50 protein-coding genes and 1 riboswitch are annotated in these 49,315 nt (G+C 66.2%); of the genes, 27 read left to right on the top strand and 23 right to left on the bottom strand.

Annotated elements, in window-relative coordinates:
* Positions 1-596 precede the first annotated feature (596 nt).
* Together LH400_RS09740 and LH400_RS09735 are read right to left on the bottom strand one after the other, a co-directional pair.
* Positions 597-1,511, bottom strand: coding sequence for a mechanosensitive ion channel family protein (locus tag LH400_RS09740; protein ID WP_229152486.1), 915 nt, complete (start codon positions 1,509-1,511; stop codon positions 597-599).
* Positions 1,512-1,663: 152 nt separating this feature from the next.
* Positions 1,664-2,299, bottom strand: a complete 636-nt coding sequence (locus tag LH400_RS09735; RefSeq protein ID WP_229152485.1) for an FMN-binding negative transcriptional regulator — start codon at positions 2,297-2,299, stop codon at positions 1,664-1,666.
* A gap of 189 nt (positions 2,300-2,488) precedes the next feature.
* Between LH400_RS09735 and leuB the strand changes: the two genes are divergently transcribed.
* Positions 2,489-3,604 carry a 3-isopropylmalate dehydrogenase gene (gene leuB / locus LH400_RS09730; RefSeq protein WP_229152484.1) on the top strand — a complete coding sequence of 372 codons (1,116 nt, stop codon included), beginning with the start codon at positions 2,489-2,491 and terminating at the stop codon, positions 3,602-3,604.
* A 326-nt stretch (positions 3,605-3,930) separates the two neighbouring features.
* The gene (locus tag LH400_RS09725; protein WP_229152483.1) at positions 3,931-5,337 is read left to right on the top strand and encodes an ArnT family glycosyltransferase; all 1,407 of its coding nucleotides are present in this window, start codon (positions 3,931-3,933) and stop codon (positions 5,335-5,337) included.
* Positions 5,338-5,344: 7 nt separating this feature from the next.
* Here LH400_RS09725 and cobO read toward each other — a convergent pair whose 3' ends face one another.
* From cobO to LH400_RS09665, 12 genes are all read right to left on the bottom strand, one after another.
* Positions 5,345-5,953, bottom strand: coding sequence for a cob(I)yrinic acid a,c-diamide adenosyltransferase (gene cobO, locus LH400_RS09720; protein WP_229152676.1), 609 nt, complete (start codon positions 5,951-5,953; stop codon positions 5,345-5,347).
* Between the two features lie 41 nt (positions 5,954-5,994).
* Positions 5,995-6,450 carry a GNAT family N-acetyltransferase gene (locus LH400_RS09715; RefSeq protein ID WP_229152482.1) on the bottom strand — a complete coding sequence of 152 codons (456 nt, stop codon included), beginning with the start codon at positions 6,448-6,450 and terminating at the stop codon, positions 5,995-5,997.
* 31 nt (positions 6,451-6,481) lie between these two features.
* A complete protein-coding gene (cobN, locus tag LH400_RS09710; RefSeq protein WP_229152481.1) occupies positions 6,482-10,732 on the bottom strand; it encodes a cobaltochelatase subunit CobN in 4,251 nt (1,416 codons plus the stop codon).
* Positions 10,733-10,744: 12 nt separating this feature from the next.
* Positions 10,745-11,848, bottom strand: coding sequence for a cobalamin biosynthesis protein CobW (gene cobW / locus LH400_RS09705; protein ID WP_229152480.1), 1,104 nt, complete (start codon positions 11,846-11,848; stop codon positions 10,745-10,747).
* Positions 11,849-11,900: 52 nt separating this feature from the next.
* On the bottom strand, positions 11,901-12,419 hold the full coding sequence (gene cobU / locus LH400_RS09700) for a bifunctional adenosylcobinamide kinase/adenosylcobinamide-phosphate guanylyltransferase (RefSeq protein ID WP_229152479.1): 519 nt from the start codon (positions 12,417-12,419) through the stop codon (positions 11,901-11,903).
* Positions 12,420-12,621: 202 nt separating this feature from the next.
* A riboswitch (cobalamin riboswitch) is annotated at positions 12,622-12,875 on the bottom strand.
* A gap of 153 nt (positions 12,876-13,028) precedes the next feature.
* Positions 13,029-13,178, bottom strand: coding sequence for a hypothetical protein (locus LH400_RS09695; RefSeq protein WP_229152478.1), 150 nt, complete (start codon positions 13,176-13,178; stop codon positions 13,029-13,031).
* Between the two features lie 67 nt (positions 13,179-13,245).
* A complete protein-coding gene (minE, locus tag LH400_RS09690) occupies positions 13,246-13,509 on the bottom strand; it encodes a cell division topological specificity factor MinE (protein WP_229152477.1) in 264 nt (87 codons plus the stop codon).
* On the bottom strand, positions 13,506-14,321 hold the full coding sequence (minD, locus tag LH400_RS09685; RefSeq protein WP_229152476.1) for a septum site-determining protein MinD: 816 nt from the start codon (positions 14,319-14,321) through the stop codon (positions 13,506-13,508). Before minD ends, minE begins: the two co-directional genes overlap by 4 nt.
* 32 nt (positions 14,322-14,353) lie before the next feature.
* Positions 14,354-15,121, bottom strand: coding sequence for a septum site-determining protein MinC (gene minC / locus LH400_RS09680; protein ID WP_229152475.1), 768 nt, complete (start codon positions 15,119-15,121; stop codon positions 14,354-14,356).
* A 174-nt stretch (positions 15,122-15,295) separates the two neighbouring features.
* Entirely contained in the window at positions 15,296-16,429 is a 1,134-nt protein-coding gene (locus LH400_RS09675) for a CaiB/BaiF CoA transferase family protein (RefSeq protein ID WP_229152474.1), read from the bottom strand.
* A gap of 31 nt (positions 16,430-16,460) precedes the next feature.
* Complete coding sequence (locus LH400_RS09670) at positions 16,461-16,910, bottom strand: hypothetical protein (protein ID WP_229152473.1); 450 nt, start codon at positions 16,908-16,910, stop codon at positions 16,461-16,463.
* A gap of 308 nt (positions 16,911-17,218) precedes the next feature.
* Positions 17,219-18,043 carry a ferredoxin--NADP reductase gene (locus LH400_RS09665; RefSeq protein WP_229152472.1) on the bottom strand — a complete coding sequence of 275 codons (825 nt, stop codon included), beginning with the start codon at positions 18,041-18,043 and terminating at the stop codon, positions 17,219-17,221.
* 794 nt (positions 18,044-18,837) lie between these two features.
* Between LH400_RS09665 and LH400_RS09660 the strand changes: the two genes are divergently transcribed.
* A complete protein-coding gene (locus LH400_RS09660; RefSeq protein WP_370638372.1) occupies positions 18,838-19,428 on the top strand; it encodes a hypothetical protein in 591 nt (196 codons plus the stop codon).
* Positions 19,429-19,453: 25 nt separating this feature from the next.
* On the top strand, positions 19,454-21,340 hold the full coding sequence (locus tag LH400_RS09655) for a methyl-accepting chemotaxis protein (RefSeq protein WP_229152470.1): 1,887 nt from the start codon (positions 19,454-19,456) through the stop codon (positions 21,338-21,340).
* Positions 21,341-21,449: 109 nt separating this feature from the next.
* Here LH400_RS09655 and LH400_RS09650 read toward each other — a convergent pair whose 3' ends face one another.
* Complete coding sequence (locus LH400_RS09650) at positions 21,450-21,728, bottom strand: DUF1289 domain-containing protein (protein WP_229152469.1); 279 nt, start codon at positions 21,726-21,728, stop codon at positions 21,450-21,452.
* Positions 21,729-21,857: 129 nt separating this feature from the next.
* Between LH400_RS09650 and LH400_RS09645 the strand changes: the two genes are divergently transcribed.
* The 10 genes from LH400_RS09645 to LH400_RS09600 all read left to right on the top strand — a co-directional run bounded on the left by LH400_RS09645 (position 21,858) and on the right by LH400_RS09600 (position 32,117).
* The gene (locus LH400_RS09645) at positions 21,858-22,373 is read left to right on the top strand and encodes a hypothetical protein (RefSeq protein WP_229152468.1); all 516 of its coding nucleotides are present in this window, start codon (positions 21,858-21,860) and stop codon (positions 22,371-22,373) included.
* A 44-nt stretch (positions 22,374-22,417) separates the two neighbouring features.
* Positions 22,418-22,900: a Dps family protein gene (locus LH400_RS09640; protein ID WP_229152467.1), complete on the top strand. Its 483-nt coding sequence runs from the start codon at positions 22,418-22,420 to the stop codon at positions 22,898-22,900.
* A gap of 384 nt (positions 22,901-23,284) precedes the next feature.
* Positions 23,285-24,670, top strand: a complete 1,386-nt coding sequence (locus tag LH400_RS09635; RefSeq protein ID WP_229152466.1) for a YARHG domain-containing protein — start codon at positions 23,285-23,287, stop codon at positions 24,668-24,670.
* Between the two features lie 128 nt (positions 24,671-24,798).
* The gene (locus LH400_RS09630; protein ID WP_229152465.1) at positions 24,799-25,614 is read left to right on the top strand and encodes a M15 family metallopeptidase; all 816 of its coding nucleotides are present in this window, start codon (positions 24,799-24,801) and stop codon (positions 25,612-25,614) included.
* Between the two features lie 122 nt (positions 25,615-25,736).
* Entirely contained in the window at positions 25,737-26,522 is a 786-nt protein-coding gene (locus LH400_RS09625; RefSeq protein WP_229152464.1) for a DeoR/GlpR family DNA-binding transcription regulator, read from the top strand.
* A 102-nt stretch (positions 26,523-26,624) separates the two neighbouring features.
* A complete protein-coding gene (gene glpD, locus LH400_RS09620) occupies positions 26,625-28,124 on the top strand; it encodes a glycerol-3-phosphate dehydrogenase (RefSeq protein WP_229152463.1) in 1,500 nt (499 codons plus the stop codon).
* A gap of 18 nt (positions 28,125-28,142) precedes the next feature.
* On the top strand, positions 28,143-29,240 hold the full coding sequence (locus LH400_RS09615) for an ABC transporter ATP-binding protein (RefSeq protein WP_229152462.1): 1,098 nt from the start codon (positions 28,143-28,145) through the stop codon (positions 29,238-29,240).
* A gap of 11 nt (positions 29,241-29,251) precedes the next feature.
* Positions 29,252-30,328: an ABC transporter ATP-binding protein gene (locus LH400_RS09610; RefSeq protein WP_229152461.1), complete on the top strand. Its 1,077-nt coding sequence runs from the start codon at positions 29,252-29,254 to the stop codon at positions 30,326-30,328.
* A gap of 11 nt (positions 30,329-30,339) precedes the next feature.
* A complete protein-coding gene (locus LH400_RS09605; RefSeq protein ID WP_229152460.1) occupies positions 30,340-31,227 on the top strand; it encodes a carbohydrate ABC transporter permease in 888 nt (295 codons plus the stop codon).
* Positions 31,224-32,117, top strand: coding sequence for a carbohydrate ABC transporter permease (locus LH400_RS09600; protein ID WP_229152459.1), 894 nt, complete (start codon positions 31,224-31,226; stop codon positions 32,115-32,117). Before LH400_RS09605 ends, LH400_RS09600 begins: the two co-directional genes overlap by 4 nt.
* Before the next feature lie 293 nt (positions 32,118-32,410).
* Here LH400_RS09600 and LH400_RS09595 read toward each other — a convergent pair whose 3' ends face one another.
* A complete protein-coding gene (locus tag LH400_RS09595) occupies positions 32,411-32,767 on the bottom strand; it encodes a helix-turn-helix transcriptional regulator (protein WP_229152458.1) in 357 nt (118 codons plus the stop codon).
* A gap of 9 nt (positions 32,768-32,776) precedes the next feature.
* Positions 32,777-33,010 carry a type II toxin-antitoxin system RelE family toxin gene (locus LH400_RS09590; protein ID WP_229152457.1) on the bottom strand — a complete coding sequence of 78 codons (234 nt, stop codon included), beginning with the start codon at positions 33,008-33,010 and terminating at the stop codon, positions 32,777-32,779.
* 68 nt (positions 33,011-33,078) lie between these two features.
* Here LH400_RS09590 and LH400_RS09585 point away from each other — a divergent pair, with 68 nt between their 5' ends.
* From LH400_RS09585 to LH400_RS09535, 11 genes are all read left to right on the top strand, one after another.
* Positions 33,079-33,363, top strand: a complete 285-nt coding sequence (locus LH400_RS09585; RefSeq protein WP_229152456.1) for a DUF2160 domain-containing protein — start codon at positions 33,079-33,081, stop codon at positions 33,361-33,363.
* An 87-nt stretch (positions 33,364-33,450) separates the two neighbouring features.
* Positions 33,451-35,223: an ABC transporter substrate-binding protein gene (locus LH400_RS09580; protein WP_229152455.1), complete on the top strand. Its 1,773-nt coding sequence runs from the start codon at positions 33,451-33,453 to the stop codon at positions 35,221-35,223.
* Between the two features lie 82 nt (positions 35,224-35,305).
* Entirely contained in the window at positions 35,306-36,793 is a 1,488-nt protein-coding gene (gene glpK / locus LH400_RS09575) for a glycerol kinase GlpK (protein ID WP_229152454.1), read from the top strand.
* An 83-nt stretch (positions 36,794-36,876) separates the two neighbouring features.
* Positions 36,877-37,188, top strand: coding sequence for a type II toxin-antitoxin system VapB family antitoxin (locus LH400_RS09570; RefSeq protein WP_229152453.1), 312 nt, complete (start codon positions 36,877-36,879; stop codon positions 37,186-37,188).
* Complete coding sequence (locus tag LH400_RS09565; protein WP_229152452.1) at positions 37,188-37,583, top strand: type II toxin-antitoxin system VapC family toxin; 396 nt, start codon at positions 37,188-37,190, stop codon at positions 37,581-37,583. Before LH400_RS09570 ends, LH400_RS09565 begins: the two co-directional genes overlap by 1 nt.
* A gap of 150 nt (positions 37,584-37,733) precedes the next feature.
* The gene (locus LH400_RS09560; RefSeq protein WP_229152451.1) at positions 37,734-38,297 is read left to right on the top strand and encodes a biotin transporter BioY; all 564 of its coding nucleotides are present in this window, start codon (positions 37,734-37,736) and stop codon (positions 38,295-38,297) included.
* A complete protein-coding gene (locus LH400_RS09555; protein ID WP_229152450.1) occupies positions 38,278-38,985 on the top strand; it encodes an energy-coupling factor ABC transporter ATP-binding protein in 708 nt (235 codons plus the stop codon). The genes LH400_RS09560 and LH400_RS09555 overlap by 20 nt, the downstream gene beginning before the upstream one ends.
* Complete coding sequence (locus LH400_RS09550) at positions 38,982-39,572, top strand: energy-coupling factor transporter transmembrane component T family protein (RefSeq protein ID WP_229152449.1); 591 nt, start codon at positions 38,982-38,984, stop codon at positions 39,570-39,572. Before LH400_RS09555 ends, LH400_RS09550 begins: the two co-directional genes overlap by 4 nt.
* Positions 39,573-39,689: 117 nt before the next feature.
* Entirely contained in the window at positions 39,690-40,673 is a 984-nt protein-coding gene (locus LH400_RS09545; RefSeq protein WP_229152448.1) for an ABC transporter substrate-binding protein, read from the top strand.
* 52 nt (positions 40,674-40,725) lie between these two features.
* A complete protein-coding gene (locus LH400_RS09540) occupies positions 40,726-41,463 on the top strand; it encodes an ABC transporter permease (RefSeq protein WP_370638371.1) in 738 nt (245 codons plus the stop codon).
* Positions 41,432-42,172, top strand: a complete 741-nt coding sequence (locus LH400_RS09535) for an ABC transporter ATP-binding protein (RefSeq protein WP_370638370.1) — start codon at positions 41,432-41,434, stop codon at positions 42,170-42,172. The genes LH400_RS09540 and LH400_RS09535 overlap by 32 nt, the downstream gene beginning before the upstream one ends.
* A 10-nt stretch (positions 42,173-42,182) precedes the next feature.
* Here LH400_RS09535 and LH400_RS09530 read toward each other — a convergent pair whose 3' ends face one another.
* Both LH400_RS09530 and LH400_RS09525 read right to left on the bottom strand, forming a co-directional pair.
* Positions 42,183-42,566, bottom strand: coding sequence for a type II toxin-antitoxin system VapC family toxin (locus tag LH400_RS09530; protein ID WP_229152445.1), 384 nt, complete (start codon positions 42,564-42,566; stop codon positions 42,183-42,185).
* Positions 42,563-42,808 (bottom strand): type II toxin-antitoxin system Phd/YefM family antitoxin, encoded by a 246-nt coding sequence (locus LH400_RS09525; protein WP_229152444.1) that lies wholly within the window; start codon positions 42,806-42,808, stop codon positions 42,563-42,565. The genes LH400_RS09530 and LH400_RS09525 overlap by 4 nt, the downstream gene beginning before the upstream one ends.
* Positions 42,809-42,972: 164 nt before the next feature.
* On the opposite strand from LH400_RS09525, the gene LH400_RS09520 reads away from it, so the two are divergent.
* Positions 42,973-43,578 carry an LOG family protein gene (locus LH400_RS09520; RefSeq protein ID WP_229152443.1) on the top strand — a complete coding sequence of 202 codons (606 nt, stop codon included), beginning with the start codon at positions 42,973-42,975 and terminating at the stop codon, positions 43,576-43,578.
* A gap of 139 nt (positions 43,579-43,717) precedes the next feature.
* Positions 43,718-45,268 carry a bifunctional GNAT family N-acetyltransferase/carbon-nitrogen hydrolase family protein gene (locus tag LH400_RS09515; protein WP_229152442.1) on the top strand — a complete coding sequence of 517 codons (1,551 nt, stop codon included), beginning with the start codon at positions 43,718-43,720 and terminating at the stop codon, positions 45,266-45,268.
* Between the two features lie 46 nt (positions 45,269-45,314).
* Here LH400_RS09515 and LH400_RS09510 read toward each other — a convergent pair whose 3' ends face one another.
* The 4 genes from LH400_RS09510 to LH400_RS09495 all read right to left on the bottom strand — a co-directional run bounded on the left by LH400_RS09510 (position 45,315) and on the right by LH400_RS09495 (position 49,091).
* Positions 45,315-46,433, bottom strand: a complete 1,119-nt coding sequence (locus LH400_RS09510; protein WP_229152441.1) for an LLM class flavin-dependent oxidoreductase — start codon at positions 46,431-46,433, stop codon at positions 45,315-45,317.
* Between the two features lie 153 nt (positions 46,434-46,586).
* Positions 46,587-47,540, bottom strand: a complete 954-nt coding sequence (gene rarD / locus LH400_RS09505) for an EamA family transporter RarD (RefSeq protein WP_229152440.1) — start codon at positions 47,538-47,540, stop codon at positions 46,587-46,589.
* Between the two features lie 115 nt (positions 47,541-47,655).
* Positions 47,656-48,612 carry a prolyl aminopeptidase gene (gene pip / locus LH400_RS09500; RefSeq protein WP_229152439.1) on the bottom strand — a complete coding sequence of 319 codons (957 nt, stop codon included), beginning with the start codon at positions 48,610-48,612 and terminating at the stop codon, positions 47,656-47,658.
* On the bottom strand, positions 48,609-49,091 hold the full coding sequence (locus tag LH400_RS09495; protein ID WP_229152438.1) for a GFA family protein: 483 nt from the start codon (positions 49,089-49,091) through the stop codon (positions 48,609-48,611). Before LH400_RS09495 ends, pip begins: the two co-directional genes overlap by 4 nt.
* Positions 49,092-49,315: the final 224 nt, after the last annotated feature.

Here is a 49,315-nt window from a genome sequence, read left to right as displayed (position 1 = left end):
ACGATGCGGGGCGACGCAGAAGGCTGGCGAGCGACGGCATCAGCCCGCCCTCCACCGCCTGCGCCGGCCGCTTGCGACCGCGAACCGCCGCCTGCCGCCGCGCTCTCATCGCGCGGCAGATCCAGACGGCAGGCCGGCTCGCCCTCGATCGCCGCGATCCGCGCGCGCAGATCGGCAAGGTCCCGATTCCTAACGGCGGCGCACTCCGCGCCGTTCGCAACGCTCCGGTCCGAGGTCCATGCCGATGCTTCCAATTGTGGCAAAGAGGATCGTAAAGACATGCCGAACTCCTTCAGCACCTGGATTTCAGGGGCCGTTTCACTCTCTCGATACGATCTTGTTCTCTATTTGTTCCAATAGATTCCAGACCGGATCGGGAGAGTCAATGGCGGATGGCGGCATGTGCCATATGACTCAATTCCTTCGCCTGTGCGAGGACGGGGCCTGGGCCGGCTCCTGTCGTCCGATGGCCCGATGCTCCCGAGGCCCTTCGGCAAAGCGGCGGCAAGGCGGATCCTTCAGACTGCCGGATCCCCGGACGCTCGCTCGCCGCGCGGGCTTTGATGCGGCGCCCGCTCGGTTGGACCGACACCCTGTCACGCCGCCGCCTGTTCCCGGCCCTTTGCCGCGCCCTCGCGCAGCTGGCGGGCGATCTCGGCCCAGGCCTTCGTCTCGCCGAGACGCTCGGCCGCGGCGCCGACGCCGACGCCGAGGCTGCTCAGGGCGTCCAGCGTGATCGCCTGCTCGTGCGCCCGCGCCTCCTTGACGAGGCAGTAGATGACGACCTGGAACTGCAGCTTGCCGATGTCATTTGTGCCGACCATCACCTCGGTCTCCGGTCCGGCGATCTCGACGCCGGACTTGCGGGCGGCGAACTGGTGGAAGCGGGCGGCAAGCTCCCGGTCCGGGGCGAGCGTCGCCGCGGCCGCCGTCCGGATCGCCTCCACCGCCTTGCGCGGCGGCACCGGCGCCTCCAGGGTCAGGGTGAAGCGATGCGGCGCATAATGGCGCGGCTGCGCCTCGACCCGCACCGCGCCGGTCAGGAGGACCGAATTCGGCAGCATGATCGTGCGGCCGGTGCCGGCATGGCCGACATTAAGCGGCGGCAGTTCCATGATCGTGGTCGAGAACAGGCCGTGGTCGATCACCTCGCCGTGGATGCCGCCGAACTCGATCCGGTCGCCGATCTTGAAGAGATGGCCGCTGAGCCGCAGCACCGAGCCCGCCGCGCACATGATCAGCTCCTTGGTCGCAACGACCATGGCGACGAGTACTGCCGTCAGCGACAGGAGCATGTCGTGGATCTCGGCGAGCCAGATGCCGAGCAGCGCCACGGCGAGCGTCATGTTGCACAGGGTGCGCAATATGAAGCGGCGGTGGCGCTGCCGGGCGGGATCACCGAAGCGCGAAAGCAGCGCTTCGCCGACAAAGCGCAGCACGAAGACGGTGCAGAAGAGAACCAGCGTCCAGGTGATGTGATCGGCGATGCGCGAAGAGATGAAGAACGACAAGTCCGCCTCCCAAACGGCCGACGACCCAGCCAGGGATCGGCAGGGACCAAGGCATCGACACGGGTGAAGTGGCCCAGCTATCGGCCAAGACCGTTAATCGAAGCTTTACCGATTGTGACGATTTGGAGGAGTTTTCGGGGACGCGCCGCGGCTCAGGACGGCTCGCGATCACGCATGGCCGCGGCGATCTCGCGATCCGCCTCGCGGGTGGAGGCGGCGAGCCCGTCGATCGTGCCGCGCCGGTCGGCCTCGGGTTTGTGCTGGATCAGCTTCCAGCTGCCCTCCAGCGTCTCCACCGTGAACCTGACGCCGACGATCGCCCGCGACAAATTGCGGATGAAGCCGTCGGGCGCGTCCGAAATCGCCCAGGGTTCCGGCCGTTCGGCTTCGGTGAACTGGGTCAGATCCGCGAGATGGGCGAGCAGCCAGTCCTCGTCGGTGATCGCCTCCAGCGTGCCGCGCGCCTCGACGATGACGTAGTTCCAGGTGGGCACGACCTTTCCGTGCTCGCGCTTGGAGGCGTAGAATGAGGGGGAGACATAGGCATGCGGCCCCTGGAAGGTCGCGAGCGAAGCGCGGGGAGCGTCCAGTACCGTCCAATGCGGGTTCGGCCGGGCCATATGGGCCTCGAGGGTCAGGCTGTCGCCCGCCTCGCGCACCAGAACCGGAACATGCGTCGCGTGGTAGGCCGCACCGTCGAAGGTGACGAGGCCGGCGAGACGGATCGTCCGCATCGCCTCGACGAGCACCGCGCGGCGCGTCTCGCGAAACTGCGTCGGAATGTACATGGCGGCGGGCCCTCCTCGCGGCGACGGCATCCCGTCATAGTCGCCCTCGGGCGCGGCGTCGATCTCGACAACGTCCCGGCCCCGGTCTGGCGATGGTTCGACCGCCCGCAGCGTGTTGCCAAGCCGGCGTCCAGATCCTATTCCACCGAAGCTCGCCCCTTTCCCAACCCATGACGGACAGGCATTTCGATGGCATCGCGCAAGCTCCTCCTTCTTCCCGGCGACGGGATCGGCCCCGAGACCATGGCGGAGGTCGAAAAGCTGATCGCGCTGATGAACGACACGGTCGATGCCGGGTTCGAGACCGAGACCGCGCTGGTCGGCGGCGCCGCCTACGATGCGGAGGGCGCGCCGGTCTCCGACGCCACCATGGCGCTCGCGACCGCCTGCGACGCGGTCCTGTTCGGCGCCGTGGGCGGGCCGAAATGGGACGGCGTTCCCTATGAGAAACGCCCCGAAGCCGGCCTCCTGCGCCTGCGCAAGGATCTCGGCCTGTTCGCCAATCTGAGGCCGGCGATCTGCTATCCGGCGCTCGCCGACGCCTCCTCCCTGAAGCGCGCGGTGATCGAGGGCCTCGACATCCTGATCGTGCGCGAACTCACCGGCGGCGTCTATTTCGGCGAGCCGAAGGAGATCATCGACCTCGGGAACGGCCAGAAGCGGGCGATCGACACGCAGGTCTACGAGACCTACGAGATCGAACGCATCGCAAGGGCCGCCTTCGATCTGGCGAAAACCCGCCGGAACAAGGTCACATCGATGGAGAAGCGCAATGTGATGAAGTCCGGCCTCTACTGGAACGAGGTCGTCACCCGCATCCATCGCGACGAATATCCGGACGTGACGCTCGAGCACGAGCTGGCGGACGCCGGCGGCATGAAGCTCGTCAAGGCGCCTAAGCAGTTCGACGTCATCGTCACCGACAATCTCTTCGGCGACATGCTGTCCGACGTCGCTGCGCAGCTGACCGGCTCGCTGGGCATGCTGCCGTCGGCCTCGCTCGGCGCGGTGGACGATGCCACCGGCAAGCGCCGCGCACTCTACGAGCCGGTGCACGGATCGGCGCCGGACATTGCAGGCAAGGGTCTCGCCAATCCCCTGGCGATGATCGCCTCCTTCGCCATGGGCCTGCGCTATTCCTTCCAGATGATCGCCGAGGCCGACGCGCTGGAAGCCGCGATCGCCGAGACGCTGGAGGCTGGCATCCGCACCGGCGACATCATGGCCGAGGGCTGCGAACAGGTCGGCACCGCCGGCATGGGCGACGCCGTGGCGGCGCGGTTCCGGGCGAAGCTCGCAGCCTGACCGCCGCCTGAACCAGCCGGGCTCGGGCGCCGCTCCGGGACCCGCCACAATCCTGTCGGGCACCTGTCGGCATGACGGATTGACGGCTGGCGGGAAACGGCGGCGTCGCATAGGGCTCGACGGTGGCTTGCCGAACCCTGCCCGGCACGGGCGGAGACGGTGGCCGGTCGAAGCGCTCGTCGATGCCCCGACGGACGCCCCGGCGCTTTCCGCGTGTTCATCAAGAGCTGGATTTGGCTTCCCCCGATTTCGCAGACACCGCCGCATTCCGCGGTTCCCTCGGACGGGCGCTCGCGCGTCGGCGGTCCGGTCTCGCCGAAGGCGCGTTGACGATCGGACTGCCGATCCTCGTCCTTGCCCTCTTCGTCTTCGCCTCGGCCGCGTTCCGACCGGTCCTCGCCCCGGACGAGACGCGCTATCTCACCGTCGCCTGGGAGATGCTGGTCCGCGGAGACTTCGTTCTCCCGACCGTCAACTTCGCCCCCTACCACCACAAGCCGCCGCTCTTGTTCTGGCTGATCGATATCGGCTGGGCCCTGTTCGGCGTCTCCCGGATCCCGGCCCTCGTCACGGTGATCGCGATCTCGGCTTCGGTCATGCTCCTCACCCGCCGGCTCGCGCGGGAAATCTTTCCCGACGAGGCCCGGATCGCGCGGATCGCATGCTGGCTGACCCTTGGCAACGCGGTCTTCGCCATCTATTGCGGCCTGATTCTCTTCGATCTCCTGCTGACCGCCACCGTCACGGCCGCGATGATCGCGCTCCTGATCCATTTGAGGGCGCCGGCCCGACGATGGCCGCTTCTTGCCGGCCTCGCGATCGGCCTCGGTGTCCTCGCCAAGGGGCCGGTGGTGCTGATCTTCGTCCTCTGGCCGGTCGCGACCTATCCGCTCTGGCGGGCGGAGCACCATGTCCCGAGCCCCCGCGCCTTGTGGAAGGCGACCGGCATCGCGCTTCTCGCCGCGCTCCTGCCGGTCGCGGCCTGGGTCGTGCCGGTTCTCGTGGAAACGCATGGCGAGTTCGCGCGCCAGCTGATCTGGGACCAGACCGCCGGGCGGATTTCCGGCCATCTGTCCAACAGCCATCGCCGGCCGGTCTGGTTCTATCTGCCGCTCCTGCTGGTCTTCGCCCTGCCCTGGCTCTTCTCGCCCTATGTGTGGGCACCGCACCGCGCCTCGCTGCGACGGCCCGTTGCGGCCGTTCGCGAGGCTTGGCGGCAGCGGCCGGCGATCCGCTTCCTTCTCCTGTGGGTCCTGCCCGTCGTCCTCACCTTCAGCCTGATCGCGGGCAAGCAGCCGCACTATCTCGTGCCGCTGCTGCCGGCGGTCGTCATCCTCGGCGCCTATCTGACGAGGACGCTGAGGCTCCGGCTGATTGCGCTCGGTGCCACTCTCACCCTCGGCGTACTGCTCGCCGGACAGGCCGCGACCTCGTCCGGCATCCTGGGCAGCTTCGACCTCGCCCCCCTTGCCGACGACGTCGCGCGGGCCGACGGCCCGGTCGCCTTCGTCGGCGACTATCAGGGCGAGTTCGGATTCCTCGCCCGTCTGGCCCGGCCGATCGCGGTGGTCGATCTCGACGAGGCGGCGGACTGGCTCGCCGCGCATCCGGAGGGAATGCTCGTCACCAACGAGCTGGACGAGGAGCAATCACTTCCCGGCCACACGATCTTGCGGGCGCCCTTCGGGATCGACCACTTCAAGGCGGCGAGCCTCGGGCCTGACATGCCCTGAAGCGGGATCAGAACTCGATCCCGCGCTGCGCCTTCACGCCCGCACGGAACGGGTGCTTGATCATGGTCATCTCGGTGACAAGGTCGGCAAGCTCGATCAGCTCGTCCTTGGCGTTGCGGCCGGTGACGACGACGTGCTTGGTCTCCGGCTTCGTCTTCAGGAACTCAACCACTTCGGCGATGTCGAGATAGTCGTATCTCAAGACGATGTTCATCTCGTCGAGCAGCACCATGTCGTGCTCGTCGTCCATGATCATCGCCTTCGCCCGCTCCCAGGCGCCCCGGGCCGCTTCGATGTCGCGCTGGCGGTCCTGCGTCTCCCAGGTGAAGCCGTCGCCCATCGCGGTGATCGTCACCTCGCCCGGAAAGCGCTCGAGCGCATGCCGCTCGCCGGTTTCCCACTTGCCCTTCACGAACTGGACGATGCCGACCTTCATGCCGTTGCCGAGCGCGCGGAAGACGAGCCCGAAGGCGGCGGTCGACTTGCCCTTGCCCTTGCCGGTGTGGACGATCAGGAGGCCCTTCTCGATCGTCTTGGTCGCGAGGATCTTGTCGCGCGCCGCCTTCTTCTTCTTCATTTTCTCGGCATGACGGGCATTCAGCTGCTCCTCGCTCATGCCGTCGGTGATCTTGGCGCGAGGGTCGAGTTCGTCTTCGCTCATGCGGCGGTCTCCGTTTCGGCTGGCAGGGCGGCGGCGGAAAGGATCTTCTGGAAGAAGATTCGCTCCTCGCCCTCGGGATAATCGGCCAGTCGGCCGAACGGCAGGTAGCCCACCGCCTCGTAGAAGCCCGGCGACTGGAAGGAATAGGTGTCGACCCAGACGCCGGTGCAGCCGGCCTCCGCCGCGATCGCCTCGGCCTGCTCGATCAGCGCCCGGCCGAGGCCCCTGCCTCGCCAGCGCTGGGGCACGGCGAGGATCTCGATATGCATCCAGCCCCAGTAGACCTGCCCGATCAGCCCGCCGTCGACACCGTTCTCGTCCTTCAGCGCCAGCGTGACGTATCGCGGCGTGAAAGCGAAGTCCTTGCGGGTGGAGTATTCGGCGAGCGGCGCGACGATGCGGGCACGAAGGTCCGTATCGGCAAGCTCCAAACGTTCGATGGTCGGTGTCATAGGAGCGTCATGGAGCGGGGCGTCCATGGCTTCAAGCCCCATGGCCGCGGGAGGGCCCGGCCCGAAGCTCCGCCATGGCGGAATTCGACCGCGGGATCCACAGTCTCCGCTCGATCGCCTCGGCGAAGCGGTCGCGAAGCTCGGCGAAGGCCGCGGGGTTGTTTTCCAGCATGAACGCCCGCACGGTCTCGTCGGTGACGAAGGCGTTATACGCCGCCTCGAAGTGATGGTCCTTCACCGCCCCCGTGGTCGCGGCGAAGGCGAACATGTAGTCGACGGTCGCGGCGATCTCGAAGGCGCCCTTGTAGCCATGGCGCATGACGCCGGCGATCCATTTGGGATTGACGACGCGGGCCCTGACGACCCGGCCGATCTCCTCTTCCAGCGTCCGCACGACCGGGCGCTCCGGGCGCGAATGGTCGTTGTGATAGACGACGGGTCGCTTGGCCGAGACATGCTCGACGGCCGCCGTCATGCCGCCCTCGAACTGGTAGTAGTCGTCGGAATCCAGAAGATCGTGCTCGCGGTTGTCCTGGTTCTGGACGACCGCCTCGATGCCGGACAGCCGCGTCTCGAACGTGTCGCGCTCGGCCTCGCCTTGCGTGTCCGCGCCATAGGCATAGGAGCCCCAGACGAGATAGGCTTCCGCCAGTTCGGCTCTGTCGTCCCAGCCCTTTTCGTCGATCAGCGCCTGCAGGCCGGCACCATAGGCGCCGGGCTTCGACCCGAACACGCGGAAGCCGGCGCGCTTTTCCGCCTCCGCGTCCGGCACGCCCGATTCGCTCAGCGCGGCGCGCTCGGCCCGCATGCGCGCGGCGATCGGATTGTCGGCTTCGTCCTCATCCAGCGCGCCGATCGCGCGAACCGCCCTGTCGAAGAGCGCGATCTGGTCCGGGAAGGCGTCGCGGAAGAAGCCGGAGATGCGCAGGGTGACGTCGACGCGCGGCCGGCCGAGTTCGGCGAGCGTGACGATCTCGTAGCCGGTCACGCGGCGCGAGGCGCGGTCCCAGACCGGCCTCGCCCCGATCAGCGCCAGTGCCTGCGCGATATCGTCGCCGCCCGTTCGCATGTTGGACGTGCCCCATGCGGTGAGACCCAGCGAGGTCGGCCATTCGCCCTGGTCCTGCAGATGCCTTGTGACGAGGAGTTCGGCCGATTTCTTGCCCAGCGCATAGGCGGTCTCGGTCGGCACGGCGCGGGTGTCGACCGAGAAGAAGTTGCGGCCGGTCGGCAGGACGTCGGGCCGGCCTCTGGTCGGCGCGCCGGAGGGGCCCGGCGGCACGAAGCGGCCGGCAAGACCTTGGAGGAGCCCGCCGATCTCGGCTTTTCCACAGGCTTCCAGAGCCGGCTTCAGCGAGGTTTCGATCTCGGAGAGGACAGTTGCTGTGGATCGCCAGTGGACATCCTGTGGAACTTCTCCCGCCACGATCTTGGCTGCCAGGAGTTCGAGGCGTTCGACCGTGTCGCCGGCCGTGCGCCACGGATCTGGGGAGAGGCTGTTGAGAAGCTGTGGACGAGGGCCGGTCCACGGTGCTGCCATGTCGCAGTCGAGGGGGTCGAAGGGGTCGCTATCGCTTCCGCCGGCGTCGCGCCCCTGCGCGACCCCCTCTGTCCTGCCGGACATCTCCCCCGCAAGGGGGGAGATCGGACCTTGTTCGACGGCATCGCCTTCGATTTTAGACGTAGCAGCGGGCGCAGGCACTTCAGAATAGGTGCCCTCATCCCCACCGCCTGATCTCCCCCCTTGCGGGGGAGATGGCTGGCAAGCCAGAGGGGGGCACCTCGCGCCATCGTCTTCAGCGAGCGAGGAAAGCCCCAGATCCGCCGCCAGCGCCCTGTGAAGCGAGGCCTCACCCGGCTCACCCCCGCGCGGCAGCCGTGCCAGCGCCACGACGAGGTCGTTCAGCAACCGCCCCTCCGGCGCGACGCCGAAGATGTGCAGCCCGTCGCGGATCTGCATTTCCTTGAGGTCGCAGAGATAGGCGTCGAGCTTGGTCAGCGCCGCTTCGTCGCCCTCCCCTTCGGCGATCCCCGCGTCGTGGTCGAGACCGATGTCGCGGACGAGGTCGAGGATCTTCGTCTTCAGGAGCGCCAGCCGTCGCGGATCGCCGCCCGCCGCCTCGTAATATTCGTCGACGAGGGCTTCGAGGTCCTTCAGCGGCCCGTAGCTCTCCGCCCGCGTCAGCGGCGGCGTCAGATGGTCGACGATCACCGCCGAGGTCCGGCGCTTGGCCTGCGTCCCCTCGCCGGGATCGTTGACGATGAAGGGATAGAGATGCGGCAGCGGGCCGAACACGGCCTCGGGAAAACACGCCTCCGACAGCGCCAGCGCCTTGCCCGGCAGCCATTCGAGATTGCCGTGCTTGCCCATGTGGACCACCGCGTCGGCGTCATAGACCTCGCGCAGGAAGGCGTAGAGCGCGAGATAGTTGTGCGGCGGCACGAGGTCCGGGGAGTGATAGGTCTCCTTCGGGTCGATGTTGTAGCCCCGCGCCGGCTGGATGCCGACCAGCGTCTCGCCCAGCCGAGCGAGCGGCAGGACGAAGGCGCCGCGATCCGCTAGGAAGAACGGGTCGGCCTCCGGCGCCCCCCATCGCTCCGTCACCGCATCGCGCACGGCCTGAGGCAGGCGCTCGAAGAACGCACGGTAGGCGGCAAGCGGCATGACCTCGCGGATCTCGCGCGCCTTGATCCCGGCATTGGTCGGCCCGGCCATCAGATGGTCGATCAGCGCGTTGCCGTCCGGGGGGATGCCGTCGACCGGATAGCCCTGCGCTTCCATCGTGCGGAGCACCTCGATCGTGCCCGCGGGGGTATCGAGGCCGACGCCGTTGCCGAGCCGCCCGTCGCGGTTCGGATAGTTGGCGAGGAGGATGGCGACGCGCTTGTCGGAATTCGCCTTTCGCCGCAGCCTTGCCCAGCGGGCGGCGAGATCTGCGACGAAGCGGGCGCGGTCCGGGATGGCGCGATGGGCGACGATGTCGGTCTCGGTCAGCGCATCCCATTCGCCGGCGGATTTGAATGCGACGGCGCGAGAGAGAATGCGCCCGTCGAGTTCCGGCAGTGCGACGCTCATGGCGAGGTCCCTCGCCGACAGGCCCTGGCTGGAATCCCGCCAGGCCTCTTGCGAGAAGCTCGCCAGCACAGCCTGGATGACCACGGCGCCCCGCTCTTCGAGCACGGTCGGCGTGCGCTCCGCGCCCGCTCCGGAGGCGGGCGAGGAGACCGCAAAGCCGGTGAGGTTGATCACGACATCCGGGTGTCGGCGAGCGAGCAGGCCGCGCAGGGTCTCGACCGAGACCGGATCCTTCAGGCTCGCGACGTAGACCGGCAGGACGTCGAGGCCGTGCTCGTTGAGTGCCTTCGCCAGCGCCTCCACCGGTTCGGTCTGCCCGCTCTGGACGAGGGCGCGATAGCAGACGATGGCGGCGAGGGGTTTGTTGCGGGCGTCTTGAGGCGACACGTCGGCGAACGCAGCGCCCTTCGCGCCCCCCTCTGTCCTGCCGGACATCTCCCCCGCAGGGGGGGAGATCGAACCTTGTTCGACCTCCCGACTCTTTTCGTCGGTGCCAGTGGCGTTACGGACACCGTCGTCGTCGGCCTCGGTCGACCCAATGTCTGATGCGGTCAGCAGAGGCGATTCCGGATTGGCGCCGTCATCCCCACTGCCTGATCTCCCCCCTTGCGGGGGAGATGGCTGGCAAGCCAGAGGGGAGCGCCTCGCGCTGCCATCTCCCGAAAAGTCGATCACCCCCGCCTTCAACAGCGGGCTCGCCTCCCCCGGCCAGTCGCCCTCGCCCAGGACGGCCCGGCACCCCAGCAGAAACCCTTCGGCGTTCCTCGGCCCGCCCTCGATCATGTAGCGCCACAGGCGGTCGCGCTCTGCCAGCGGAATGGTCGTATAAGCGTCCAGCCCGGCGTCCGGCTTGTCGTCGCCAGGAATGACGGCGAGCGTCCCGCCCGAGCCTTGCGCATTCGCCAGGAGAGCGTCCAGCCCATAGGGCCAATAGGCGGCACCGCCGAGAAGCCGCACGACGACGAGCCTGGCATGCCGGAGCGTGCGGGCGACATAGGCGTCGACCGACATCGGATGCTTCAGCCGCAGGAGGTTCGCAAGGCGCAGCGAGGGCGCGTCGTCGGTCAGCCGGTGCGCCGCCGCGGCGAGACTCGCGATCTCCGTGTCCGCAGCCGAGAGGACGACGAGATCGGCCGGCGACTGGCCGAGATCGATCGCCTCGCCGCCCTCGTCGATCGTGCCTTTCTGGGCGAGAAGAAGATGCAAGCCGCCGGCCCCTTATTCGGCTGCGGTCGCGGGCATGGCCGAGGTCGCACCGCCCGCTGCCAGAGCACGGATGCGTGCGCCGATCGCCTCGCAGGTGGCATCGTCCAGTCCATCGTGGAGACCGATCACCACGAGCCGCGTCTCGCGCGTTTCGTCCGGCCGCCATGGGCGGTCGAAATAGGTCTCGATCCGCTGCCCGACCGCCTGGACGACGAGCCGCATCGGCTTGCCCGGCACGTCGGCGAAGCCCTTCAGCCGGAGGATGTCATGCGCGCCGATCAGCTCCGACAGGCCCGCCGTGAAGGTCTTGACGTCGGCGAGAGCGCCGGCCGAGACGACGAAGCTCTCGAACTCGTCATGGTCGTGTTCGGCGCCGCCCTCATGCGCGATCTCGTGATGCGACTTGCGGGAGGCGATGAGGTCCTCGGTCCCGGCGGCGATGCCGAGCAGGACATCGGCCGGCAGCTTGCCGTTTTCCGATGCCACCGTCTTCACCTGCCGGTCAGTCGCCGCGGCGATCTCGCGCCGCACCTTTTCCAGCGCGTCGATGTCGACGAGATCGGCCTTGTTGAGGACGATCAGGTCGGCGGCGCGGATCTGGTCCTCGAAGAGTTCCTCCAGCGGATTGTCGTGGTCGAGGCTCTCGTCGGCCGCCCGCTGCGCCGCGACCTTCTCCTCGTCGTCGGCGAAGCGGCCGGCCGCGACGGCGGCGGCATCGATCACCGTGACGACGCCGTCGACCGTCACGCGGGTCTTCACGTCCGGCCAGTTGAAGGCGGCGACCAGCGGCTGCGGCAGAGCGAGGCCTGAGGTCTCGATGACGATATGGTCGGGCCGCCGCTCGCGCTCCAGGAGCTTGGTCATGGTCGGGATGAAGTCGTCGGCGACGGTACAGCAGATGCAGCCATTGTTCAGCTCGACGACGTCGTCTTCCGAACAGGTCTCGATGCCGCAGCCCTTCAGGATGTCGCCGTCGACGCCGAGATCGCCGAACTCGTTGATGATGAGAGCGATCTTGCGGCCGCCGGCATTCTGCAACAGGTTGCGGATCAGCGTGGTCTTGCCGGCACCGAGAAAGCCGGTGATGACGGTGGCAGGAATCTTTTCGGCGGGCATGAAAACCTCCATTTTTTGGCGTGGCGGGCGGATCCGGCGGCAGGGCCGCGGCTCAGCCCTTCATCTTCAAGGGAAGGCCGGCGGCGACGAAGAAGACGTCCGTCGCCACGCCGGCGATCTGTTGGTGCAGTCGGCCCGCATGATCGCGGAACTCGCGCGCCATCCGGTTGTCGGGCACGATGCCGAGGCCGACCTCGTTGGAGACGAGGATCACCGGCCCCGGCGCGGGAGCGGAGAGCGCGGCGCAAAGCGTATCGCATTCACCCGCCACATCCCGCTCCTCCAGCATGAGATTGGTCAGCCAGAGCGTCAGGCAATCGACCAGCACCACGTGGCCCGCGCGCCGTTCGCGGGCAAGCGTGCCGGCAAGATCGAGCGGCGCCTCGACCGTCTGCCAGGCAGGCCCACGGCGGCTGCGGTGATCGGCGATGCGTGCCGCCATCTCGCCGTCGAAGGCGCGGCCGGTCGCCACGTAGATTGGTCGAAGGCCGCTGTCCGTCGCGAGGCGCTCGGCGAACGCGCTCTTGCCGGACCTGGCGCCGCCGAGGACGAGGGTGACGGGGGGAAGCATTGGCAACGCTCTGACTGGATTTCGACGCCGTTCCGCGATTGCGGAACAGGGTCGCACCGTCGATCAGTGCGCGATGTGTCGATGAACGGTGTTGCGACGCCGCCTTCTTTCGAAGGGTGCCGCCCGCATGCGCCCACAGGACGCAGAAGATCTCGTTGCACTCATGTCAACCTCCGTGACGGCCGCCCGGGAAGCGAGCAGCCTGGTTTCGCAAAGGTCGGCAGGTCTCCTGGCTCGCGGGTCGTCGATCCTCGTCTCGCCTTCCCGGAGATCTCGCTCCAGTGGCTTTTCCGGCGACGCGGTCCTTAGAACCAGATACGCCGGCAACGAGGATCTCGCCGCTCTACAGTCGCGGGGTCGGCTGCGATCAAGGCCCCCGGCTTGGGTCAGCCCTTCGCATTCCCTCTTCGCCCCCGCCGCCTCGGCGGAAGGGGAACCGTCCTTCGGCCGGCTTCGCCGCTTTCGCGGCATCCGGCTTTGGCCGACACTAGCGATCGCGCCTGTGTTCGCAAGGCCAATCGTCCGGGCGGCGCCGCGCACGGGCCGAAAAGGAAACGGCCCGGCAGCGTCTCGCCACCGGGCCGTGCATTTCACATCTGCGCCATCGGGTCAGCGGGCCGCAGCCTCCTCGCAGGCCTGGACATGCTTCGCCAGGGCGTCGGTGGAGAGGATCGCGCTGATCGTCTTGATGTCGCGCTTCTGGAACTTCGGCAGTTTCTGCAGTTCCTGAAGCCGTTCCAAGAGCATCGCTCGGCTCATTTTGGGCTCTCCTTTCGGTTCCTCGCCGGCGCCGCGAGCGGCGATCCGGCTTTCATCGGCAGGCGGCTCAGGCCGCCCGCACGCTCGCGTTCACGGGGATCTCGATATCGACCTCGAGGGTCGAGACCTGCTCGCCGCGATCCATCTTGACGTTGACCTTGTCGCGGTCGATCTGAACATGCCGGGCGATCGCCGTGATGATCTCCTCGCGCAGGAGGCCGACGAGATCGGAGTGCCCGACCGTCGCCCGCTCGTGCGCGAGCAGGAGCTGCAGACGCTCGCGCGCCATCGGCGCCGAGTTCTGGCGGTTGAAGAGATTGAACAGGCTCATGCGGCCCTCCGACCGAAGAACTTGCCGAGGATGCTGCGGCGCTCGCCCGGGATCGTCATCGGGACCTGCTCGCCGGCGAGACGGCGCGCGGCGTCCTGATAGGCGACCGATGGGGCGCTCTGACCCTCGCAGAGCGTCACCGGCGTGCCGAGGTTGGAGGCGCGCAGGACGTCCATCGATTCCGGGATGATGCCGAGCAGCGGGATCGACAGGATCTCGAGGACGTCGTCGACCTTGAGCATGTCGCCGCGCTCGGCGCGGTGCGGATCATAGCGGGTGAGGAGAAGATGCTTCTCGATCCGCTCGCCCCGCTCGGCCTTGGCGGTCTTGGAATCAAGCAGGCCGATGATGCGGTCGGAGTCGCGAACTGAGGACACCTCCGGATTGGTGACGACCACGGCCATATCGGCGTGCCGCATGGCCAGCGTCGCGCCACGCTCGATGCCGGCGGGCGAATCGCAGATGATCCAGTCGAAGCTCTTCCTGAGCTCGTTCATCACCGCCTCGACGCCTTCGGCGGTAAGGTTGTCCTTGTCGCGGGTCTGCGAGGCGGGCAGGAGATACAGCGTCTCCAGGCGCTTGTCGCGGATCAGCGCCTGGCTGAGCTTGGCGTCGCCCTGGACGACGTTGATGAGATCGTAAACGACGCGGCGCTCGGCGCCCATGACCAGGTCGAGATTGCGCAGGCCGACGTCGAAGTCGATGACCACCGTCTTCTCGCCGCGCTTGGCCAGGGCGGCACCCAGGGCGGCCGTCGAGGTGGTCTTGCCGACGCCTCCCTTGCCAGAGGTCACCACGATCACTTTTGCCATGTCGTTCTCCTGCATGCTGCCGGGCATTCGCCTCAGACCAGCTTTTCAGCCTTGATAGTGTCGCCTTCGAGCCAGACCTGGACCGCCTGCCCCTTGAATTTCGGGTCAAGGTCGTCGGGCATCTTGTAGAGCCCGTCGATCGCCAGGAGCTCTGCCTCGAGCTTGGAACAGAAAATCCGCGCCTTGGCGTTGCCGACCGATCCGGCCAGCGCGCGTCCGCGCAGGGTGCCGTAGATGTGGATCGATCCGCCCGCGACGATCTCGGCGCCGGAGGCCACCGAACCCAGAACCGTCACGTCGCCTTCCGGAAAGATGACCGACTGGCCGGAACGCACCGGTGCCTCGATGATGATCGAGGCCGTGCCGCGGGCGGCCTGCTGCGGTTCGGCCGGAGCCGCGCTCGCGGCCGGCTTCTTCGCGGCATTGGCGCTGCCGCTCTCGGCCGTCTGCTGCGGCGTCTCCTCTGCCGGCGGCTCGAAATCGGCTGCCGGGCGTCCACCCTTCATCGCCGGCGGCATGCCGAAGCCGAGGATCGACGGGCGCGCGCCTTCGATGCCCATGATCCTGACGCTGCGCTCGCCGAGTTCGCCCAGCAGATCCTTCAGCTGGGTCTGGGTGATGTCGAGACCCTCGACATCGAGCACGATCGGTCGGCCCAGAAAGAAGCCCGTGGAGCGGGCGGCCAGGTCGTCTAGACGCGCCAGCCAGTTGTCGAAGGGCAGTTCCGGGGACAGGACGATCGCGAGGAACGACCGGCCTTTCAAGCGAATGGGGCGGGTGTCGGTGAGCGCTTTGGTCATGGCCTGTGGGTGCAGTTGACGGGTCTGACGAAGATCTTGTTAAGCGATGGTTAACGTTCGGAGCCTGCGCAAGGCTGACGCCGGACACCGCCGATGACGCTCTCATGACGAAGATATGGCAGCCGAAGTCGGCCCGTCGGAACGGACTGCCGGGCCGAGTGGTCGCCGCCCGATCTACGATCCGAAGCGCGCGCCCTGGTGTTCGCCGAGCGCGGGCGCCGGCCGGTCGGCTTCAAGCGGCTCGCCCGACAGGACGATCGGCGTTCTGACGCCGGACACGCCGTCGCGTTCGATCCGCATGCCGCGATGGACGATCTGCGGATCCGCAAAGACCTCGGCGACATCGTTGATCGGACCGGCCGGAACGCCGACCGCTTCCAGGCGTGCGAGAAGGTCGTCGCGCACAAAGCGCGCGGTCGCAGCTTCGATAAGCGGCACCAGGATGGCGCGCGCGGCAACCCGGCCCTCATTGGTCGCAAAGCGCGTGTCGCCGGCGAGCCCCGGCAGGCCCAGCACCTCGATCAGGCGCGCGTACTGCCGGTCGTTGCCGCAGGCAACGATCAGGTGACCGTCCGCCGCCGGGAAGACCTGATAAGGCACGATGTTGGGATGGGCGTTGCCGAGCCGTGCCGGCGCGACACCGGTGGCGAAATAGTTGAGCGCCTGGTTGGCGAGGACGCCCGCCATGCAGTCGTAGAGCGCCATGTCGACATGGCGGCCGCGGCCGGTGCGCTCGCGCTCCGTCAGCGCCGCCTGGATCGCGATCGTGCCGTAGAGCCCGGTGAAGATGTCGGCGAAGGCGACGCCGATCTTCTGCGGCTCGCCAGCGGGGTCGCCGGTCAGGCTCATGATCCCGCCCATTCCCTGGATCATGAAGTCGTAGCCGGCGCGGCCGGCATAGGGGCCGTCCTGGCCGAAACCGGTGACCGAGCAGTAGACGAGGCGCGGGTTGATGGCGGCAAGGCTCGCATAGTCGAGGCCGAACTTCTTCAGGCCGCCGACCTTGAAGTTCTCGATCAGGACGTCCGCCTCGCGGGCGAGCGCCAGCACCGTCTGCCGGCCTTCTTCCGTCGCAAAATCGGCGACGACCGAGCGCTTGCCCCTGTTGCAGGCGTGGAAATACGCGGCGGTGCGCGTCCCGGCGCGCTCGACGAAGGGCGGGCCCCAGCCCCTCGTATCGTCGCCCTCGGGGCTTTCCACCTTGATGACGTCGGCGCCGAGATCGGCGAGCGTCTGGCCGATCCAGGGGCCGGCGAGGATTCGGGCGAGTTCGAGGACCTTCAGGCCGGCATGGGGAGCGATCGTCATCACCGTTCGGTGGCGCGGAGCGGGCGACGTGTCAAGTTCCGCCGATTTTGATCGACACTGCACCAGTCGATGCGAGCACCAAGAAAGTGACAGCGAGCGTAATGAGCCAAGCGACAACGTTCCAGACGATAGACTGCCACCATGCAGTGGCGGACCGGATCCGTTGACTCAGACGCTCCTCGACACTGTAGATAGCATCGACCCGCGTTTCTTCCTGTATCTGCGGGCGAGATCGGTCAAGCACAGCTCCTGCATAGCTCTCAAGCCGAAGGAGTGCGCTATCTCGGTATTGCTGGATCAGCCGCGGAGTTAACGTCAGGTGGTGGCGAGACAATGCCTGTTCGTCGAGATCGCCTTTCAGCGCAAGCTCCCGCTTGTCTCTCTTATAATACGCGTAAGCAAGGTGACCCACCACATCGTCGTCGATATTGTCGACTTCGATTAGCTGCTCAAAAGCAGTCGAGTGGTTGCCGTCAGGCACTTCAGCGCTTCTTTTCCGGCGAGGAACTGACTAGAGCTTCCCGCATGACCTCCCGTGAAATACGGGTTCGCACGCGCCCGTCGGGCCCTAAAACTTCTCGTTCAACAAACTGCCCGGTTTTCCCATCTCGCCTTGAGACGCTGCCCGAGTGATTTCGCTTGTCGACCGTGACGAACTTGTCGGCCGCCGAACTTCGGGGGTTCCAAGACTCTCCAATCTTCGTCATCAGCCGATCCACTTCGTGTAGCTGCTGGATATCCAACTTATCCAGCCAGCTTGGCTCGTTCAAGAATCCAATTTCTCCGCCCTCAGTCCACGAAGGCGCGCTCGACCACATAGGTGCCCGGCTTGTTGTTGGCGCCTTCCTCGAAGCCTCGCGCCTGGAGCAGCCCCTCGATCTCGCGCAGCATCGCCATCGAGCCGCAGATCATCGCCCGGTCGGTCTCAGGATCGAGCGGCGCGATGCCGAGATCCTCGAACAGCTTCCCGTTATCGATGAGCGTCGTCACGCGGTGGCCGCGGGTCTCGCCTTCTCTGGTGGCGCTGGCGTGGAACAACAGCTTGTCGCCGACGAATTCGCTCATCAGCTCGTCCGACTTCGTGTTGTCGACGAGTTGCCGGCCATATTCCAGCTCGGCCTGCAGCCGACAGGTCTGGGTGAGCACGACCTGGTCGAACTTCTCATAGGTCTCCGGATCGCGGATGACCGAGGCGAAGGGCGCGATGCCGGTGCCAGTCGAGAACAGGAACAGCCGCTTGCCCGGCTTCAGCGCGTCGAGGACTAGCGTTCCCGTCGGCTTCTTGCGCATCAAGACGGTGTCGCCCGGCTTGATCTTCTGGAGATACTCGGTGAGCGGGCCGCCCGGCACCTTGATCGAGAAGAACTCCAGCTCCTCGTCCCAGGACGGGCTGGCAATCGAATAGGCGCGGTAGACCGGCTTTTCGGCATTGGGCAGGCCGATCATCACGAATTCCCCGGAGCGGAAGCGAAAGCTCTGCGGCCGGGTCATGCGGAAGGCGAACAGCCGATCCGTATAGTGGTTCACCGACGTCACCGTCTCGGCGAAGACACCGGCCGGGATGGGGAACGCGGTCCCCGCCTTCTCATCCGTTTCCGCTGCGACAGAGCTCATCAGGCCTTCCTTTCCAAATACGTCTCGTTCCCGAAGGACGCCGGCACCGGAGCGTCGCGGCGCCTTCGCACGCCCCTCCGCGGTGGAATACCGGTCCCGTGGATCCGTGCGACACCGACATTGGCCACGAGTCTTTTCGACCGTGAGACGGGTAATGTCGGAGCGGACCGATGGCCGTCCTATGGGGAGATGCGAGCGTCTGCGGTCACCCGCAGGCGCGTCGCCTATATGATGGTTCGGCCGGAAGATAGAACCCCTCGACCGGCTCTGCAGCGTTGGCAATTCCAAATCCTCGGCGCGGCGCGACATATTTTCCTGCCCTCCACGCGATCGGCAGGGGAGGCGCATCGCCGGTTCCGCCCCGGCAATCCGGCACGCCCGCGATCTGCCGTGCATCCTCACTGGATCTCGCCGTGGCTGGCGACAGCAGACCGCGCTTTTGGAAATCATCCGTCGGAAAATCCTCCGACCAATCAAGTTCAGCCGCGATCAAGCAAAGATAGATTCCAAATGTTATTCACAACTAAATCCAAGGCGGCGCGGAAAATATGCAAACCTTACCAATTTTATAGCAAGATTCCGTAGAGGACAATTTTTTCTTCACACCTCGCACCTAGCATGACTTTCGCCGGGCCAGAACTCTGTTTCGGTGATGTCGTACTGCCAGCTGACGCGTGGCGGCTGCGGCAGTCCATGATCCGAAACGGGGCGCGGCGCAAAAGAGCCGAGGAAACGCCTGAACGCCGGCGCTTGTCGCAAATTCCAAGCAGCTGGGCCCAAAGGGAAGGAAGATGATGAAGTCGCACCTGATCGCCGCCGTGGCCGCCGCAGTCATCGCGTCGGCAGTCGCATTGCCGGCCACCGCCGCGGAAGACCATGTCCCCGCCGTCACGGAATTCGTCTCCGGCAACCTCAAGGCCGCGCTGCAGGATCCCGTCGTCGTCGCGGCGATCAAGGCCCAGAACGAGAAGACGAGCGGTCTCTCCCAGGCCGAGATCGACTCGCTCGACAAGGAATGGCGCGCCGAGATCGGTTCGGGTGGCGGCAAGCTGGTCGACGAAAAGCTCAATTCCGACCTGTCGGCCTATTTGAAAAAGGTCAAGGCGGACCAGCAGGGCGCCATCACCGAGCTTTTCGTCATGGACGCCAAGGGCCTCAATGTCGGCCAGAGCGACCCGACCTCGGACTATTGGCAGGGCGACGAAGCCAAGTGGCAGAAGTCGTTCGGCGCCGGGCCGGATGCCGTCTTCGTCGACGAGGTCGAGCAGGACGAATCCACTCAGGAACTGCAGTCGCAGGCGAGCTTCACGATCAACGACCCCGAGACCGGCAAGCCGATCGGTGCCGTGACCGCGGGCGTCAATCTCGAAGCCCTCGGCCTCTAAGCGTAATCCCTGGAGAGAACCGGCCATGGCTCAGTCAAAGAACTCCTCCGGCCGCTTTGGTTCCATCGGGATCAAGGCGGCACTCGTCACGGCCGTGCCGGTTCTCCTGGGTATGGCCGTGCTCGTGGCAATCCAGTTGCAGACATTCAGCGCCAACATGGATCGCCAGCTCCAGCAGAGCACCGCTACGATCGTCGACCTCATGTCCGATCAGATGGCCGGTGGAGTCAAATGGGGCAAGGCCGACATCGTGGAGAAGGTCTACGCACAGTTCGCAGTGACGCCCGGCAACACGCTCTCCGACGTCCTGGTCCTCGACAAGAAGGGGGAGGTGCTCACGCAATTCACCGATCCGGCACTTGCCAATGCCGCCGACCTGAAGCCGGCCGTCGCGGCCGCGGCTTCAACCCTTGCCAAGGGGTCGATCTATACGGGCGAGGTCGGCAACCATCTGATCATCGTCGCGCCGATCGGGCCGGCGGACGCACCGATCGGAAGCCTCGCCACGGCGTGGGATCGGTCGACCCAGAGCGCGCTGGTCCGGCAGAAGATGCTGATCGGCGTGCTGATCGGCCTTGCCGTCGCGGCCGCCGTGGTCGGCATCGTCTCGCTCTTCCTGAGGCGCAGCATCACCGGGCCGATCCAGGCGATCACCTCCGTGATGACCGCCCTTGCCGACGGCGACAAGGCGGTTGCCGTTCCCCATGCCGGGCGCAGCGACGAGATCGGGCGCATGGCCAATGCCGTCCTGGCCTTCAAGGAAGCGGCGATCGCCAAGGATAGCGCCGAGGCGGAAGTGGAGGAGCAGCGCAAGCTCTCCGATACCGAGCGCCAACGCAATGGTGAGCGCCAGCAGGCGAGCGCGCGCGAACAGGAAATGGTGGTCGACGCGATTGGTGCCGGACTGTCGAAGCTTGCTGGCGGCGATCTCGGCTACCGGATCGAAGCCGAGTTTCCGGCCGGCTACGACAAGCTGAAGGTCGACTTCAACGCGGCGATGAGCGAACTCGCCAGCACGATGACCACGATCAGCGGCACGACCGGTTCGATCCGCGGCGGGACCGCGGAGATCAACCAGGCCGCGGACGACCTCGCCCGCCGCACCGAGCAACAGGCTGCGAGCCTGGAAGAGACGGTCGCGGCTCTCAACGAGATCACCGCCACCGTCCGCAGGACCGCCGAAGGTGCCGGCCATGCCCGCGACGCCGTTGCGAAAGCCAAGGCCAAGGCCGAGGAATCCGGCGCGGTCGTCGGCAGCGCGGTCGAGGCCATGAGCGGGATCGAGGCCTCCTCGCGCCAGATCTCGCAGATCATCGGGGTGATCGACGAGATCGCCTTCCAGACCAACCTCCTCGCCCTCAACGCCGGCGTGGAAGCCGCCCGCGCCGGCGAGGCCGGCAAGGGCTTCGCCGTGGTCGCCCAGGAGGTGCGCGGGCTCGCCCAGCGCTCGGCCGAGGCGGCCAAGCAGATCAAGGAGCTGATCTCCGCCTCGACGAGCCAAGTCGATCAGGGCGTCGACCTCGTCGCCAAGGCCGGGGAATCGCTGCGCCAGATCGCCGAGCAGGTCAGCGAGATCAATGCCATCGTCGAGGAGATCTCGTCCTCGGCCCAGGAGCAGGCGACCGGTCTCGGCGAGGTCAACATCGCCGCCTCGCAGATGGACCAGGTCACCCAGCAGAACGCCGCCATGGTCGAGGAAACCACCGCCGCCTCGACGCGCCTGGCCGAGGAGGCGAGCGAACTCGGCAGGCTCGTCGACCGCTTCAAGCTCGGCAATGGCGACGGCGGACGTCGGAAAGACGTTTCGGCTCCCCCTGCCGCTTCGAGGCGGGCGCCCCGGCGCCAGCCGGCTGTCGTCGGCAACACGGCGCTGAAGCAGCAGCCTTCGGATCAGAGCTGGGAAGAGTTCTGATCCCGGTCGGCTGATCCCGCCCGGCCACACTCTTCACCGATCGACGGGCGAGGCCCCAGGCCTCGACCGTCTTTTCGCGAGCGATGCCGCCTGACTCCCGATGCCCCGATCATGCCTCGGCCGGCACCTCCAGCCGGTCCAGCGGGCACGGCACATCCTTCTTCGTGCATTTGCGCCGATAGACATGCGCCCAGCGGCCGAGCCGGCCGCTCTCGTCCAGCCGCCCGATCAGCTCCCGAAAAAACGCCTTTTTCTCCGGCTTCGTCTCCAGCCGCTTGAAGCTCTTCTTGTCGGCCTTGGTCATCGAACAGCCGACGCAGCGGCCGCCCTTTCCATATTTGCAGATGTCGATGCAGGGCGACGGGGCATCGGCCCAACGCTTGGCCATGCGCTTTCCTCCATGAACTCCTCACAATTCAGCGGCGGGAGTTTCCTTCCGGTTCGAGCTCTGCTAGATAATGGTGACAATCGGTGTCAAGTTTAGAACTCTTCCAGATTGCTCTTTTGCAGAGACCTGATGCTCAACGCCGCCACATCCCTCGCCGTCACGCCCTCCGCTCATAGCGTCCTGCCTTTTCCTGCGGGGCGGTGTCCGACTGCCGCCGCGACAGTACCGACCCTGGTCGAGGCGGAACGCGACGAATTAAACCGGCTGCGCTGGCTGGCGCTGAAAAGCCGGCTCGCTCCGCGGCCGGACGTCGAACGCGCCTGTCTCCTTCTCGCCAGCGAGGCGAACGTCTCCCTCGAACGGTTCGGGATCGCTTTTTTTCGCGCCCTCTCCGACACGGCGTCGCGGGGCATGAGCTTCTACCGGCCCGGCGCCCGCGACCTCTCGGACGACGAGATCTGGCTCATGCGGCTCGTCGCGGCCTGGCGAGCCGGCGAAGAACGTGCCGCCGGGGCGCTGATCGCCTGGCGGGTCGAGCCGAAAGCGCGGCGCTGGCTGCGGTTTCTGTCGGCCTCGCTCGCGCGCACGCTTCAGGAGTCCCCATTTGCATCACGGGTGGTTGATCGCGCGGACGGATTGGATTAGTTAGAACCATTCTAAAGAGGCCCCGCAGCAGGAAAGGACACCGCATGGGACTGGTAGCCGCCAAGATCGAACCGACCGCCAAGGAAGAGATCGTCAATGGGCTGACCCAGGCGCTCGCCGAGACCACGGTCACCACGATGAAGGCGCAGAACTTCCACTGGAACGTGACCGGCATGTCCTTCGGGCCGCTGCACGAGCTGTTCCAGGAGATTTATGAGGATCACTTCGAGGGCCAGGACTTCCTCGCCGAGCGCATCAAGGCGTTCGACGTCCATGTCGACGGCCGCCTCGCTGCCTTCCTCGAGCGTAGCGCCGTTGCCGAACATGACGGCAAGACCAATGCCCGCACCATGATCGAGGTGATGCTGGGCGATCAGGAAACCCTGTCCTCGACGCTGTCGGCGCTCGCCGAAGTCGCCGACCAGCATGGCGACTTCGCCACCAACGACATGGCGACGGCCCGCGTCGAGAAGCACGACAAGTTCGCCTGGATGCTGCGCGCCCATCTGAAGGACACGGCGGCCTGAGGCAAAGCCGGCCACCGATTGATTCGCCTTCTGCAGGGCCGCCCCACCGGGCGGCCCTGTTTCGTTGCGCCGACCCCGCGCCAGCCGGGATGGCCAGGAGCCGCTTGTCGCCCGTCCGGCGGCACGCGGGCTCCGCCCGCCCCCCCGCACAACCCGTCCGGCGCGTCGTCATCCGGCCCCTGATCCGCCTCTTACACCTCCCGCCGCAGCCGCCTCCCTGACGCCGCCGGATGCTGCCGGGGCCCGCCCGCAAGGCGCACGACGGGAGGGCCAGCTTCCCATGCGTCGAACCGCCCGCCTTCCGAAACGGCATCGACAAGCAGTAGCGCTTGCTGTTTTATCGGCGGCCGAAGCGATGCCTTCGAGCGACGAGATGTGAGAGTGATGATCCCGCGCCCTTTCCGCAACGTCCGGCCTTGCCTCTACGCGATGCTGGCCGTTTTGTTCGCCATGGCCGAGATCACCGCGATTCCGGCGGCGCGGGCCGAGCAGTTCGAGCGCTGGGAGCTGGAGGTGCTGATCAACCTCCAGGGACTGCAGATCAACCGGCAATGCGTGCCCAATGGCGGACCGCAACACATCCACATCCTCGGCGTCTCCGCCGACGACACGCTGCTCGACGACCAGACGCGCACCGCGATCCTGAGCGACCTCAGTGAACTGATCGCGACGCGCACCAATTCGCGCACCACCAAAGCCGACAATTTCCAGTCGATCGCCTCGAGCTTCAGCGGCATCAGGGAATCCGATTCGCGCGAGATCGGCGCGCTCATCGACTCGGCCTCGAACGCCGACATCACCGTGCTCGTGCGGCCCTTCCGCGACAATGGCAACAACGTCGACGCGGAGATCCGGCTCTGGGCGCGCGGCGCGGGGGACAAGGGCGCCGGCCTCAACTGCGTCCAGTCCTTCACAGTGCAGATCCCGACCCGGAAAGAGGATCCGGCCTGCATCGCGGCCTTCGCCAAGGCCAGGCAGGACAACGACGTCAATCGCCTGCAGGCCTTTCGCGACTTCTTTCCGCAATGCCCGCAGGCCGCCGAAGCCGACCAGCTGGTCACCGTCCTCAAGGCGCAGCAGGCGGAACGGGCCGACCGGGAACGCTGCGAACGCAACTTCGCCAGGGCCAGGGCCGAAGGCACGGTGAGCGCCTACTCCACCTATCTCGACGAGAATATCGACTGCCCCGGCCGCGACGTGGTGATGGCGCTGCGCGACCAGGCCGCCTCGAAGGAACGATGCGAGACAGCGTATCGCGACACGCGGCGCCTCGACACGACCGATGCCTACGAAAAATTCCTCCTGGAAAACCGCGCCTGTCCGCAGGCCGACACGGCCTCGGCCTTTCTCTCGATGAAACGGCAGGCGGCGGAAATCGAGGAGGCGAAGGCCGAGACACCCGCTCAGATCCCGGTGCAGCCGCAGTTCCAGGCGCCGTCGCAACCTCCGGCGAGCCTGCAGCAAGCGCCGGGCTATGACTATCAGCAACCGGCCCAGCCGCGACTCCAGTCTCCGGGCTATTCGGACCCCGGGCAGTACAACACCGCGACGTTCCGGGGCTATCCGATCCCGCCGGACCTTGCCCGCACCACATGCGGCCAGCTCTGGTACAAGCGCAATCTGATCTACCACCTCGCCGGCTACTGCTTCCAGACCGCCAAGGGCCAGCGCTATTTCGGCGGCAGCTGCAGCGGCGGCACGCCCTCGGGCGCCGACAAGCAGGAAATCGACCGCATCCTGCAGATGGAGCGCCAGAACGGCTGCCGATGACGGTCGCCCGCAGCCGACGTCATTCGCCCCTGCCCGCGAGGAAGACCGCCATGTGGAAGTCCAATGACGAAAGCCGGGGCGCCGGCCGCGGGCGGCAATCGGCGCGAAGCGGGCCCCGGAAGGCTGCCGTGCTGCGGCTTGTGGCGGCATTCGCGGCCCTCGCCGCTTTCGGCGTCACGCTCCCGTCCGGCACAGCGAAGGCGGCGGCCGTGCCGCTCTTCGATCGGCTGCAGGCGCTCGCTTCCGCATTTCCGGATCGGGTCAAGGCGATCGAGATCGATGCGATCGTGATGAGCGACGGGACGCGTATTCCGATCGACGACGGCAAGACCAAGGATCACGAGGGCAAGCTCGAAAATGCCGACATCGAGGACATGCTGTCGCAGATCTATCCGGTCGGCTCCTGCGATACCGGCGCCAAGCCCGCCCGCAACGAGGACCCCGGCCGGATCCGCAACGACGCCTTCTTCAAATCCGCCTATGGGAGTTCGGAGAAGGCGGTCCGCACCCATCTTGCGAAAGTGGACTGGTTCGGCAAGCCCCTCGCCTTCACCACGGTCGCCGGCGCCGACAAGGCGCTCGCCGCCGTCGCCAGGGATCTCTCCGGCGCCGGACCCGAGCTGATGAAGCATCTCGTTCCCTCGGCCGGCACGCTCAACTGGCGCGTCGTCGCCGGAACCAGGCGGCTGAGCGCCCACAGCTTCGGCGCGGCGATCGACCTCAATGCCAAGCTCGCCGACTATTGGCGGTGGAGCGGCGGCAAGCCGGGCAATGTGCCGAGCTACAAGAACCGCATGCCGAAGGAGATCGTCGACGTCTTCGAGAGCCATGGCTTCATCTGGGGCGGCAAGTGGTATCACTACGACACGATGCATTTCGAATATCGGCCGGAGTTGATCGCCATCGGCCGGCTCGCCGCAGACCGAGGCTGCCCGGCCGAGTGACGGCAGGCTGCATCGGGCGGTAAACCGATCGGATCGAGGATCGCGACCGCGCTCGACTTTCGTTCGTTGCGTTTTGCTTTCGCTTTCCGCATGATCGCGCTCCGCCGAGGGAGAAACGCGCCATGCTGTCCGACCGCCAATTGCAGATCCTCGAAGCCGCCAAGCGGTCCGGCCGGGTCGCCGTCGACGACCTCGCCGCGCGCTACGAGGTGTCGGTCCAGACCATCCGCAAGGATCTCAACGATCTCTGCGACCAGCGGCTTCTGACCCGTGTCCATGGCGGCGCGGTGCTGTCCTCTGGCGTCGAAAATGTCGGCTACGACGCGCGGCGGGTGATCGCGGCCGACGAGAAGGCGGCCATCGGCCGGGCGGTCGCCGACCTGATCCCCGACCGCGCCTCATTGTTCATCAACATCGGGACGACGACGGAAGCGGTGGCGCACGCCCTCCTGCGCCACGCCGGGCTGATGGTGATCACCAACAACATCAACGTCGCCACCGCCATGCGCCCCTATCCGGAGATGGAGGTGGTGATCGCCGGAGGCGTCGTGCGCCGCTCCGACGGCGGCATCGTCGGCGAGGCGGCTGTCGACTTCATCCGCCAGTTCAAGGTGGACTTTGCGGTGATCGGCGTCTCGGCGATCGACGGCGACGGCTCGCTGCTCGACTTCGACTACCGGGAGGTGCGGGTCGCGCAGGCGATCATCGGCAATGCACGGCACGTGATCCTGGCCGCCGATTCCTCCAAGTTCGAACGCAGCGCGCCGGTCAGGATCGGCCATCTGACGCAGGTCCACACCTTCGTCACGGATGCCGCGCCGCCAGCGATCCACCGCATCTGCCGGGAGACGGAGATGCGGCTGATCGAGACGGGGCAATCTGCGGAGGCGAGCGCCACCGAAGAGTGACGCAACAGTAATATTTTCGTTTGACCTTCGATTTGGTTTCGCTGTAAGCTTTCTTATATTCGCAATCGCAACCCTAATGCTGCGATGCGAAAAGAGGTGGCCATGCAAGACTACGACGTCTTCATCATCGGCGGGGGAATCAACGGCTGCGGCGTAGCGCGCGACGCGGCCGGCAGAGGCTACCGCGTCGGCCTTGCCGAGATGAACGACCTCGCTTCCGGGACCTCGTCCTGGTCGACCAAGCTGATCCATGGCGGCCTGCGCTATCTCGAACATTACGAGTTCCGCCTCGTGCGCCATGCGCTGATGGAGCGCGAGGTGCTGTGGTCGATCGCGCCGCACATCATCCGGCCGCTACGTTTCGTGCTGCCGCACCACAAGGGCCTCCGCCCCGCCTGGCTGCTTCGCACCGGCCTGTTCCTCTACGACCATATCGGCGGCCGAAAGAAGTTGAAGGCGACGAATTCGGTCGATCTCAAGGGGCCGCTCGGCGCCCCGCTGAAGCCCGAGTTCAGGACCGGCTTCGAATATTCGGACGCCCGCGTCGACGACGCTCGCCTGGTCGTGCTCAATGCACGCGATGCGAAGGCGCGCGGCGCCGACATCATGGTTCGGACCCGGCTGACGGAGGCGCGGCGCGCCGGCGGCCTGTGGCATCTGACGCTCTGCCGGGAAGACGGCAGAACCGTCGAGGCCAGCGCGAAATTCCTGGTCAACACCGGCGGTCCCTGGGTCGACACGATCATCCAGAACGCGCTCGGGCGCAACGAGGCGCGGCACATCCGCCTCGTCCAGGGCTCGCACGTCGTCATGAAGAAGCTCTACGACCACGATCGCGCTTACATCTTCCAGAACGCGGACGGACGGATCATCTTCGCCATTCCCTACGAGGACGATTTCACCCTCGTCGGCACGACCGACCAGGATTATTCCGGCGATCCCGGCAGCGCCGCCATCACCGAATCCGAAATCGACTACCTCCTCTCGGCGGCCAGCGAGTATTTCGCCCAGCCTGTCCTGCGCGACGACATCGTCTGGACCTATTCGGGCGTGCGCCCGCTCTATGACGACGGCGCCTCCAAGGCCCAGGAGGCGACCCGCGACTACGTCCTCAAGGTCGAGGGCGGCAAGGGCGAGGCCTCCATCCTCAACTGCTTCGGCGGCAAGATCACTACCTATCGCGTCCTGTCCGAAGAGGTGCTGGAGCGCATCGGCGAGGCGATCGGGGAAAAAGGCGAGAAATGGACCGGCAAGGCACCGCTTCCGGGCGGCGACTTTCCCGTCGATGCGGTGGCCGATCTCGAAGCCGAGCTGCGCACGCGCCTGCCGGCGCTCGGCGTGCGGACCGTGCGCCGCCTCGTGCGAGCCTACGGCACCGACGTCCGCAAGATTGCGGCGAAGGGAACGCTGGGCGAAGATCTGGGGCATGGTCTGAGCGAGGCCGAAGTGGCCTGGCTGGTCGAACAGGAATGGGCCATCACGGCCAACGACATCTTGTGGCGTCGAACCAAGCTCGGCCTGCGCTTTTCCCGGGAGGAGACGGCGCGGCTCGAAGCACATCTGGTCGATGTCGCAGCGGAACGGAGGACGGCCGCCGAATAGGCACCGTTTGGGAGGACGATGCTGGAACTGCGAAACGTTAGCCGCACTGTCGGTGCGGAGAAGCACATCATCGACGTCTCGCTTCGGCTCGAGCGGTCGACCCTCAACGTCCTGCTCGGGCCGACCCTGTCCGGCAAGACGAGCCTGATGCGGCTCATGGCCGGCCTCGACGCGCCGAGTTCGGGCGCGGTGTTCATGGACGGCAAGGATGTCACCGGCGTGCCCGTGCGCCGGCGCAACGTCGCCATGGTCTACCAGCAGTTCATCAACTACCCGACGCTGACGGTCTACGAGAACATCGCCTCGCCGCTGCGGATCGCCGGTAAGCCGCGGGACGAGATCGACGCGGCGGTGAGGAAGGCAGCCGACCTCCTCAAGATGGCGCCCTATCTCGACCGCACGCCGCTGAACCTTTCGGGCGGCCAGCAGCAGCGCACGGCTCTGGCCAGGGCCCTCGTCAAGAACGCCGATCTCGTGCTTCTCGACGAGCCGCTCGCCAATCTCGACTACAAGCTGCGCGAGGAATTGCGCGAGGAGCTTCCGAAGGTCTTCGCCGAGACCGGCGCGATCTTCGTCTATGCGACGACGGAGCCGCAAGAGGCGCTGCTTCTCGGCGGACGCACGGCGACCCTGTCGAGGGGCCGGGTGACGCAGTTCGGCGACACGACCGAGGTCTATCGCCGGCCGCTCGATCTCATGACGGCGCGAACCTTTTCCGACCCGCCGCTCAACGTCATCGCCGTCGAGAAGGCCGGCAACCGATTCTCCGGGCCGCAGGCGCTCACCTTTGCGGCCACGCCCGAACTCGGCGGTCTTCCCGACGGGCGCTATCGCGTCGGCATCCGGCCGCACCGGCTGACGCTCGGCCACGGGGCGGAGCGCGGCGGCGCCGAGGCGTCCGCGAGTTTCGAGGCGATCGTCTCCCTGACCGAAGTGACGGGCTCGGAGACCTTCATCCACGCCGATTTCGGCAAGGAACGGATCGTCGCGCTCGTCCATGGCGTGCGCCGCGTCGAGGCCGGCGACCGCGTGCGCCTCGCCTTCGATCCGCACCACGTCCTCGTCTTCGACGAGAGCGGATCTGCCGCCGGCGCTCCCGCCGCGCGCGCCGCCTGAGGAGATCCGGAATGGCCCGCATCCGTCTCGACCATATCCGCCACGCCTATTCGCCGGAGCTCGCGAAGGCGAACAATTATGCGCTGCGTGAGGTCGACACCGCATTCGAGGACGGCGGCGCCTATGCGTTGCTCGGCCCGTCCGGCTGTGGGAAGACCACGCTCCTCAACATCATCTCGGGGCTGCTGACGCCGTCCGAAGGCCATGTCCGCTTCGACGACCGCGACGTGACCATGATGTCGCCGGAAGCCCGCAACATCGCGCAGGTCTTTCAGTTTCCGGTGATCTACGACACCATGACGGTGCGCGAGAACCTCGCCTTCCCGCTCAAGAACCGCAAGGTGCCGAAGGCCGAGATAGAGACCCGCGTCGCCGACATGCTCGGCCGCATCGGGCTCGAGGCGAAGGCAGACCGCAAGGCGCGCGGGCTGACCGCGGACGAGAAGCAGAAGATCTCGCTCGGGCGCGGCCTGGTGCGCTCCGACGTCGCGGCGATCCTGTTCGACGAGCCGCTGACCGTCATCGACCCGCATATGAAGTGGCAGCTGCGCTCGGAGCTGAAGAAGCTCCACCGCGAGTTCCAGATGACCATGGTCTACGTCACCCACGACCAGACCGAGGCGCTGACCTTCGCCGACAAGGTGGTGGTCATGTATGCCGGCGAGGTGGTCCAGATCGGCACGCCGGAGGAGCTGTTCGAGCGGCCGAAGCACACCTTCGTCGGCTATTTCATCGGCTCGCCGGGCATGAACGTCCTGCCCTGCAGCCTGGATGACGGCGCCGCGATCGTCTCGGGCGCGCGCGTCCCGCTTCCCGCAGGCGTCGCCGGCCGCCGGCCCGGCCAGACCACCGAACTCGGCATCCGGCCGGAATTCGTGACGCTCGTGCCGCGCGGCCAGGGCATCCCGATCGCGATCGAGAAGGTCGAGGACATCGGCTCGGAACGCATCGTTCGCGCCCGGCTGGGCGACAATCCCTTGAGCGCGATCATGAGCGAGGATGCGTCGATCCCCGCCGAGGCGGACGCGGCCTTCGCGCCGGACGCGCTCAACCTTTACGCCGATTCCTGGCTGGTCGAGCGGAGCTGAGGAAGCGATCCATGGAAAAGACCTGGAACAACAAGGCCTGGTTCTTCGTCCTGCCGGTGCTGGTGCTCGTCGCCTTCTCGGCGGTGATCCCCCTGATGACGGTGGTGAACTATTCGGTCCAGGACAGTTTCGGCAACAACCAGTTCTTCTGGTACGGCGCCGACTGGTTCCGCGAGGTGCTGACCTCCGAGCGCTTCCACGACGCGCTGATCCGCAACCTCCTGTTCTCGGCGATCATCCTCGCCATCGAGGTGCCGCTGGGCATTCTCGTCGCGCTGGCAATGCCCAAGAAGGGCATCTGGGTGCCCGTCTGCCTCGTCCTGATGGCGCTGCCGCTGCTCATTCCCTGGAACGTCGTCGGCACGATCTGGCAGGTTTTCGCGCGCACCGACATCGGCCTTCTCGGCTATACGGTCGATGCGTTGGGCATCGACTACAACTACGTCCGCAACACCTTCGACGCCTGGGTGACGGTGGTCGTCATGGACGTCTGGCACTGGACGAGCCTCGTCGTGCTCCTGTGCTATGCCGGCCTCGTCTCGATCCCCGACGCCTATTACCAGGCCGCCAAGATCGACGGCGCTTCGCGCTGGGCCGTCTTCCGCTACATCCAGCTGCCGAAGATGGGCCGGGTGCTGCTGATCGCCGTCCTCTTGCGCTTCATGGACAGTTTCATGATCTACACCGAGCCCTTCGTCGTCACCGGCGGCGGTCCGGGCAATTCCACGACCTTCCTGTCGATCGACCTCGTGAAACTCGCCATCGGCCAGTTCAACATCGGCGAGGCGGCCGCGATGAGCCTGATCTACTTCCTGATCATTCTGCTCCTGTCATGGATCTTCTACACGGTGATGACGAACGCGGGGAACGACAAGCCGATGACGGGAGGCGGAGAATGAGCGACCACGCGACCACGGCCCATCCAAGCCTGCCGGGCGCCGCCCATTCCGAAAGCGCCATCGCCGCCCGCTCGCGAATAAGGACCGGGCACTTCCGCTGGAAGGCGCTGATCCCGATCGTCTACATCGTCTTCCTGCTCCTGCCGATCTACTGGCTCGTCAACATGAGCTTCAAGACCAATCAGGAGATCCTGGGAACCCTGACGCTCTGGCCGGAGAACCCGACGCTGCACAATTACCGGGTGATCTTCACCGATCCGTCCTGGTACATGGGTTACGTCAACTCGATCATCTATGTCGTCATGAACATGGTGATCTCGGTGGCCGTGGCGCTGCCGGCGGCCTATGCCTTCTCGCGCTACCGGTTCCTCGGCGACAAGCACCTGTTCTTCTGGCTTCTGACCAACCGCATGGCGCCGCCGGCCGTCTTCGCGCTGCCCTTCTTCCAGCTCTATTCGGCCTTCGGGCTGATCGACACCCACATCGCCGTGGCGCTCGCCCACTGCCTGTTCAACGTGCCGCTGGCGGTCTGGATTCTCGAAGGCTTCATGTCGGGGGTCCCGAAGGAGATCGACGAGACCGCCTATATCGACGGCTATTCGTTTCCCAAGTTCTTCTTCAAGATCTTTACCCCGCTGATCGCGTCCGGCATCGGCGTCGCCGCCTTCTTCTGCTTCATGTTCTCCTGGGTCGAGCTCCTGATCGCCCGCACCCTGACCGTGACCGACGCCAAGCCGATCTCGGCGATCATGACGCGTACCGTGTCGGCGTCCGGCATGGACTGGGGGGTGCTTGCCGCGGCTGGGGCGCTGACGATCATCCCGGGGGCGATCGTGATCTGGTTCGTGCGCAACTACATCGCCAAGGGCTTTGCGTTGGGGCGGGTGTGATGGGGAGTGTTGCTTCAAACCTTGCGCGACGCCCCCTCGCCCTTCGCGGCTCGCTTCGCTCGCACCTCAGGATGAAGGGGCGGGGATACGTCGCGCCTTTGTGCCCGGGCTCGTCCCGACCAGCGGAGCAGCAAAACGGACCCCACCTTCTCGGATTTTCAAACGCCGCGGCGTTTCCCCCATTCCCTCATCCTGAGGTGCGAGCTAAGCGACCTCATCCTGAGCGTGTCGAAGGGTCGAAGGGTGAGGGAATGGCGGCACGGCGTGTCGCAATCTCAGTGCAATCTCCAACCTCAGTCCACGATGTCCTCGATCCCAAGCTTCAGAGCCTTGGCCAGCGCGCGAAGCGTCGAAAGACGCGGGTCGATCTTGCGGCTTTCGATGTCGGAGACGCTGGCCGCACGAACACCGGCTTTCGCCGCGAGTTCGGCCTGGGTCAGGCCGACCGACTTGCGCCAGGCGGCGAGCGGGTGAAGCTCGCCGTTGAGCGACGCGAGCACCAGTTCGGAGGGCATGGACGGCGCGCCCTCGTTCTCGATGATCGCTTGTTCAGCGAGTGCCGCGTCGCCGGCATCCTCGACGATCGTCTGATATTCCGCTTCTGTCAGAACGATCAGCTTCTCGCCCTTCAGGTTCACCGCTTCATTCATCCTTGGTCCTCACCGATAGACGTCACGCGGATGGGCGATGCGTATGACATAGATTCCGTCGACCAACTCGAAGACTGCACGCCAGTCGCCGTGCCGGAGTCGGTAACCGGGTTGGCCGAGCTTGATGACGTCGCCCAATCCGGTTTCGGCGTAACGCACAAGCTTCTCGACCATCGCCCTCTGGTCCGCCGCCGGCATCGACTTGAGGCCTTTCCGCGCCGCCTTGGTAAAGCGAACATCCATACGCTTATCCGTCTGAACTCGCGAAAACTATACGCCAAAACGGATAAATCTGCAATGGGAGTAGACGCATGATCGACCTATCCTGGATGGCCTGGACCTGGCCGACGGCGATCTTCTTCATCGTCATCTTTTCGCTGATCGCGCTGATGGGCGTGTGGGAATACGCCGTGCCCGGCGGTTCGCCGCGGGTCGGCATCCTGCGCTTCGAGACGACGCGGGGCGACCGACTGTTCGTGTCGCTGCTCGGCTCGGCCTTCATCTGCCTCGGCTGGCTCTGGGCCACCGATCTGTCGCTCTGGTACGCCCTCGGCGTCTCTGCGCTCTTCTTCATTCTCGTCTTCCGCATCGTCTGAGGCGGAAGGGAACATGGGTTCGGGCCGCCGCCGGTCGGCTCGGATCTCGGGATGGATCGACCGGCTGTCTCAACGGGAGGATATCTTATGAAACGCAGTCTCTGGGTGACCAGTGCGACCATTGCCATCGCGCTCGCCTCCGGACCGGCCTTCGCCGACATGGACGCCGCCAAGAAGTTCCTGGACACCGAGATCAAGGATCTCTCGACGCTACCCCGCGCCGAGCAGGAAAAGGAGATGCAGTGGTTCATCGACGCGGCCAAGCCCTTCCAGGGCATGGACATCAAGGTCGTGTCCGAAACCATCACCACCCATGAATACGAGTCCAAGGTCCTCGCCCCGGCCTTCACCGCCATCACCGGCATCAAGGTCACCCACGACCTGATCGGCGAGGGCGACGTCATCGAGAAGCTCCAGACGCAGATGCAGTCGGGAGAGAACATCTACGACGCCTATGTCAACGATAGCGATCTGATCGGCACCCACTGGCGCTACCAGCAGGTCCGCAACCTCACCGACTTCATGGAGAACGACGGCAAGGACGTCACCAATCCGATGCTCGACGTCGCCGACTATATCGGGACGTCCTTCACCACGGCCCCGGACGGCAAGCTCTACCAGTTGCCGGATCAGCAGTTCGCCAACCTCTACTGGTTCCGCTACGACTGGTTCAACGACGAGAAGAACAAGGCCGACTTCAAGGAGAAGTACGGCTACGACCTCGGCGTTCCAGTCAACTGGTCGGCCTATGAGGATATCGCCGAGTTCTTCACCGGCCGGGAGATCGACGGTCAGAAGGTCTATGGCCACATGGACTACGGCAAGAAGGACCCGTCGCTGGGCTGGCGCTTCACTGACGCCTGGCTGTCGATGGCCGGCAATGGCGACAAGGGCATCCCGAACGGCCTGCCGGTCGACGAATGGGGCATCCGCGTCAACGAGCAGAGCCAGCCGACCGGCTCCTGCGTTGCCCGCGGCGGCGACACCAACGGGCCTGCGGCGGTCTACTCGATCCAGAAATATCTCGACTGGCTGAAGGCGTACGCCCCGCAGGAAGCCCAGGGCATGACCTTCTCCGAGAGCGGTCCGGTGCCGGCGCAGGGCCAGATCGCCCAGCAGATCTTCTGGTACACCGCCTTCACGGCCGACATGGTGAAGGAGGGCCTGCCCGTCGTCGACGAGGAAGGCAATCCGAAGTGGCGCATGGCGCCGTCGCCGCACGGCGTCTACTGGGTCGACGGCATGAAGCTCGGCTATCAGGATGTCGGCTCCTGGACGCTGATGAAGTCGACCCCCGTCGACAGGGCCAAGGCCGCCTGGCTCTACGCCCAGTTCGTCGGCTCGAAGACCGTCGACGTGAAGAAGAGCCACGAGGGCCTGACCTTCACCCGCGAGTCGACGATCCGCGACAAGAGCTTCACCGAGCGTGCGCCCAAGCTCGGCGGCCTCGTCGAGTTCTACCGCTCGCCGGCCCGCAAGCAGTGGTCCCCGACCGGCACCAACGTGCCGGACTATCCGAAGCTCGCCCAGCTCTGGTGGCAAGCGATCGGCGATGCGGCTTCGGGCGCCAAGACCCCGCAGGAAGCCATGGACGCGCTCTGCGCCAACCAGGAGCAGGTGATGAACCGCCTCGAGCGGGCAGGCATCCAGGGCGACATCGGCCCGAAGCTCAACGAAGAGCACGACATGGAATACTGGGTCGAGCAGGCCAAGGCGAACGGCACGCTCGCGCCTCAGCCCAAGAAGGAAAACGAGAAGGAGAAGCCGATCACCGTCTCCTATGACGAACTGGTGAAGAGCTGGCAGGACTCCGAGGCGGCAATGCCCGCCGGCGGAGAGGCCGAGAAGTCGTCGAACTGATCGACGCAGACCGCTAGCGGAGGGCCGGGGCGACCCGGCCTTCCGACATCGACCGAGACGCCATGCCCCCGGAGGAATTCTGATGTCCGGCTACATCCTCGCCATCGATCAGGGAACGACATCGACGCGGGCGATCGTCTTCGACGACACCTTCCGCATCCACGGCATCGGCCAGCAGGAATTTCCCCAGCATTTTCCCCGCTCCGGCTGGGTCGAGCACGATCCGGAGGACATCTGGTCCTCCACCATGGACACAATCCGCGCCGCGCTCGCCGACGCCTCGCTGTCGGCCTCCGACATCGCCGCCATCGGCATCACCAACCAGCGCGAGACGGTGCTGGTCTGGGACCGCGAAAGCGGCAAGCCGATCCACAATGCCATCGTCTGGCAGGACCGGCGCACTTCCGACGTCTGCCGGAAGCTGGTCGAAAACGGCGACGAGCCGATGATCACTGAGAAGACCGGCCTGATCGTCGATCCCTATTTCTCCGGCACCAAGATCGCTTGGCTGCTCGATAAGGTTGAGGGCGCACGCGAAAAGGCCGAGGCGGGAAAGCTCGCCTTCGGCACCGTCGACAGCTTTCTCCTCTGGCGGCTGACGGGCGGCAAGGTCCATGCGACCGACGCGACCAATGCCAGCCGGACACTGCTCTTCGACATCCAGGCGAACGACTGGGACGAGGATCTACTGAAGCTCTTGGGCGTGCCGCGCGCGATGCTGCCGCAGGTGAAGGACTGCGACGCCGACTTCGGGATCACCGACGCCTCGCTCTTCGGCGCCGCGATCCCGATCCTTGGCATGGCCGGCGACCAGCATGCGGCAACCCTCGGCCAGGCCTGCTTTTCGCCGGGCATGCTGAAGTCGACTTATGGCACCGGCTGTTTCGCCGTTCTCAACACGGGCGGCGAGCGGGTCGCCTCGAACAACCGGCTCCTGACGACCATCGCCTACCGGCTCGCCGGCAAGACCTGCTTCGCCCTCGAAGGCTCGATCTTCGTCGCCGGGGCGGCCGTGCAGTGGCTGCGCGACGGGCTGAAGCTGATCGATCGGGCCGACGTCACCGGCCCGATGGCTGTGTCCGCCGACGACAGCCAGGACGTCTTCATGGTGCCGGCCTTCACCGGCCTCGGCGCGCCCTGGTGGGATGCCGAGGCGCGCGGCGCGATCTACGGCCTCACCCGCAAGACCGGCCCGAACGAGGTCGCCCGGGCGGCGCTCGAAGCCGTCTGCTACCAGACCGCCGATCTCCTGACGGCGATGAAGAAGGACTGGTCGCGCGCCGGCGACACCATCCTGAGGGTCGACGGCGGCATGGTGGCGTCCGACTGGACGATGCAGTGCCTGGCGGACCTTCTCGACGCACCGGTCGACCGGCCGGTGGTGCTGGAGACGACCGCGCTCGGGGCCGCGTGGCTGGCCGGCCAGAAGGCCGGCGTCTGGCCGGGCATGGACGGCTTTGCCGAACGCTGGCGGCTGGAGCGGCGCTTCGAGCCGCAGATGGATGCGGTGACGCGCGGCCGGAAGCTGACGGGCTGGGCCGATGCGGTGAAGCGGACGCTGTCGCGGTAGATCCGATCAGGACGTCATGACTGGCGCTGCCGCCGGCGATGGCGGGAAACGCTTGGCGTCCTGTTATGGACAGCGGGATATCCTTGAATTACATTTGGGATATCCTCAAGGAGGCCGCGATGCCGCTTTACGTCAAGGATCCCGAGGTCGGCGAACTCGCCGAACGTCTCGCGAGGCTCAAGCAGACCAGTAAGACGGAGGCCGTGCGCGAGGCGCTGCGTGAGGCGCTGGCTGCGGCAGATCCTCCCAAAGCACCGACGTTTGATGCCGAAACGCGTGCCTATGTCGATCACGCCTTGGAAACCGCTCGAGCGGTCCGGCAGCGATATCCGCCCGGCGGCGATGGTCTGCCTGTGACGAAGGATTGGATCGACAGCCTGTACGAGGATGATTGATGTTCATCGATGCCTCGGCACTCTGCGCCATCTTTCTCGAAGAGGACGATGCCGAGGAAATCCTCGCACGCATGAAGTCGGCCGATCGCCTGATCGTGTCGCCGACTGCACTCTGGGAAGCGGTCGTCTCCTGTTGCCGGCGCATGAACTGGCAGATCGAGGCCGGGAAGGCGGCGATCTTCGACTACCTCGCCGACATGCAGATCGAGATCGTCGCCATCCCGCCCGAAGCCGCAGTGCTCGCCGTCGATGCCTATGCCCGCTACGGCAAGGGCCGGCATCCCGCGAGCCTCAATTTCGGCGACTGCCTCGCCTATGCCTGTGCCCGCCATCTCGACGTCCCGCTGCTCTACAAGGGCGACGACTTCGCCCTGACCGACATCAGCGCCGCCTGAGCCCGACCGGGCGCCAAGGCAGCGAGCCTCCCCCAGGGAGACGTTGACGGCAGCGGCGCGATGAGGTCTGGAAGGCGCGATGCGCATCGGCGGTTTCGCGTCCGTCGGCGAGCGCCATGCAACGATCGACGCCTTCGAAGGACCGTTTCCTTGGCCACCAGAGACATCGTCTTCATCGCGCTCTTCGCCGCCCTGATGGCGGTGCTCGGCGCCTTCCCGCCGCTGATGGTCCCGGCGATCGGCGTGCCGATCACGGCGCAGTCCATGGGGCCGATGCTTGCCGGCGGCATCCTGGGCGCAAGGCGGGGCGCCTTGTCGATGCTCCTCTTCATCGTCCTCGTGGCGATCGGCCTGCCGCTGCTGTCGGGCGGCCGGGGTGGTCTCGCCGTCTTCGCGGGGCCGACCGCCGGCTTCATCTTTGGCTGGATCGCCGCGGCCGCCGTCACGGGCTTCATCGTCGAGCGGTTCTGGACGAGGCTCGGCTTCGTCACCGCCTTCCTGGCGGCCGTCGCCGGCGGAGTCGTGGTCCTCTACGCGATTGGCGTTCCCTGGATCACTGCCGCCGCCGGAGTTTCGCTTGACCGCGCATTCCTGGGCTCGGCCACCTTCATTCCCGGCGACCTCATCAAGGCCGGCGTCGCCGCTGCCGTCATCGTCATGGTCAAGCGGGCCTATCCGCTGATTTCGCCCGACATTGCGACCCGTCGCAGCTGATGGCGCTCCCGGCCGCGGGATCGAACTGCGCGGCGTCAGTGTCGTTCGCGGCGGACGGACCGTCCTCGCCGGCATCGCCCTGACGCTCGCCGAAAGGCGCATCGGCATTATCGGCGCCAACGGCTCCGGCAAGAGCACCTTCGCGCGCCTTCTCAACGGGCTGATCCTGCCGGCGGACGGCGCGGTGACGGTGGATGGTCTCGATACGCGCCGGCAGGCGAAGGCGGTGCGCCGCCGTGTCGGCTTCCTGTTCCAGAACCCGGACAACCAGATCGTCTATCCGACCGTCGGCGAGGATCTCGCCTTCGGCCTCAAGGGCCGCGTCCCCAAGGCGGAGATCCCGCGCCTCGTCTCCGACACGCTCGCCCGTTTCGGCATCCCCGGCTTTGCCGACCGGCTGGTGCACGAACTGTCCGGCGGCGAGCGGCAGATGGTGGCGCTCGCCGGCGTCATGATCGCGGAGCCCGCCTGGCTCGTCCTCGACGAGCCGACGACGCTGCTCGACCTGCGCAATACGCGCCGCGTGATGTCCGCCGTGGGGAGCCTCGACCAGCAGGTCGTCCTCGTCACCCACGATCTCTCGCTTCTGCAGGACTTCGACCGCGTCCTGGTCTTCGAGGAAGGCCGGCTCGCCTTCGACGGTCCGCCGGACGCGGCGATTTCGGCCTATCTGAGGATCATCGGATGATCGGCGGGCTCTACCGACCGGGATCGAGCCCGGTGCACCATGCGCCGGCGGGCGCCAAGCTCCTCGCCCTGATCGGGCTCGGCACCCTCCTCTTCGCCCTGCCCTCGCTCTGGCTTGCGGCCGCGGCGCTTCTCCTCGTCCTCGCCGGCTACGCGGCGGCGCGCCTGCCCGCCTCCCTCGTCATCTCCCAGATCCGACCGGCTCTCTGGATTCTCGTGATCCTCTTCCTCGCGCAGCTCTGGCTGGCATCGCTCGGCGAGGCCGCGCTTCTCGTCCTGCGCTTTGCCGCGCTGATCCTCGCGGCCGGCCTGGTGACCCTGACGACGCGGACCGCGGACATGGTCGCCGTGGTCGAGCGGGGTCTGTCGCCGCTTTCCCGCATCGGGCTCGACGTGGAGAAGACGAGCCTCGCCATCTCGCTGGCGATCCGCTTCATTCCGGCCGTGGCCACGGTTCTCGAGGAGGTGCGGGAGGCGCAGGCCGCGCGCGGCCGCGAGCGTGCCACCTTTGCCCTTGCCGTGCCGGTTATCGTCCGTCTCTTGAAGATGGCGGATCAGGTCGCCGAAGCGATCGATGCGCGAAGCTGACCGAGAGATCGCGGGAGGAAAGATCGGGACAGGCTCCCATCGCCTGCCTGCCCCGGGCCGGACTATGCTAAATGCGGGACCGGCACCGTTCGAACAAGGACTTGGGAGGACCGCCCGATGAGGCTCTTACGACTGACGCTCGCCGCCCTTTTGACGTTGAGCGGCTTCGCGCTCCCGGCTGCGGCCGCAGAGACCGTCAAGATCGGCGTCCTGAAATACGGTACGGTCAACTGGGAACTCGACGCGATGAAGCGCGCCGGGCTCGACGAGAAGAACGGTGTCGACGTCGAGATCGTGCCGTTCGCCGGCGAAGACGCTTCGACCGTCGCCTTCCAGGCCGGCTCGGTCGACATGATCGTCTCCGACTGGCTCTGGGTCTCGCGGATGCGCGCCACCGGCGCCGACTTCACATTCGTGCCCTATTCGACCTCGGTCGGCTCTATGATGGTAGCCGGAGACAGCGCCATCAAGGATCTCGGTGACCTCAAGGGCAAGACGATCGGCGTCGCGGGCGGACCGCTCGACAAGAACTGGCTGCTGATCCAGGCGCTTGCCAAGAAGAAGTACGGTGTCGACCTTTCCGCCGAGAACGACATCGCCTATGCCGCGCCGCCGCTTCTCGCCGCCAAGGCGCAGTCCGGCGAGCTCGATGCCGTCCTGAACTACTGGCACTACGCGGCACGGCTCGAAGCTGCGGGCTTCCGCACGCTGATTTCGGGGACCGACGCGGCGGTGGCGATGGGAACGTCCGGTCCCGTCGCGGCGATCGGCTGGGTGTTCCGCGACGACTTCGCCAAGGCCCATCCCGATGCCATCAAGGGCTTCCTCGCGGCGGACGAGGCCACCAAGGATCTGCTGATGGCCTCGGACGAGGCTTGGCAACAGCTGAAGCCGCTGATGAAGGCCGAAGACGAGGCGACCTTCGAGACCCTGAAGAAGCGTTACCGGGAGGGAATTCCAGCACGGACCGGAGCCGAGGAAGTGGCCGACACCAAGGCGCTCTACAGGCTGCTTGCCGAAATCGGCGGGGAAAAGTTGGTCGGCCCCTCGCCGGAGCTTTCCGAAGGCACCTATTTTTCCGGCGCCAAGAATGGCTCTTGAGGCCGACGCGCCGGTAAGGGCGCGGCGCGACATTTCCAATGGCGCGCCGGCCCTGGTGACGGCGGCGTCGCTGATCGGCCTCCTGGTGCTCTGGTGGCTGATCTCGGTCGTCGCCGACAGCCGGGTCCTGCCCACGCCTCCGGACGTCTTCGCCGCCTTCTGGCGAGACGCCGTCACCGGCGAACTGTTCTTCCATCTGGCGATGACGCTCTACCGGGTGGTCACCGCCTTCGTCCTCGCAATGGTGATCGGGTCCGCCATCGGCATCGCGCTGGGCATGAGCCGCGAGGCCAACCGCTTCTTCGATCCCTGGCTGATCCTCTTCCTCAACATTCCGGCGCTGGTCGTCATCGTCCTCGCCTATATCTGGTTCGGCCTCAACGAGGCGGCCGCGATCGGGGCGATCGCGGTCAACAAGATCCCCAACGTCGTCGTCACCATGCGCGAGGGCGCCCGCGCGCTCGATCCCAGCCTTTCGGAAATGGCGCGGGTCTACCGCTTCGGCCGGAAGAGGACGCTGCGCCACGTCGTCCTGCCCCAGCTGCAGCCCTATTTCGCGGCGGCCTCGCGCTCGGGCATCGCGCTGATCTGGAAGATCGCGCTCGTCGTCGAGCTTCTGGGCCGCTCCAATGGTGTCGGCTTCGAAATCAGTCTCTATTTCCAGCTCTTCGACGTCGCCGCGATCCTCGCCTATACGCTGGCTTTCGTCGCCGTGATGCTTCTCATCGAGTTCCTGCTTGTCCAACCGCTCGAAGCCTATTCCACCCGCTGGCGCGCCCGGCCCGCTTGACGTCCTCATCCGGGACAAGACGTTCCGGACCGTCGAGGGCACGCCGCTTCCTGCCATCGCCGAGATCGCCTTCGCCGTGCCGCCGGCAAGCTTCGCCACGCTGATCGGCCCGTCCGGCTGCGGCAAGACGACGACGCTTCGGATCATCCTCGGCCTCGACACCGACTTTTCCGGGCATCTGTCGCTGCCGGAGAAGGACGGGCGGGTCGCCGCCGTTTTCCAGGAGCCGCGGCTGCTGCCCTGGCGCACGGTCGAGGAGAATGTGCGCCTTGCCCTGCCGGCCAAACTCGAAGGCAGCGACCTCGACGCTCTCTTCGCGACACTCGGCCTTGCGGAGATGCGCGGGCGCTATCCGGGAGAGCTCTCGCTGGGTCTTGCAAGACGCGTCGCGATCGCCCGGGCCTTTGCGATTGAGCCGTCGCTGATCCTCCTCGACGAGCCATTCGTCTCCCTCGACGAACCGACGGCGACGCGGCTCAGGGCGCTGCTCACGGAGGTCTGGTCGGCGCGCCCGACGACGGCGCTGATGGTGACGCACAATCTGCGCGAGGCGCTCGAACTCTCCGACCGGATCGTCTTCCTGACCGAGCGGCCGGCAAGAGTGCGCGGCGTCTATGAGATCAATACGCCGAGGAGCGAGCGTGACCCTGCCTGGCGCGAGGCTACGCTGGCAGCCGTGGCGGAGCGGTTTTCGGGGGTCGCGTCGTGACCGCCACAGGTCAGATCGCGCTTTTTACATCAGTCTGGGAGAAGCCGTCGCCCACGAAAAGCAACGGACAGGCGCGCCGCGTGGCGAGTTCATAGGCGAAGCAGTCGCCGAAGTTGAGCTCCGCCGGATGGTTGCCCTTGCCCCAGCGGCCGTAGGCGTCGCCGACGGCTCGCGCGACCGCGGCTGTAACGGCCTCCACCCCGCGATCCAACTCATCCAAGAGTGCAGACATCTCGTCGAGCAAATCACGCCCGCGCGCGACGATCACGCACTCTGCGAGCGTGCCGGCGGACATGACGCGGTCCGCGTCGGCAGCCAATGCCGAGGCGCAAGCACCATTGTCCGGTTCATCCAGAAGGATTGCCATCAGCGCTGACGTATCGATCGCGATCACCCGGGCAGGCCGTTCTCGTCGTAAAGAAAATCCTGGCTTCTCTCGGCCGAAGGACCAGCTTTCGCCTTCTTGGATGCCGACGCTGAAATCTGCCGGATTGCTGCCAGAAATTCCTCTCGGTTTCTCCGATGGCGCACGGGAGAAAGGCGAACGGCCGGTTTGCCATCTCGGGTCAAGACGATGTCCTCACCCGCCTCGGCCAATCGCAAGAGTTCGGATAGGCGCGTTTCTGCGTCGGACATTGGGATTTCCATCGAACTTCTCTCCAACCTTCCAGCAAATTGGACCGCTGCAGGGTCTTGTTCAACGAAGGTATTCGGATTGCGGGTCGTCATGTGCGCGGACAGATGCGGGCGACCGCAGCTTCCGCTTGACCTCTTACCGCCCGCATCCGACTTTCTCACCCATGAGCACGATTCGATCCGTCTGCGTCTATTGCGGTTCCACGGCGGGGCGCGAGCCCCTCTATATGGAGAGCGGTCGCGCCCTTGGCCGCGCGATCGCGGAAGCCGGCCTGCGCCTCATCTATGGCGGCGGCACGAGGGGCATCATGGGCGCCGTCTCCGACGGTGTCGTCGCCGCGGGCGGGAAGGTCACGGGCATCATCCCGCGCTTCCTGATCGACATGGAGGCGACCGAGCGCGAACTGAAGCGGCTCGACGAGCTCATCGTCACCGAGGACATGCACGAGCGCAAGCTCAAGATGTTCCAGCGCTCCGACGCCTTCGTGGCGTTGCCGGGCGGGATCGGCACGCTGGAGGAACTGGTCGAGATCATGACCTGGAGCCAGCTCGGCCGGCACGAGAAGCCGGTCGTCATCGCCAATGTCGGCGGCTTCTGGGAGCCGCTCTCGGCGCTGTTCGATCACATGAGCGCCGAAGGCTTCATCCACAGGGCCGAGCAGGTGCGCCCGCTGGTGATCGACCGGGTGGAAGACATCGTGCCTTCGATTTTCGACGCCGCCTCGCCAAGTGATGACGACGGCCGGCCAGAGATCATCGAGCGGCTCTGAGGCCGCCACGGGCCGGGTGCCAGTCGGCGGGCCCGCGCGCCCACAACTTGCGGCAGGCGACGAAAATCCTATGTCGGTGATCGGGACAGCGCCTCCAGGCCTGTCCCGCTTCTATTTTACCCGAGGAGATCCGCCGCCCATGGACGACCAGCGCACGACGCCCAAGCTCGAAGTCCGCACCGCCGAAAAGAGTGACGTCGCCGCGATCATCGCCCTGTCGGCCAAGGTCTTCCGCGACGAGCCGGCCTATACGCGCGGCATGATCCTCGGCCAGCTCTCGGCCTTTCCCGAAGGCCAGTTCGTCGTCGTCTACGAAGGCGAGATCGTCGGCTATGCCTCGACCATGATGCTGCCGGAGGCGAAGGCGCTCGGTCCGCACACCTGGGCGGAGGTGACGGGCGGCGGCTATGCCGCCATGCACGACCGGCGGGGCGACTGGCTCTACGGTACCGAGGTCTGCGTCGATCCCGAGCGCCGGCGCCTGAGGATCGGCAAGCGGCTCTACGACGCGCGCCGCCGGCTCTGCCAGGACCTCGACCTGAAGGGCATCGCCTTCGGCGGACGCATGCCGGGCTACAAGCGCCATCAAAAGAAGTACGGCTCGGCCGATGCCTATCTCGAGGCAATCAAGGCAAACGAGGTGAAGGACCCCGTCGCCTCCTTCCATCTCAATGCCGGCTTCGAGCCGATCCGGCTCCTGAAGGGCTATTATCCGACGGACACCGCATCGGGCGGCTATGGCGTCCTGATGGTCTGGCGCAATCCCTATTACGACCCCGTCCGCGAGGAGCAGCCGGTCAACCGGTCGAACCCGGACGTCGTGCGCGTCGTCACCGTGCAGATGAAGGCGCGGCAGATCGCCAAGCCCGACGACTTCTACAAGGCGGTCGAATATTTCGTCGAGGTCGCGGCCGACTATGACGGCGACTTCGTCGTATTCCCCGAGCTGTTCACCCTGATGCTCCTCTCCTGCGAACCGGAGGAGCTGAAGCCCGAGGCGGCGATCCAGCGGCTGACCGAGCACACGCCGGAATTCGTCAAGCGGCTGACGGAGATGGCGATCCGGCGCAACATCAACATCATCGGCGGCAGCCACGCGACCAAGACCGAGGACGGCGACATCCAGAATGTCGGCTATGTCTTCCTGCGCGACGGTTCCGTCCATGCGCGCGAGAAGATCCATCCGACGCCGAACGAGCGGCAGTACTGGCAGATCAAGGGCGGCGACCCGATCGACACGATCGAGACGGACTGCGGCCCGATCGGCATCATGATCTGCTATGATTCCGAGTTCCCGGAGGTCGCGCGCCGCCTGTCGGATCAGGGCGCGCGCATCCTCTTCGTGCCGTTCAACACCGACACCCGCCACGGCTATCTGAGGGTCCGCTACTGCTGCCAGGCCCGCGCAATCGAGAACCAGTGCTACGTCGTCACCTCCGGCATGACCGGCAATCTCGGAAATGTCGACAATCTCGACATCGAATACGCTCAGTCCGGCATCTTCACCCCGTGCGACTTCCCTTTCGCCAGGGACGGCATCGCGGCCGAAACGTCCGAGAATGTCGAGATGGTCGCGGTCGCCGACCTCAACCTGTCGACGCTGTCCTGGGCGCGCTACGAGGGCTCGGTGCGCAACTTCCGCGACCGCCGGCTGGACCTCTACCGGACCAAGTGGTCGGACGGGGGGTGAGGCCGGCGCGGCGCCGGCCGCCGCGCCCGGCAAGCCTGATCGAGAGCTATTCAGCCGCGACTGCAGCCGCGCCCTTGGGCGTTCGAATGCCCTTCTCCTCCAGGATCGGCAGAACCTCGTCCCGGAAATACGGGAACTCCTCGACATAATCGAGGAAGGACAGGGTCGTGCCGCGGAACCCCGCGGCATGCAGGCTGAGGATGCCTTCCGCCACCTGCGCCGGCGTTCCGATCAGCGGGAAGCCGCCATGGCCCGCCGCCATTCGGTCGCGGATCAGCGCCAACAGGTCGTGCGGGAAAGACTGGGCGTTGGCGAATTGCAGGTTCACGAGATTGTCCACCGCTTCCCAGTCCGCCTGCTCGCTGGCGTACCAGTCGTGGAACTCGCGCGCCTCCTTCTCGCTCGGCCGGCAGCAGACATGGGAGAAGGTCAGCACCTCGACCTGGCGGCCGACCGCCTCCGCCTGCCCCTTCAGTGCGGCAACCTCGTCGCGTGAACGACCGAGATCGATAGCCGGCGTGAACAGGAAGTCGGCATTGCGTACGGCAAACGCCCGACCTTGCGGCGAGCCCGCCGCATTGATGATCGGTGGCCGGCCGCTGACCGGCCTCGGATCGCCGGCAATGCCCTTCAGCGTGAAGTAGTCGCCGTTCCAGTCGAAGCTGCCGTCCGTCGCCCACAACTTCTGGACGATGTCGAACCATTCCTGCGCATAGCCGTAGCGCGTCTCGTGGTCGTCCGGCAGTTGGAGTCCCAGCGCCTCGTATTCGGGCCTGTTCCAGCCGGCGACGATGTTGAGGCCGGCGCGCCCGCCCGAGATATGATCGATCGTCGCCATCTGCTTCGCTGCGACGACGGGATGGTTGGCGACGGTATGAAGCGTCGCGAAGACCGACAGGTTCTTCGTGGAGGCGAGCAGGCCGGCGGCCCAGGTCATCGTCTCCAGGACGCCGCCATGGAAGTTGGTCTCGCCGCCATAGCCGATCCAGCGCGCGATCGGCAGCATGAAGTCGATGCCGGCGGCATCGAACAGCTGTGCCAGCTTGAGATTGTTCTCCCAGGAATTCTTCCAGCGCTCTTCGACCTTGGTGACGGTCATGCCGCTGGAACAGTTGCTGGAAAAGCTGCCGAGCAGAAAATCCCGGCTGGTCAACATGGGGCGCATCACGACTCTCCAATCTCCATTAATGATGAGCCGGAGAGGCGATCGAGACCGGTCACACGGGCCCTGACCAACCTTCCCCCGACCGGCCGCTGCTTAGACAGCGGTACCGTGAAGGAAGGGTAGGCCTAGGCATCACATTCTTTCAAGCTTAAACTATCGGCGGCATTCTGGCTCGGATCCCGGCGTTATTGCTGCGGCAGGCAAAGGAGCCAATGCAGGACGCGCCCCTCGCCGGCCCCGAAGCAGCGTCACCGTGTAGAGCGCCAGCGCCGTCCAGATGAAGGCGAAGGCGACGAGCTGCCATGCGTCGAACGGCTCGCCGAACAGGAACACGGCGCAGAAGAACAGAAGCGTCGGCACGATATATTGCAGGATGCCGACCGTCGCGAAGTCGAGGAGCCGGGCGCCTGCGGCGAACAGGATCAGCGGGATCGCGGTCAGCGGCCCGGCGCCGATCAGCAGCGCGGTCTCAGGCCCATTGTCGAGGAAATGGGTCTCGCCGGGCAGGAAGGCCAGGACGAGGAGCGACGGGATCGCCAGGATGACGACTTCGAGCGTGAACCCCTCGCTGGCACCCACCGGGACGGTCTTGCGCAACAGGCCGTAGGTCCCGAAGCTCATGGCGAGCACCAGCGAGATCCAGGGCAGCCCCCCCGCCTTCACCGTCATCAGAACGACGCCGGTCGCCGCGAGGGCGATCGCGACGCCCTGCAGCCGGGTCGGCCGTTCGCCGAGGACGACGGCGCCGAGGACGACGTTGACCAGCGGGTTGATGTAGTAGCCGAGCGCCGCCTCCAGCGCATGGCCGGAGACGATTGCATAGACATAGGTGCCCCAGTTCACCGAGATGAGCGTCGCCGTCAGCATGGCCAGCGCCACCGTCCGGGGATTGCGCAGATGCCGGGTGAAGCCGCGCAGCAGCCCCTGCCACCACAGGATCAGAACAGCGAAGGGAATCGCCCAGACGATGCGATGCGCCACGATCTCGAGCGGCGAGACGTGGTCGAGCAGCTTCATGTAGATGGGGAAGATGCCGCCCCAGAGGCAATAGGCGGCCAGGGCGTAGGACAGGCCCCGGCGGCGGTCTGCGGCGGAATCCGCTTGCATGATGGGTGACGGCTCACATGACGCGTGGAACGAGCCGCCGCTCTATCAAAGCCTTAGCCGCGGCTCCAGCCGGTTTCTGGTGATCGCTGCGATCAGATCCATTGATGCGTGAGGCTCAGCCTCTGCCGGCGAACCGATCGGTCGCACGGATCAGCCTGTCGAGGATACCCGGCTCGGAGAATGCGTGGCCGGCGCCCTCCACCAGATGGAACTCCGCGTCCGGCCAGGCCTTCGACAGGAGCCAGGCGTAGCGCGCCGGGCACGGCATGTCGTAGCGGCCGTGGACGATGACGCCGGGAATGCCCTTCAGACGGTGGGCGTCGCGCAGAAGCTGCCCCTCCTCCAGCCAGCCGGCGTGCACGAAATAATGGTTCTCGATCCGCGCGAAAGCCAGCGCGAAATGGCCGTCCGAGAAGTCCTGGCTGAGCCCCTCGTCGGGCATCAGCGTGATCGTCTCGCCCTCCCAGATCGCCCAGCTCTTGGCCGCCGCCAACTGCTCGGCGGGGTCCTCGCCCACGAGCCGCCGGCGATAGGCCATCATCATCTCGCCCCGCTCTTCCTCGGGGATCGGAGCCTGGAAGCGTTCCCACTTTTCCGGAAACATCTCGGAGACGCCGAACTGATAGTACCAGTCGAGTTCGGCCCGTGTGAGGGTGTAGACGCCGCGCACGATCAGTTCGCTGACATGGTCCGGATGCGTCTCGGCATAGGCGAGCGCCAGGGTCGAGCCCCAGGACCCGCCGAAGACCTGCCATGTCTCGGCGCCCACCATCTGCCGCAGCCGTTCGATATCCGCGACGAGGTACCAGGTCGTATTGGCCTCCAGCGAGGCGTGCGGGGTGGAGCGGCCGCAGCCACGCTGGTCGAAGATCAGGACGTCGTAGCGCGCGGGATCGAAGAGCCGGCGATGGACGGGCTGGGCGCCGCCGCCCGGACCGCCATGCAGGAAGACGACGGGCTTGGCGCCCTTGGTGCCGCAGCGCTCCCAATAGATCCGGTGGCCGTCGCCGACGTCGAGCATGCCGCTGTCGAAGGGTTCGATCTCCGGATAAAGTCCGCGCAACTCGCTCATGCGACCGGTCCCTGCAGCGGCATTTCGTCCTCGCCGGGTCGGTCCGGATGCTGACGGGATACGAGCTTGGAGAGATAGGGGTTGCTCTCGACATCCGCCTCGGTCGAACGCTCCGGCAATTCGTGCAGGCCGTCGACATAGGCGATCTTCGCCTCGGTGCCGAACTGGATCGCCGGCGCGACGGCCGCGGGATCGTCGAACGCGCCGATCGCAAGCGCGATCCCGTCCGGCGCCTCATAGGTCAGCGGCGTCCCGCAATCCTCGCAGAACCCCCGCTGGACGAGATTGGAGGACCGGAAGCGCTTCGGCTCCCGCCTGGTCCAGGCGAGCGCGCCGTCCGGCACCGAAACGAGCGGGGCGTAGAAGCTGCCGAACGCCTTCTGGCACATGCGGCAATGGCAGATCGAGGCCTGGCCGAGCCCGCCCTCGACCCGGAAGCGCACCGCCCCGCATTGGCATCCGCCCGTGAAGATCGTCATGTCCTGTTCCCCCGTCGGCATCCGGCACGCGGCCAGCCGCCGATATAGCCTCCGGCGGCAAGGAAGGAAATCGGGGAGAGCCCGGCAGGAGGCATCTGTCTGACAGGCTCGGTCGTGCCGACCCGCGTGACGACTTTCGTCCCTTTCATTAGCAAATGTGGCCCAAGCCCTAGCACTACTTTGGCAGTTTTGGATCGGTAACATTCACGATTAGCCTTGCGCAG

This window comes from Jiella soli (genome assembly GCF_020615385.1).
Taxonomy (GTDB): Bacteria; Pseudomonadota; Alphaproteobacteria; order Rhizobiales; family Rhizobiaceae; genus VKMB-3413.
Note: the sequence above shows the minus strand (reverse complement) of the source record. Positions and strands in the feature narration are given on the sequence as shown.

What these genes read in the sequence shown, in the direction of transcription:
- LH400_RS09735 (WP_229152485.1), bottom strand. Translation starts at nt 2,299, where the DNA reads ATGTACATTCCGACGCAGTTTCGCGAGACGCGCCGCGCGGTGCTCGTC.
- leuB (WP_229152484.1), top strand. Translation starts at nt 2,489, where the DNA reads ATGGCATCGCGCAAGCTCCTCCTTCTTCCCGGCGACGGGATCGGCCCC.
- cobO (WP_229152676.1), bottom strand. Translation starts at nt 5,953, where the DNA reads ATGAGCGAGGAGCAGCTGAATGCCCGTCATGCCGAGAAAATGAAGAAG.
- LH400_RS09715 (WP_229152482.1), bottom strand. Translation starts at nt 6,450, where the DNA reads ATGACACCGACCATCGAACGTTTGGAGCTTGCCGATACGGACCTTCGT.
- cobW (WP_229152480.1), bottom strand. Translation starts at nt 11,848, where the DNA reads ATGCCCGCCGAAAAGATTCCTGCCACCGTCATCACCGGCTTTCTCGGT.
- cobU (WP_229152479.1), bottom strand. Translation starts at nt 12,419, where the DNA reads ATGCTTCCCCCCGTCACCCTCGTCCTCGGCGGCGCCAGGTCCGGCAAG.
- LH400_RS09695 (WP_229152478.1), bottom strand. Translation starts at nt 13,178, where the DNA reads ATGAGCCGAGCGATGCTCTTGGAACGGCTTCAGGAACTGCAGAAACTG.
- minE (WP_229152477.1), bottom strand. Translation starts at nt 13,509, where the DNA reads ATGAGCCTGTTCAATCTCTTCAACCGCCAGAACTCGGCGCCGATGGCG.
- minD (WP_229152476.1), bottom strand. Translation starts at nt 14,321, where the DNA reads ATGGCAAAAGTGATCGTGGTGACCTCTGGCAAGGGAGGCGTCGGCAAG.
- minC (WP_229152475.1), bottom strand. Translation starts at nt 15,121, where the DNA reads ATGACCAAAGCGCTCACCGACACCCGCCCCATTCGCTTGAAAGGCCGG.
- LH400_RS09675 (WP_229152474.1), bottom strand. Translation starts at nt 16,429, where the DNA reads ATGACGATCGCTCCCCATGCCGGCCTGAAGGTCCTCGAACTCGCCCGA.
- LH400_RS09665 (WP_229152472.1), bottom strand. Translation starts at nt 18,043, where the DNA reads ATGAGCTCTGTCGCAGCGGAAACGGATGAGAAGGCGGGGACCGCGTTC.
- LH400_RS09660 (WP_370638372.1), top strand. Translation starts at nt 18,838, where the DNA reads ATGAAGTCGCACCTGATCGCCGCCGTGGCCGCCGCAGTCATCGCGTCG.
- LH400_RS09655 (WP_229152470.1), top strand. Translation starts at nt 19,454, where the DNA reads ATGGCTCAGTCAAAGAACTCCTCCGGCCGCTTTGGTTCCATCGGGATC.
- LH400_RS09650 (WP_229152469.1), bottom strand. Translation starts at nt 21,728, where the DNA reads ATGGCCAAGCGTTGGGCCGATGCCCCGTCGCCCTGCATCGACATCTGC.
- LH400_RS09645 (WP_229152468.1), top strand. Translation starts at nt 21,858, where the DNA reads ATGCTCAACGCCGCCACATCCCTCGCCGTCACGCCCTCCGCTCATAGC.
- LH400_RS09640 (WP_229152467.1), top strand. Translation starts at nt 22,418, where the DNA reads ATGGGACTGGTAGCCGCCAAGATCGAACCGACCGCCAAGGAAGAGATC.
- LH400_RS09635 (WP_229152466.1), top strand. Translation starts at nt 23,285, where the DNA reads ATGATCCCGCGCCCTTTCCGCAACGTCCGGCCTTGCCTCTACGCGATG.
- LH400_RS09625 (WP_229152464.1), top strand. Translation starts at nt 25,737, where the DNA reads ATGCTGTCCGACCGCCAATTGCAGATCCTCGAAGCCGCCAAGCGGTCC.
- glpD (WP_229152463.1), top strand. Translation starts at nt 26,625, where the DNA reads ATGCAAGACTACGACGTCTTCATCATCGGCGGGGGAATCAACGGCTGC.
- LH400_RS09615 (WP_229152462.1), top strand. Translation starts at nt 28,143, where the DNA reads ATGCTGGAACTGCGAAACGTTAGCCGCACTGTCGGTGCGGAGAAGCAC.
- LH400_RS09610 (WP_229152461.1), top strand. Translation starts at nt 29,252, where the DNA reads ATGGCCCGCATCCGTCTCGACCATATCCGCCACGCCTATTCGCCGGAG.
- LH400_RS09605 (WP_229152460.1), top strand. Translation starts at nt 30,340, where the DNA reads ATGGAAAAGACCTGGAACAACAAGGCCTGGTTCTTCGTCCTGCCGGTG.
- LH400_RS09600 (WP_229152459.1), top strand. Translation starts at nt 31,224, where the DNA reads ATGAGCGACCACGCGACCACGGCCCATCCAAGCCTGCCGGGCGCCGCC.
- LH400_RS09595 (WP_229152458.1), bottom strand. Translation starts at nt 32,767, where the DNA reads ATGAATGAAGCGGTGAACCTGAAGGGCGAGAAGCTGATCGTTCTGACA.
- LH400_RS09590 (WP_229152457.1), bottom strand. Translation starts at nt 33,010, where the DNA reads ATGGATGTTCGCTTTACCAAGGCGGCGCGGAAAGGCCTCAAGTCGATG.
- LH400_RS09585 (WP_229152456.1), top strand. Translation starts at nt 33,079, where the DNA reads ATGATCGACCTATCCTGGATGGCCTGGACCTGGCCGACGGCGATCTTC.
- LH400_RS09580 (WP_229152455.1), top strand. Translation starts at nt 33,451, where the DNA reads ATGAAACGCAGTCTCTGGGTGACCAGTGCGACCATTGCCATCGCGCTC.
- glpK (WP_229152454.1), top strand. Translation starts at nt 35,306, where the DNA reads ATGTCCGGCTACATCCTCGCCATCGATCAGGGAACGACATCGACGCGG.
- LH400_RS09565 (WP_229152452.1), top strand. Translation starts at nt 37,188, where the DNA reads ATGTTCATCGATGCCTCGGCACTCTGCGCCATCTTTCTCGAAGAGGAC.
- LH400_RS09550 (WP_229152449.1), top strand. Translation starts at nt 38,982, where the DNA reads ATGATCGGCGGGCTCTACCGACCGGGATCGAGCCCGGTGCACCATGCG.
- LH400_RS09545 (WP_229152448.1), top strand. Translation starts at nt 39,690, where the DNA reads ATGAGGCTCTTACGACTGACGCTCGCCGCCCTTTTGACGTTGAGCGGC.
- LH400_RS09525 (WP_229152444.1), bottom strand. Translation starts at nt 42,808, where the DNA reads ATGTCCGACGCAGAAACGCGCCTATCCGAACTCTTGCGATTGGCCGAG.
- LH400_RS09520 (WP_229152443.1), top strand. Translation starts at nt 42,973, where the DNA reads ATGAGCACGATTCGATCCGTCTGCGTCTATTGCGGTTCCACGGCGGGG.
- LH400_RS09515 (WP_229152442.1), top strand. Translation starts at nt 43,718, where the DNA reads ATGGACGACCAGCGCACGACGCCCAAGCTCGAAGTCCGCACCGCCGAA.
- LH400_RS09510 (WP_229152441.1), bottom strand. Translation starts at nt 46,433, where the DNA reads ATGCGCCCCATGTTGACCAGCCGGGATTTTCTGCTCGGCAGCTTTTCC.
- rarD (WP_229152440.1), bottom strand. Translation starts at nt 47,540, where the DNA reads ATGCAAGCGGATTCCGCCGCAGACCGCCGCCGGGGCCTGTCCTACGCC.
- pip (WP_229152439.1), bottom strand. Translation starts at nt 48,612, where the DNA reads ATGAGCGAGTTGCGCGGACTTTATCCGGAGATCGAACCCTTCGACAGC.
- LH400_RS09495 (WP_229152438.1), bottom strand. Translation starts at nt 49,091, where the DNA reads ATGACGATCTTCACGGGCGGATGCCAATGCGGGGCGGTGCGCTTCCGG.